We start from the raw sequence: 57,671 nt of genomic DNA on the forward strand, positions 1-57,671 counted from the left end.
CGGTTAAAGTGTATGGCAACAGCCACGGTTTCTTAAACGGTTATTGCAGCTCGCGTTATAGCTTGAGTTGCAGCGTGATTGGTGAAGATAGCGAAGGCAATATGCAACGGGATTACGATTACACTATCGCCCGTAAATTCAGCGAGATGCTTGCACCTGAAACGGTAGGTTTAAAGACCGCCGAGAAGACAGTAAGCCGCCTCGGTGCGCGCAAGATCGCGACGACGCGTTTACCCATTTTATTAGCGCCAGATATCGCCACAGGGTTAATCGGCCACTTTATCGGAGCGATCAGCGGTGGCAGTTTATACCGTAAATCCAGTTTCTTATTGGATTCGATCAACACCCAAATCTTCCCCGATTGGTTCAATATCGAAGAGCAGCCGCATTTACTGGGCGCACTGGCGAGCGCGAACTATGACAGTGAAGGCGTGGCGACCCAAGACAGACGCATTATTGACCGCGGCATGTTAGAAACCTATTTGCTGACCAGCTACTCGGCGCGCAAGTTAGGCTTAACCAACACGGGCCATGCGGGCGGTATTTATAACTGGACGCTTGGCCACACAGGCCAAACCTTCGACGAATTGGTGAAAGACATGGGCACAGGTTTGATTGTGACCGAAGTCATGGGCCAAGGCGTGAACATGGTAACGGGCGATTATTCCCGTGGTGCGGCGGGTTTCTACGTTGAAAACGGTGAGATCCAATATCCAGTGGAAGAGATCACTATCGCGGGTAACTTAAAAGAGATGTTCCGTGGCGTGCAAGCCGTGAGTAAGGATTTTGATTTGCGCTCATCGATTCGTACCGGCGGTATCTTGTTATCTGAAATGAAGATTGCGGGTAACTAATCCATAGTGTCACTCGTTCAGCCGTGCTGCATAGTGCGCTTAAGTCGTCTCAGTGCTTTAGTGCTAGTATTTTAGTCTTGGTAGCATGAATGTGGTTTGAGCATAAAAAAGGGCAAGCGATTAATCACTTAATCTGCTTGCCCTTTTTGTTTAACGTTCGGATTAGATCTGTTCGACCTAAAAAGCCGTGCAGTTAAAAACCATGTGGTTAAAAACGATGTTGTTAAAAACAGTGCCTTTAAAATCAGTCGTTAAAATGCATAGCTTGCGCTGAGTTCGAACGAGCGACCTGCACCGGCAATTTGGTTAAAGCCATTGGTATTATCGGCCTTAAATTCCGCTACACTTACGCCGCCCAGTGGCAGCTCATAGTAGCTGTCGAACAGGTTATTCACGGCGAAGGTGACAGTCAGATCCTGCCATTTCATACTGCTGTTCAAATTGAGCAAGGAGTAACTGTCGGTTTCATTTTCAAGGCGGCGGTCATCTACGCGATCTTTGGTCGCAACCCATTGCCATGAAAGACTGTTTTCCCATTGACCTAACTGATGTTGCAGTGCCAGCTCAGTTTGCAACGGCTTGATTTGATATAAAGGTTCATCACCTTCATCTCGCTCGCCACGGGTTACATTCACTTTGCCTAACACTTGCCATTTACCTGTGCTGGTTTCGGCAAACTGGTAGAGCGCATTAAAACGTGCGCCATAGAGATTGGCATCTAAGTTAGTGAATTGGAGAATATTGCGTTTGCCATCAGGCGAACTGGTGCGATTGAAGCTACCAATGACTTCGGCATCGACATAGTCAGTCACAGCTGTGTACCAAGCTGTGGTCGAGACTTGCCAGCTATCATCGTTATATTTGTAGGCTGCGCTCAGGGTATGGGCGGTTTCTGGTTTAAGATCCGGATTACCTACGTAACCATTACCATCACCATACCAACCTATCATAGTGGTCGCCATAGTGCCGCGGCCCCAGCTGTAACGTTCGTACAGATTAGGTGCACGATTCTTGCGGGCTAAACCAAACTCAAGTTGTTGATTGGTCGATAATTGATAGCGTGCCAGTAAGGTGGCATCGATCAGATTATCATCACGTTTTCTGTCCATCGCATTAAAGGCTTTTGCCGCTTCTGCGTCGACATTGGGCATGCCCATCATAGGCATGTTGCTATAGGCTTGGACTTCACCTGTATTGGTGGTGACATACTCAAAGCGAACGCCCGCCGATAACCACCAGCTTTGACTTAAATCTTGCTGCCATTCGCCATAAACGGCGGCGCGGCGGCGTTCACCATCGTTGATGTTGATGTAGTCATTGGGCGCCATCATAGTGCCAGGCACCGCAGGCCAAACATCGTCGAGCTGGTAGCTATAGTATTCTTGGCCGACCAGTAAGGTGCTGTCATCACCCATTGGCAAACGCCAGTGTAGTTGATAGCTGTAGTCATCACCTTCAGTGTTCATTGGCATCTTGCCGGTTTTTTCTGGGGTGAAAAAGCCCATCTCGTGTTTCACGCCGTGCCAGTTTACTTGGGCACTGAATTCACCGTCATCGTCGAGTTTGAGTTGATAACGGGCCAGGGCACCGTAACTCTTGTTATCCGTCATATCCATATATTGGTTAGCAAAACCTTGGAATGGAATATTTTGGTGGGTCAATTTGATGGCAACTTCTTGAGTCTCATCGCGCCATGCGGCTGTCAGTGCATGGTTTTGTGCGCGGTATAGAGTATCTATGACTTTATCGCCATTGCCATCTTTATAGCTGTTGGCATCTTCATAGGCGCCTTGATAGCTAAGGCTGACATTTTTGCTGGCAACTGTGGCATTGGTGCCGAGTAGCAAGGTGTCGTTCACACTGCGATATCCCGTTGAGATATCACCGCTATTCCACTTGATGCTATCGCTTTCACCAAATTTAGGGTTAAGGCTGCTAACCTTAATCACGCCCGCAATATTGTCGCCACCGGCACTGACTGGCGATACGCCCGCAATCACTTCGGCTGCGGTGACTTGATTGGCGGAAATATAGGACAGCGGTGGATTCATTTGGTTTGCACAGGAGGCAGTAATGTCCGCACCATCGACCAGCACTTTGATGCGATCGCCCATCATGCCATTGAGGATAGGTAGGGCCGATACGCCGCCCGCTTCGGAGAAATCGACTCCTTGCCCTTTCAGTAGATTTTCAGCCGAACCTAAGGCGTTACGGTTTTCGGTCTGTTGGCCATGGACCTCTAAGCGTTCAATATTGGCTAATTCGCTGTCGTCAGCCATGGCCTGTGGCGCTAGTGATAAACCCATGGCGATTGCGAGGGATGAGGAAATTACTGAAGTTTTAAACGGGTGAGATAAATACGCAGAATTTGCAGCCATCTTATTGTCTTCCATTCACTTGGATTAATTGCGCTGCATTATAAAGAGCATCTCAGTGTGGCAGGTGCGGCATATTGTCGCAGAGGGTAACAAAGCGAGTTAAAACATCAGAATATGGCTTGAGCAGAAGACAAGTTTTCCACTTTTTAATCAGTTAGGCATGATTCTCTTAGCTCTTTATTGGTACCTCAATTGATAAGAGGTCCAATAGAACTCTGCGTTAGCGGTACTTTTTGTGATTTAAGCTAGCCAAAATACTTGCTATACAAGCGCTGAGTTTCACCGTGGGAATCCATGGCGGCGAGTGCTTTGGCAAATTCAAAGACTTTAGAATCTGGTGTTAACACTGTGGGACTGTTATCTGGGCTGATGGGGATATCGGCGCGATAGTTGGGGTTGTGTTTACCGCGGTAGTGGCGGCTTTTTTTCGAGAAACCGAGGTACATTTCCTGCGGTAATTCGCTGTAGTGATAGTGGAGTTTAAACTGGCTTTGGTCACGATTTTTGAGGTAATAATACAAAGTGGTTTGATCATAAATAAAAAAGTCACCTTGGTTTGAAAGTAAATAATCCAAGGCTTTAGGGACGGTTAGCTCAGGCGGTTTGCGTACCTTAATTTTGTCGGGTAAGCCGCCAAAGTCATAACTGCCGGGGGCGATTAAGAGGGTCATCTCATTATGGGCTAACTGTTCAATGGAGCGAATATCGGCGGCGCCAGCACGGCTAATGCCAATCGCACGTTGTGAAAGTCCATTGGGGATAAAATGCGCGTATTGAGCCCGCTCTTCGGTGAAATTAAGGCCGGGATAAAAATCGATATTGCCGAGTTTGAGATCCCGCAGAATACGTAATTTAGGTGCGCGTACCACATTGAGTTTGCAGCCAATCTTGTTCGCCGCCGCTTGGTAGAGTTCGTGATAAAATCCCGTGTTATTGGACTCGTCTCCGATAAAGGGTAAGCGTTCGCTGGTGCGATACCCCATAGTCATCACGCAGGAGTCTGAACTGGAAAAAGCACTGGCAAGCGGGGCTTGAAGTGTTATCAGTAAGAGCAGTGCGCCGAGCCAAGGTTGAGCGACTAACACGGATGCCAAATTGATCTCCTTATCTGTCGATTACAAAGTGTAACCTGAGTGCCAATAAAGGTTATGGCAAAATCCACTCACTAAACCTATTAATAAAATCTTATTGATTATTAAGCTAATATATTATTTTTATTTAAATAATCTATCATACTTTCCTACTAGTCAAAGTCATTTTTTATGTTGGAGTGCACAAACTCTGTACATCTGATTTGATTGCGTTATAGTTTGCGCTGTTAGGCTATGGGCTTAACTTTCATTAAGCAGTGAGGCATAAAATGACTAAGCAAAAACCGCAAAATATGCCCTTAGAACACGAAAGTGGTCGAGGCACCATTACCGACAACGCACTAAAAGCGTTAGTGACGAGTCCCTTGTTTAGGACCCGCACCGAGAAAGCGAAAAAGGGCAAAGGGTCATACGACCGTAAAGCACAAAACCGAAAGGGGCATCAGCACAAGGGCGATGCCCCTTTTGACTTTCTAGGTCTGCGCTTTTTTTAATCTGCTTTAGTTCGCTGCTTTAGTCTGCTGTGTTAGTGCCTCGTTAATCCTGCCAATTCATGCTCCTCCACCTGCCTTTACGCCAATCTTTACGCTTAAATCAGCCTTATTATTGATACTCCTTGTTGGAGGTTAATTGTACTTTCGCCCTGAGCGAGTATGGTGAACGCTTAGAGCGTTTTAGCGAAGGAGATGCACATGGCACAGCAATATCGAGTTGAACACGACACTATGGGTGAGGTGAAAGTCCCCGCCGATTGTTATTGGGGCGCACAAACCGAGCGTTCGCGGCAGCACTTTCGTATTGGTGCTGAGGCATCTATGCCTGTCGAAGTGATCCACGCTTTTGGCTATTTAAAGAAAGCCGCAGCCATTACCAATCAACAGCTTGGCGTCTTGCTCCAAGATAAAGCTCAACTGATTTCCCAAGTGTGCGATGAGCTGATTGCAGGCGAACTCGATGCGCAATTTCCTTTAGTGATTTGGCAAACGGGCTCGGGCACGCAAACCAATATGAACGTCAATGAGGTGATTGCCTATCGCGGCCATGTGCTCTCGGGTGGGCAACTTATCGATGCGGTTAAATGCTTGCACCCCAATGATGATGTTAACTGCTCGCAATCCTCCAACGATACCTTTCCCACCGCCATGCACATTGCCGCCTATCGCCAAGCCGTTGAGCTCGTTTTGCCCTGCATGAGGTTATTGCAGCAGAGTTTACAGAAGAAGGTCGAGGAGTTTGCGCAAATCGTTAAAATCGGTCGCACGCATTTTATGGATGCAACACCGTTAACCTTAGGCCAAGAGTTTTCGGGTTACGCCGCGCAGTTAAGTCATGCCATCGAAGGCATTGAGCACAGTCTCAAGCGTGTAGCCGAGTTAGCTTTAGGTGCGACCGCCGTGGGCACTGGGCTGAATACACACAAGGATTACGCCGTTAAGGTGGCGGACAATATCGCAAAACTCACGGGCTTGCCCTTTGTGACGGCGCCGAATAAGTTTGCTGCCCTTGCTGCCCACGATGAATTAGTCTCCCTGTCGGCGGCCTATAAAGTGGCGGCGGTTAGTTTAATGAAGATCGCAAATGATATTAGGATGTTAGGTTCTGGCCCGCGCTGTGGCATTGGTGAGTTATTACTGCCTGAAAATGAACCCGGTTCGTCGATCATGCCGGGAAAAGTGAACCCGACTCAGGTCGAGGCTATGACTATGGTGTGCGCGCAAATCATGGGTAATGATGTTGCCGTTGGGATTGGCGGCAGCAATGGTCAGTTTGAGCTCAATGTGTTTAAGCCGATGATTATTGCCAATGTGCTGCAATCGGGGCGCTTATTGGGGGATGCTTGCCAATCGTTTAATGATCATTGCGTGGTCGGCATAGTGGCGAACGAGCCACAAATCGCGCTGCATGTGGAGAACTCACTCATGTTAGTGACGGCGCTTAATCAACATATCGGTTATGAAAAGGCCGCTAAGATAGCCAAAAAAGCCCATAGCGAGCATAAGACACTGCGCCAAGCGGCATTAGAACTTGAGTTTGTCACGGCAGAAGAATTCGAGCTTTGGGTCGATGCCAATAAGATGTTGGGACCCGATGCTTAATGCTTAATTCATAACGTCTCATCCTAGCTGCTGATAAATCAGCGAAATTGAGGCTGGCAATGAATCAAGATAGTGATCCAAGATAATGAAAAGAAACAGTGTGATGAGATAGTGAGGCCAAACAGTGGAGTAAGGATGGTGAAGCATTCGCAGTGTTAATGCTTACGAAATGATAAAAACAAAAAGCGAACCAGAGGTTCGCTTTTTGAGTCATAGCCTGTCCTGTATCAGAACAGCTTAGTCTTGGGTGTCAGCGTCGACTATTTCGGCCCACAGATCGTGTTCATCTGAATGGGTGATGCGGGCACGAACCAACATACCGGGCTCAAGTTCAGTTTCACCATTGATAAACACCATGCCGTCGATTTCTGGTGCATCGGCGAAGCTGCGGCCAATAGCGCCTTCTTCGTCTACATCATCAATCAGAATATCTAAAGTACGGCCAACGAAACGGGCTAAACGCTCGGCGCTGATCTCGGCTTGGAGTTCCATAAATCTGTGGTATCTGTCTTCTTTAACTTCTTCGCTGATAAGCTCGGCGATAGTGTTGGCGACAGCGCCATCGACTTCAGAATATTTAAAGCAACCTACGCGATCAAGACGAGCTTCTTTTAAGAAATCGAGCAGGATTTGGAAATCCTCTTCGGTTTCACCTGGGAAGCCGACGATGAAGGTTGAGCGGATCACTAGATCTGGACAAATTTCACGCCAGCGTTGAATTGCTTCTAACTGACGGTCAACACGGCCTGGACGCTTCATCATCTTGAGGATGCGTGGGCTTGCATGCTGCATTGGAATATCCAAATATGGCAGGATCAAACCTTCCGCCATCAGCGGGATCAAATCGTCAACCCATGGGTATGGATAGATATAATGCAGACGCACCCAAGCGCCCATTTTACCCAGTTGGCGCGCTAGGCTAGTAATGTCTTGCTTGACTGGCATACCGTTCCAAAAATCGGTACGACCGCCTTTGTCTTTGCCGTAGGCCGAGGTGTCTTGGCTCACTACTAAAATTTCTTGCACGCCTGATTCCACTAAACGCTTAGCTTCATCTAAGATGCTGCCCGCTGGGCGGCTGTCGAGATCGCCACGTAGCGAAGGGATAATGCAGAAAGTACAACGGTTGTCGCAACCTTCTGAAATCTTTAAATAAGCGTAATGCTTAGGCGTTAACTTAACCCCAGTTTGTGGGATTAACGAGGTGAAAGGGTTGTGCTCTGGCTTAGGCACATATTTATGAACGTGCTTCAACACCGCTTCGTAGCTGTGTGGGCCAGTGATTTCTAACACATCTGGGTGCACTTCGCGGATTTGGTTTTCTTTGGCGCCAAGGCAGCCAGTGACGATCACTTTGCCGTTTTCTTCTAAGGCTTCACGCACAGCATCCAGAGATTCTTCCACCGCAGCATCGATAAAGCCGCAGGTATTGACGATAACTAAGTCGGCATTGTCGTAGCTATTAGTGACTTCGTAGCCGTCGATGCGTAACTGAGTCAGAATACGCTCTGAATCCACGAGGTTTTTTGGGCAGCCCAAAGACACGAAACCGATGCGATTCCCAGTGGTAACAGCATTAGTGCTTGCTGCTTCTAATGTTTTGACTGGGATATCAAGCGTGGTCGTTTGCTTGGGTTTAAAAGTTTCAACTGTCATGGTTTCTCGCTGAGGTATAAGCCGCCTTAAAAAAGTTGGCGGATTATACCTGAAGTGATTAAAAGGTACAGTAGCTTTGGCTGAAAAGTGTACAACTGGGGCGCTGAATATGCCAGTTAACCCTAAGGCCTATTTTGGGTGTGGATATAGGAAGACAAGCCAAAGATCCAAGGTCGAACTCATCTGGATAAAAAGCGCTAAACATTTTTCAGAAAAATTAACCCTTTTTAAAATTGGCCGCGTTTATAGGGACAAGAGACAATTTCTTGATGCTGTTACATATTGGCACAAGTATTGGCACTTTTTACTGATAGCCTAAGCGCTAAATAAGCGACACAGTCGTTTTAGCCGTCTCGTTTTGAATATGCGTTCTATTTGAAGTGGTTTAGGTATAAGCACATTATTTTGGAGTAAGTTATGAAAAATTCTCTTTTAGCGGTATTGGTGGCGGGTGGTCTTTTTTCTAGCGCGTTTATGGCGCCAGCGGTACTCGCCGCTGAGGTCGATTTCCCGCATATTGAAACCATGGGTGTGAGTCAAATCCAAGTCGAGCCTGATATGGCGGATGTGAATGTGGAAGTGGCCGTGACCGAAAAAACCGCTAAAGCCGCCAAGGATAATTCCGATGCCGCCGTGGCTAAGTTTATCGCCCGTCTCACCACAGCGGGTGTGACTAAAGATCAGATCCAGAGCGCGAATTTAAATCTTCAACCGCAATACGTCTATGTGCAGGATAAAGCGCCTGAGCTGACGGGTTACACCGCCAGTCGCCAAATTACCGTGACGGTAACAGACTTAAGCCGCTTGAATGCAATCTTAGATTCAGCCTTAGAAGAGGGTATGAATCGGGTGAATAACATTGCCCTTAAGTCGAGTAAAGAAGCTGAATACGTCGCCAAGGCACGTCAAGCTGCGATTGTGGATGCCAAACAAAAAGCCGAATCTTTGGCTAAAGGCTTTGGTGAAAACCTAGGTAAGATTTGGCAGATCCGTTATTACGATCAACGCCCTGTGCAACCGGTCATGTTACGCATGAGCGCTAAAGCCGATGCCATGGGCGCCGCCGAGAGTTATCAATATGGTCAAGTGAGCATAGAAGATAGAGTTGAAGTGGTTTATAAACTGAAGTAAATCAGTCAGAGGCATATGGTGATGGATGAAGCTCCTATTGGGATTCATCCATTTTTTTATGCCGTTTACAATCGTTTTATATTTTTGGAAATAGCATTCTTCACTCTATATGTGATGGATTTTATTAGGATGATGAACAGTAAAAACTGGCAAATTTAAGTATTTATCCTCACACTAGTAAGGTTAATGTTTAGGAGGCCGTTTATGGATTTTCCCGCTCGAATAAAGCAACAAACTTGCATGGATTGCTTAAGTGGTAAGTCATTAGGATTTGAAATTCGAATGGCATTTCAACCTATTATCCATTGGCCTAGTCGTGAGATTAGCGGTTATGAAGCTCTGGTCAGAGGCCCTGATGGTGAAGGGGCTGCGTGGGTGTTTGAGCGGATTAATGAAAATAATAAATACTATTTTGATCAGGCTTGCCGTGTTAAAGCGATAGAAACCGCTTCAAAGCTGGGACTCGATAAGATGCTCAGTATCAACTTTTTACCTAATGCCGTATATAACCCTGAGACCTGTATCCGCGCGACGATTGAAGCCGCCGACATGTATGGGTTTGATATTCACAAAATCATGTTCGAAGTGACTGAGGGCGAGCAAATTGTCGATCGGGCAAAATTAGTCCGTATCTTCGAGAGCTATGCTAAGCGTGGTTTTATCACGGCAATCGATGATTTTGGCAGTGGTTTTGCTGATTTAAGCTGGCTCGAAGCCCTGCGCCCTCAAGTATTAAAACTTGATATGACCTTGATCCGTGATATCGATCTCGATAGAGAAAAGCAGTTAGCTGTGGATGAAATACTGCGTATTTGTTTAGAGCTTAATACAAGAGTTTTGGCCGAAGGCATTGAGACAGAAGCCGAACTTAATTATCTCGCTGGAATAGGGATTGAGTATTTTCAGGGGTATTATTTTGCCAAACCACAACTCGAATATTTAAGTTCCTATGATGAGCTGAGCTTTCACGCCCCAAAGTAAATGGTTAGGTGGATTGATATCGTTGCACGATTAGAGTGATAACACGTGCTGAGACTCGATGGATAATTCTTTGTTTCTGATATCGGCTAACTGATATATCATGCGCCACCTAAAATTGCCCTTGTTACCTATTCGCTACTATGTCTTCCAACGCGCTCTATACCGATTTATCCGGTTATTACGATTTAATGTGTTCCGATATCAACTACCAGCAACAGAGCGCGAGTATCCATCGTCTGCATCAGTTCCTCGGCAATAATGGTAAGCAACATCTTGATTTAGCCTGTGGCACTGGTCCGCATGTGCGGCATTTTATCGACCTTGGTTATCAGTGCAGTGGCCTTGATATTAATCAGCCTATGCTAGACATGGCCATGCGTCGTTGTCCTGAAGCTCAGTTTAACCTCCAAGATATGACGGCTTTTTATTTAGAAGAGCGCGTCGATTTGATTACCTGTTTTTTATATTCCATCCATTACAGTGCTTGCATCGAACGCCTTAAAAGCTGTATCGCCAGTGTGCATAGCGCACTTAATGACGGTGGGCTGTTTTGTTTTAATACTGTCGATAAGCACAGAATCGATAACACCAGTTCGGTTAAGCATTTTGCCGAGTTTGATGGTAGCCATTTCGCCTTCGAATCCGGCTGGCATTACAGTGGGCAAGGTGAGAAACAGTCATTAAAGTTGAGTATTGCCAAAAGCAGTCAGCCGTTTGCTGAGGTCTCGCCTTTACCTGTCTCTGATATGAAAGGCTTAAGCTCGCTGGAAGCCGGGTTACACGCCGCAGGTTTGCAAGAAGTGGGCTTACAAGAAGTCCACAGTATTGAGCAATGGCAAGACCAACATGCTATGGTCGCTACCAGCTTCACTGAGCTGCAGGAATTGTTAGCGCCCTATTTTGAAGTGCATGTTTTCGAACACGATTATGAAAGAATTGTCCCGTGGGATTTAGCATCAGGTAACGCGCTGTTTGTTTGCGTGAAGATTTGACCTTTTGTTGAAGGTTGGTAACAGAAGGCCTGCTCATAATGTCACTGTTACTCGTTAAATCTCGCTTCTCTTTCAGTCTGTTTTTATTTAAACCCAAATGAAAGTAGTAGACTTCACTCCTGATTTTTCATCAAGAGTCGACCAAAAGGGGAAGGTACCAGTTCCCCTTTTGGATATTCCTTGCCAAATAACGTCCATGCTTAATAATCAGTTCATCATCCATAACTCTTGTTCATAACGCTGCCGCACAGTATTCCCGTTAAAGCTGCTTTGATAAACTTGCTTTAATAAAGAAGCCGCACAATAGAAATGATAATAGAATTAATTGAATGTAATAAAATTGTATGTTTATTTTATTGCCTATGAAATAGTTACAATTTCACAGGAAATAAATACATTAAGACAGAATTAGCACGGCTTTAGTGTAAGTATGAAAAAAGTTTCATGTGTTTTATAAAAATAGTTAACTTGAATTTAAAATATTAAAATAAATATATCGCATTGATAAGTAAGGTTATTGTTTTCATTATGTATTGAACTGAGTGTGGTTTTGCGAGGTTGGCATTATTTTTGTAATGTCCTTAGTGTATTTAAATAATTAACTAGGAGTACTTTATGAAAAATCCCATTCTTACTTTAGCTGCCATTATTTCTTTAGCCTCTTTTAGTGCATATTCTCATGCAGATAACATGAGCAACAGTGATGCCGCAGAAAACGGAATCTATGTCGGCGCTAACTACGGTTATTTAAAAGTCGATGGCGATGATGATTTTGATGATAATAGTGATGTAATGCAGGGCCTTGTTGGTTATAAGTTTAATAAATACCTTGCTCTTGAAGGTAGTTACATTAACTTTGGTGATTATGGTAATGGTTTAGCCAATGCCGAAACCGATGGTTATACGGCAGCCCTTAAAGTCATGCTTCCCATTGCAGACCGAGTAGAGCTATATGCTAAAGGTGGTCAGTTATGGTATTCGACAGATTATGACGTCGTCGGTTTTTCTGGCAATGACGATGGTGAAGGTGTATTCGCCGGCGCCGGTGTGGCATTTAAAGTCACAGATCGATTTTTAATTAATGCTGAGTACACTTGGTATGATGCAGATATTAATGTCGATAGCGTCGCCAATGGCGGAAAAACAGATACAGACTTTAATCAAGCCAGTATCGGTGTTGAATATCGCTTCTAATTATTTGTTGTTAATATTTATAATTTAAATATTAATTATCTAGGTGTGACACGTTAAGTGTCACACCTTTTTTATATTACTAATAAGCCCCTCCGAGTTTTTATTTTTTAAATCAAAGTCAAAATCAACGTCGTGGGGCTTCACCCCACACCCGACCAAAAGGGAAAAAACGCCTATTCCCCTTTTGGAAATCCCCCGGCGTCCCTAGCGAAGTTACATGCATTAGTTAGTGGCTTCGTGCTTATTCGAAAATAGCTAACGCTTCCGATGGCTCCGCTTTACATCCATGTAAAGCACCCCAGTTCGGCAGTCCCTGCCTCTCGCTCATAAGCGCGAAAATCACCGATTTTCATTCGCCCCTTCCCCCTGAAAGCTATGCAGACGTCCTGTTTGCATCACACTATTTTCTTCAACACCCTTCAACACCCTTCAGCAACTTCGCAGGATAAGTTGAACTTCTGGGGTCTTGGAGTCTGCTGTTAAACCTAAAAGAGTTATGCATATCCTATCTTTTAAGCAAATTGCTATACGCACTTTATTGCGCTGTTTGCTCTTTATTAATATGGTAAGCAGCAGAACCATAAATAAAGTGAAATATTGAAGCGACAGCAAATAATATTAGTTGAATAATACCTATATTCTGACTCGGCATGACCAACATCAAAACGTACACAACTATATTGATTGTCAAACCAAGACATACCAAAAAAGTGATGTTAAAGGTTATCCCTGGCATTTTTTTAGACTTACTAGTTGCTGCTAGCGCAGTCGTTAATTTTACAATAAGCTGACCATAAATAATGCTTGATGCAATTGACCAATCTGAAAGTAACAAAAGTTCACTAGTTTGATCTTGTGCAAACTTAACAATTGTAAGAATAAAAAATGGCAATATAACAAATAAATACGATGCCATTAAATACATTGCTGCACCCTGTGGCTTACGCTTCATCACTATTGTACTCTAAATCTAAATCTAAATCTAAATTTTTCTGTAATTCTTCGCTTCTAATTTGGCGTTCTACGTGTAATATTTTGTGATTTGAAAAAGAGAAGCGCTTTGCACCTTTTTCCTTATGGGCTTCATATGACACTAATGCAATAATTGCATCACCTGGGTCTATATGTGCCAATTCTCTATTTTGATATCGCTTGAGCCATTGTTCATCTAATAAGGGGGCTGAAAAAGATTTACATCTTTCAATGCTTTTAAAATCCCACATGGCATCACCAAAAAAAACAGGCTTTTTGATTAACAAAGTCTCTGTCGTTTTTACCTCTCGAAGAATTTCAATAAATAAAGAACTAGGGTCTTTATCAAATCGAATTTTAGTATTTAAATATACAAGATTACTGCATCCAGATTTTATATCAATAGTTTCACCGTCTATTAGTCTTTCTGAAGCTTTCACAAGTTTTTTAACACCTTCGGCTAAGCGTACTCTGTTAATGTTTAACTCATTTGGAAATCTAATGTCTATAGAGCTTTTTACTCTATCTTCTAAGTGTGTAGCTATTTTTTCAATGTCTTCTTCAGAATCTATTTCATCAAGTTCAATCATAGAACCTGCGATATATTCTGGGATTTTACATAGTGTTTTACTGAAGGATTTTATGATTGATGCACAATTTAATACAGCCTTAATAGATCCTTTTTCAACAGCTGATAATTGATAAGAAAAATCAGCTTCAGGATCAATACTGTGGCCTACGACATGCACTAATTCTTCAAAAGCACTTACATATCCAGCCATCGCGAGAAAGACACGATCTGCGCTACCCGTTGCAGGTTTATAATCTAGTCTAATTTCAAAAATTCCATCTTCTAACATAAATTCCTCGGAAATAGCTGATTACGATTGTGCGTATAACATTTGTATCGTGTGCATGCGCATAATATCACCTCAGACCACTTGGTAAATTTATTCACAAACTACTGATTTAAAATTCGATTTATACAATAGCAAAAATCATTCTGGGTAGAAAGTACGCATGCGCATGATTTCTGCTCGTTTTGTTTAATGCATTGTTCATAACCAGTTGAATATCAAAGATGGGACATGCATATTTTTTTTAATCATGGTTTTAACGAGCCAGACATTGTTAAATTTCCTGATTGCATGCTTGTTAGAAGGCATACAGATTACTAGATGGGTTGGCGGGATTAAGCATTGGCATGGAAGTGACCGTTGACGGCATGGATGCCGTCGTCGAGCCCTCATGGATGAGTTCATGGCGTGTCACTGGAATGACAGTGCTTAATCATCAGCGATGTATTGGTTAAGTTTGTGAATGACTTAAACAAAAAGGCGCCTAAGCGCCTTTTCTACTATTCAGCTATGGGTAAACCACCCAAAACCTCAGATTTGCTTACAACTCACTATTACACAATCAGATCATACTCATCTTTGAGTATCTTAATAATATCTGCCTTTGGATTGGCTGGCAGCGGGATTGGAGCGCCAGTCACCTTCTCGGCAACGCCGGTGTAAGTGCGTGACACTTGCATCATGGCCTCAAGTGGCAGGTCATTGTCGCGGGCGAGGGCTTCACGCTCTGGCATTCTGTCTTTGTTGAGCAGCACATCAGGATCAGGGAAATGATTTAGCAGGAACTGGCGGAAACCCTCTTTGGAGTTTTCCAAAATCTTGCCATCGCGGTAGGCTGCGCCGTCCCAAATACGTGATGAGTCTGGAGTGCCAACTTCATCCATGTAAATCAGTTTTGAATTGCCATCTTTATCGGTCACATAACCGAACTCAAACTTAGTGTCGACAAACACTTGATCAATGTCGGCCAGTGCTTTTGAAATCACTTTAAAGCCATCTTTTAACAGCTTCTCGTACAGGTCGATATCTTCTAACTTTTCAAAGCCAAAGGCTTGGTAGTTGGCTTGGATATCGCTGCGGTTGATGTTCACGTCATCTTGGGCTGGCACACCTGGGATGCCGGTTAAAATGCCTTTGGTTGAAGGGGTGATCAGTAACTCAGGCAGTTTTTGATCTTTCTCTAAGCCTTCTGGCAGGGTGATACCACAGAATACGCGCTCGCCCTTAGAGTAGGCGCGCCACATTGAGCCTGTGATGTACTGGCGGCAAATAGCTTCGACCTTAATAGGGCGAGCTTTTTGGACTATCCATACGAACGGGTGCGGGATATCCAAAATATGGCTGTCGGCTAGGCCGTTTTCGGCGAACAGTTTAAACCAGTGGTTAGAAATTGCGTTTAATGCCGCGCCTTTACCGGGAATGCCTTTGAGACCACCTTCACCGTGGAAGATGCAGTCGAAGGCTGAGATACGGTCGCTGATCACCATGATGGCGAGCGGGGTATCTTCGGGGACGTTATAACCCTTGGTTTTGATTAAACGGCGGCTGTCGGCATCGGTTAACCAGTAAACGCTGCGAACCTTGCCGCTGTGGACTGGGCTGTCGGTGCGGATTGGCAAATCGTTATTCACGGCTAATACGGAATCAGCAAGACTCATGACGAGTATTCCTTAGGATAGAGAGTGTAGGGATAAGGTTTTTATAAGTGTCGGTTTGCAGATGGACTATGGCGTTAGCAACAGCCAGATTCATTGCAACCGCTTTATTATTCGCACTTGGCTTAGGGCGTAAATCGTTCAGCCAGTTTTCGGGATTTGATGTTAAATCTTGAACAGCAAAAGGGGTATTTTCGGGCGGTGTTTGAATTGGGTTGGGTGGAGATAATGCAAGGGAGGGAACAAACGCAGGGCAAGGTTGGCACCACAGTGAAAGTGGTCTGCGAAAGCGGGCTGGGCCCGTGCCATTTTGCTCGAAAATGCTAACCATTAATCCGAGAGAACCTTGTTCTAGACTGCCGCGAAAAAGTGGCGACATTCTACCTTTTTTGACAAAATTTGCCACGGCTATTTGCATCGTTCTTTGCACAGATCTTTACACAGCCCTTTACACTGCTCTTTATATAGTTCTGTGGCTTGAATCTAGCGGGCATAAGGATTTGCAAGGGAATCACGCGCTAACACTCAGTGCTGAGCATGATGGAGGGCAGGTGTTCTGCGGACGAGCTAATGTTGAAGGGCTGTATTTTAGCGCGCTGATGTGCGAGCTTATGACGTAGCTGCAGCCGACAAGACCATCAAGCCAAATATCCAATGGAGGGAATATGAGCACAAGTCAGCATGTACATAATGATAATCAACGAGAGCTAGTATTAGAGCGGATTATAGATGCGCCGCCAGAAAAGCTGTTCCGCGCGTGGACCGAGCCAGAACTCCTCAAAATTTGGTTTACGCCAAGGCCGTGGACAGTGGCTAGCGCGAGCTTAGATGTGCGTGCCGGTGGTTCAAATGTGATCGTGATGCGCAGCCCTGAGGGGCAGGATTTCCCGAATCGTGGCGTGTATCTCGAGGTGGTTGAGAATGAGCGAATCGTATTTACCGATGCCTTTACCGAGGCTTGGGTGCCGTCCGATAAAGCTTTTATGACGGCAACCATCACCTTTGAACCTGTGGACGGTAAGACCAAGTACACTGCGCGGGTGCAGCATTGGAATAGCGAAGATAGGCAGAATCATGAGGATATGGGGTTTCATCAGGGTTGGTCTAAGGCGACCGATCAGCTTGAGGAACTCGTCGCGAGTCTCTAGCAGGCATCCCGTATCAGAGAGTCAACATTAGGTCGTACCTAGCCCAATTGCCCTGCATTATCATATTGTTGGGGATTGGGCAGGATTAGAGGTGTTATGTCGTCACAGAAAGAAGTGCCACAGCTTACACAATCACAGCTTACACAATCACAGCTTGCGCCATCCCAACTCGCGCAAAGCGCGGCTTTGCAGGGCAATAGTTTTTTATCAAAACAGTTCAATGGTTTGTCGGAATTAGCCCAAGAGCTACAGGGCATAGAGTTTGAGGATTGCTGCTTTCAAGATTGCCATTTTAGCGAGAGCGTTTTTCGTAAATGTAAGTTTATCGATTGTCGCTTTGTACGCTGCAACTTAAGTTTAGTGAAAGTGCCCCAGTGTCAGTTCAGCGGGGTGGAGTTTGAAGAATGTAAGTTAGTCGGTATCGATTGGACGCGCGCCGCGTGGTCGCGTTTATCCTTTGCCACACCCTTTTCCTTTAAACAATCCATCTTAAATGATTGCTCATTTTTAGGTTTGTCCCTCGATGAAATTATCATCGAAGAGTGTAAGGCCCACGATGTCGATTTTCGCGAGGGCAGTTTTAATCAAGCCAATTTCACCTACACGGATTTTAGTCATAGTCTGTTTGGCCGAACTCAATTATTGGAGGCGGATTTCAGCGAGGCATCCAATTACGATATCGACATTTTTAACAATAAAATCAAAGGCGCTAAGTTTAGCCGCGACGAAGCGATTCGGCTGCTCAACTGCCTCGATATAGAATTAATGGATTAAGGATTGTGGTAGGTTTTTACTCAGCTTTTCACTCAGCATAGTGATGTTCATCCCACGAGTGTTATCGCAATTTACTGAAATATCTGTTTGTTTTTGAAGCCGCCATTTGTCCCATCTGGCGGCTTTTTCTGTCCGTTTTTTAAGACCTATTGATCTTATTCACGTATTTCAAGGTCAGTCCTAGGTTTTAGTTGCGGTAGATCACACCGAGCTTCCCTATGTGGTTTACCACAATACCCACCTACCTCTTTCGGGATAACAATCTCTGTGGATGAGCAGTGTATTCAGCGTATGCCGTGTATTTTGAAGATATGGTGACGCTGTTTTAACGCTTTATAACTAAAAAAGTAATCAAATCAGTGAGCAAACCTCTGCTCGATGGCGCCCAATGTGGCGACTGACGGGTGGGATGAGCGTGATGGAGGTAACCATGATTGAGCTTAATAGGCGAACCTTTTTAAAGGGAGCAGGAGCGAGCAGCGCCACGTGTGCGTTGGCCAGTCTGCTGCCGGGCAGCTTAGCGGCATTAGAGAATAAGCAGCTAAAGGGCATGGGCAAAGACATTGCCAGTATTTGTGAAATGTGTTCGACCCGTTGCCCGATTTCGGCGCGGGTGATTGAGGGCAAAAACGTCTTCATTAGTGGCAACAAGGCCGCTAAATCCTTTGGCGGTAAAGTGTGTGCCCGTGGCGGCGCAGGCCATAGTTTATTGTACGATCCACAGCGTATCGTTAAACCGTTAAAGCGGGTCGGTGAGCGCGGCGAAGGCAAATGGGCTGAGATCAGTTGGGATGAAGCTTATAAATTAATCGCTGAAAACCTCAATAAAATCAAAAAAGAACATGGCCCAGAAGCTGTGGCATTCTCGTCAAAATCTGGCTCACAAGAAAAGCATTTGTTTCACCTTGCGACCGCCTTTGGTAGTCCAAATACCTTTACTCACGCGTCGACTTGCCCTGGTGGTTATGAAATTGCCGCTAAGGCTATTTTTGGCACTAAGGTTAAACGTGATTTAAGTAATTCTAAATACATCATTAACTTCGGCCATAACCTGTACGAAGGCATCAATATGTCCGAAACCCGTGGCATGATGGCGGCGCAAATGGACAAAGGTGCCAAGCTGGTGGTGTTCGAGCCAAGATTCTCCATTGTGGCCGACAAGGCCGATGAATGGTATGCCATTCGCCCCGGAACAGACGTGGCCGTCGCCTTGGCGTTATGCCATGTATTGATTGAAGATAATCTTTACGACAAGGCATTTGTCGCGCGTTATGTGGAAGGCTTCGAAGCCTTTGCCGCCGAAGTGAAAGCCTATACCCCTGAATGGGCAGAAACCATCTCCGATGTGCCTGCCAAAGACATTCGTCGTATCGCCCACGAATATGCCGCTAAAGCGCCCCATGCTGTGGTCGATTTTGGTCACAGAGCCACCTTTACCACCGAAGAGTTTGAGATGCGCCGCGCCCTTTACGCCGCCAACGTCTTGATTGGTAACATCGAGCGTAAGGGCGGGATTTATATCGGCCAGAAACCCGGTGATTACAACAAGCTTGCCGGTGAAGCGGTGGCGCCCGTATTGGCAAAACCTGGCGTGAAAGACATGCCAAAACCAGCAGCGAAACGTATCGATCAGGTGGAAGAACAGTACGCCATGATGTGGACATCGGGCGGCGTTTACCAAACTATTCTCGATGCCACGTTAAGCGCTGTTCCTTACCAGTTACACGGCTGGGTGATGTCACGCACTAACCCAATGCAAACCATGACAGACAGAGCACGCGTTGTTGAAGCGATGAAAAAGCTCGACTTTATCGCCGTGTGTGATGTGTATATCAGCGAAACCGCCGCCTATGCGGACGTGATTTTACCTGAGTCAACTTATCTTGAACGTGATGAAGAAATTGCTGATAAGTCAGGTAAAAATCCGGCCTATTATGTGCGCCAACGGGTCGTTGAAACCTTAGGTGATACTAAGCCTTCTTGGCAGATCTTTAAGGATGTGGGTGTGGCTATGGGCCTTGGCGAGTTCTATCCATGGGAAAACATGGAAACCCTGCAAATGCTGCAGGTGAGCCGCGACACTGACCTGCTGCGCCGGATCAAAGACGAAGGTTTTGTGAGCTTCGGTAAGCCAATTATGTTGTGCGAGCCTAAGATGGTTACCGAGTTTATTAAGGCATACCCCAATGCGCGACCTGCCGATGAAGACGGCACTTACGCCAGTGCACTGACCTTTAAAACCCCTAGTGGCAAGATTGAACTCACTTCCGCGAAAGTCGAAGCCATGGCACCGGGCCGTGGGGTGATCAAGTTCCGCGAAGTGAATCTTAAAAAAGCAGATGAGCTGTACTTTATCCAAGGCAAAGTGGCGGTGCACACCAATGGCGCCACCCACAATGTGCCTATGCTCGCTAACCTGATGTCGGATAACGCAGTGTGGGTTCACCCTGTTACTGCGGGCAAGTTAGGGATCAGCAATGGCGACCCAATCCGCCTCACCAGCAGTGTTGGCACAGAAGAAGGCCATGCCTTAGTCACGCCGGGTATTCGCCAAGATACTGTGTTTGCTTACATGGGCTTTGGTTCTAAAAACAAAGAGTTGGTCAGAGCAACGGGCAAAGGTATCCACTGCGGTAACTTATTGCCGCACGTTACTGCTCCTGTGTGTGGCATGACAGTGCACACCACGGGCGTCACGCTGGCAAAGCGCTAATCGGAGGCTTAAATGAATAAACGATATGTAATGGTGCACGACGAGAATAAGTGCATCGGCTGCCAAGCTTGTAACGTGGCGTGTCGCAGTGAAAATGGCGTACCCGAAGGCGTAACTCGTCTGCAAGTGCGTGTGGAAGGCCCCTTTGGTGAGATGCCCAATCTGCATTTCAAATATCACAGGGTATCTTGCCAGCAATGTGAAGATGCACCCTGCGTTAAAGTGTGCCCAACAGGCGCGGCCTATGTGGGTGAAGACGGCATTATCTCTATCCATACCGAGAAGTGTGTCGGCTGTATGTACTGTGTGGCAGCGTGCCCTTATAAAGTGCGCTTTATGAACCCAGAAACCAAGGCGGCGGATAAGTGTAACTTCTGTAAAGACAGTCGTTTAGCACGGGGCGAAGAGCCAGCGTGTGTGACTGTGTGTCCAACCGATGCCTTAGTGTTTGGTGATGCTAATGATCCGCAGAGTGAAGTGGCCATCATGCTCAACACTAAAATCACTTACCAAGATAAAACCCATTTGGGCACAAAACCTAGGGTATATCGCGTTCCTACCAAAAGAGGGGGGATTTGATTATGAACAATACTTGGGGCGACATGGCGCAATATGATCCTGTCACTTGGCACTGGGTCATCGCCGTTTACCTGTTTATGGCGGGGTTATCCGCGGGCAGTTTATTGATTGGCATTGGTTTACGCTGGGCGAATAAGGAACTCAGCGCAGGAGCTGAAAGCAGCATTCTTAAGGCGGCAGCCATTATTGGGCCTGTAGCAATTAGCTTAGGTCTAGCTTGCTTAGTGTTTGACTTAACCAAACCATTCCACTTCTGGTTGATCTTAATTCACTATAACTTCCAGTCTGTGATGGCAATCGGGGTACTGGCGCTGCTGGCGTATTCTCCCTTAGCTTTTGCGTACGCCATTATTGTGCTGCGGGATGACTTACCAAAATGGGGGTTGGGTTTCCTAACACCTATCGCTAAGTTACTTATGCCATTTCGAAAGCTGATTGAAGTATTGTTGTTTGTCCTCGCCATTGGCGTAGGGGCTTACACTGGCTTCTTAATTTCGGCGATGAATGCTTATCCTATGCTCAACACTGCGGTACTGCCTGCGCTGTTTTTAGTGTCAGGTCTATCGGCGGGCGCTGCGGCAAATGCGGTACTGGCTTTGCTGATGTTTAAGACTGACAGCCACGACAAAACCTTAGTGAAGATGCACGGTTTAGAATTGCCTGTGATGGTGATTGAAATCCTGTTCCTGTTCATGCTGTTCTGCGCCTTGTACTTCAAGGGCGGCGCGGCGGCAGCGGCCTTAGCATCGTTAACTTCTGGGCTATGGGCAAGCGTGTTCTGGATAGGCGTTGTCGGTATAGGTTTTGGTATTCCATTGCTGTTTATGCTGCTACCCGCCGCGACTCGCCACACTAAGGGGGCGATGATCATGGTGGCTTGTGCGAGCTTAACGGGCGTACTCGCCTTAAGACACTTTATTGTGTACGCAGGGCAAAGCTATTTAAGCTGAGTGTAATCTGGCTTTACATATTGATAGATAAAGAAAAAGCACTGGCAATGTCAGTGCTTTTTTATTGTTTGAATCTTGAGAAGGTTTGCCAGTACAAGCAGGACGCTTATTGGGGTAATAACTCGATAACCGACTTCACCGTTAGCACTAAGGCGCTGATACTGCACAGGACTAACGTCGCCATCTTTGTCTTCTCTTTATCGACACGGCCCACTAATCGTCCTGCGACTAAGTAACCTAAAATCACTGAGGGGAGCAGCATCAACGACAGCCACAGATGTTTTAATTCTAATAAGCCAGTGATCGCTAAAATGACCAATGCAATCATGGAGCTAAAAATGAAGAAGGCCGACAGGGCAGCACGAAACTGCGAGGCATCTTTGCCTGCCAATAAAATCGCCATCGGCGGGCCACCAATCGCGGCGATATTGCCGAAGATCCCTGAAACCACGCCCGCACCGAAGAGGGTTTTCTTATTCACTGGCAGGCTGAATTTATACAGGCTGAGGATCACTGCGACAGTCACAATGGCGGCGATGGATAAACCGAGTATGGGTTGAGGCGCAAACAGCAATAAACTCGCGCCGATAAAACCGCCGGGCACGCGACCTAGGAGCGCATATTGCAAGCCATTGAATTCTAAGTGACCGCGTTCACGCACTAAGGTCAGCAGGGCGATGGAGAAACCCATAGCAATAACAGGCGCAGGTACAAGTTGTGGATCGACGATATACAGCAAAGGACTGGCGACAACCGCAAGCCCAAACCCAATAAGACTTTGGGTTAATGCGCCCAGAAACACGACCAGCGAGGCTAAGGCGAGTGTCTGTGGATCTATCATAGAAAACATAGGATTTCCTATATCCCAAACCACCTCAAGATGGTGAAATTTAAAGTTTGAAGTCGCTTGGGTATAAACAAAAAGGGATCGTTAACGATCCCTATTGATGAGCACTGTGATATGACTTTAAAAGCGACGAGTCGCTATTCCATGTCTTCCCACTCGATTCCCATTTGATCCATCAACAACTTGGCTTCTGCAGGAATGCTGTCTGGGTTATCTTTTGACAGATCTTCATCGTTGGGCAATGGCTGGCCAGTGTAGGCGTGCAAAAATGCCTCACACAACAGCTCGCTGTTGGTGGCGTGACGCAAATTATTGACCTGACGACGAGTACGTTCGTCCGTGAGGACCTTAAGCACTTTGAGCGGAATAGACACAGTAATTTTTTTTACTTGTTCATTCTTCTTGCCATGTTCAGCATAGGGGCTGATGTATTCCCCATTCCATTCAGTCATTGACTCACCTGTTATAACGCTAAATTCGGGGCAGATTTTAAACCCTTACAAAGAACAGTCAAATTATTGCTACTATTTCTTTGTGATTGCAAACAGATTTCTTTATGTTCAGACGTCTAAACGTCTTCACGCCTATTGACGATGGCGTTGGGCTTAGGTACATTTAGACGTCCAGACATCTCTATCAGTCTACCGAATTTAGGAGTCCCCCCATGGCAGAGCGTCAATTAGCCACACTGGCAGTGCGTCAGGGTATCGAAAGCGATACTCAATATGGCGCAGTTGTGCCACCGATTTATTTGTCGACTAATTACGCCTTCGATGGTCATAAAAATCCCCGCGAATTCGATTACAGTCGTTCAGGCAACCCAACGCGCTGCATTTTAGGCGAAGCATTAGCGCAATTAGAAAAGGGGGCGACTGGCATAGTGACATGCACTGGCATGGCGGCCATCACCTTAGTGACTACTTTGCTCGGCCCCGATGACCTATTGGTCGTGCCCCACGATTGTTACGGCGGTTCCTACCGTTTATTTACCAACTTGGCGAAGAAAGGCCAGTTTAAGCTCATTGTGGTCGACCAAACCGACAGCCAAGCGTTAGCCGGCGCCATTGCGCAGAATCCTAAGATGGTGTGGCTCGAAACCCCATCGAACCCGTTATTGCGTGTGGTGGATATCGAAGCCATTGCTAAGGCGAGCCATGGTGTCGGCGCGCTGGTGGTGGTCGATAACACTTTTTTATCGCCAATATTGCAACAACCCCTATTGTTAGGCGCGGATATCGTTATCCACTCCACCACTAAATATATCAATGGTCATAGCGATGTGGTCGGCGGCGCTGTGGTCGCCAAAGACGCGCAAATCGGCGAAAGCTTACATTGGTGGTCGAACACTCTAGGCTTAACGGGGTCGGCCTTCGACAGTTATCTGACCCTGCGCGGCCTACGTACCTTAGCTGTGCGTATTCGCGAGCATCAAACCAATGCCCAGCGTATTATTGAGGTATTAACGCAAAGCCCTGTGGTGAGCAAAGTCTATTATCCAGGTCTTGCGGATCACCCAGGTCACGCCATTGCGGCCAAGCAACAACAGGGCTTTGGCGCTATGCTGAGCTTTGAGCTCAAAGGCGGCGAGGCCGAAGTGGTGGCCTTTTTAGGTGCACTCAGCTTATTTAGTGTGGCGGAAAGTTTAGGTGGCGTCGAAAGTTTAGTGGCAGTGCCCGCCACTATGACCCACAGAGCCATGGAGCCGCAGGCGCGCTTCGAGGCTGGTATTAAGGACACCTTATTGCGTCTATCGGTGGGTATTGAAGATGCCGCCGATTTAGTTGCAGATATTCAAGCAGGATTAGCCGCCGTTGCGGCTTGTCAGTAGAGGAATAATAGATGGCACGTTGTCACTTACATAAATTTGGTGGCTCCAGTTTAGCGGATGCCGATTGTTATCGCCGAGTCGCCCATATCCTGTTAACCCACGGTCATAGTGATGATCTCGTGGTGGTCTCTGCGGCGGGTAAAAGCACGAATTTCCTGTATAAATTATTAGCGCTGCGTGATGCGGGTCAGCTATGGCAAGAAGAATTACAAGTGCTGATCAGCTACCAACAGGGGTTGATTGAGCAGTTGTTGTCGAATGAACAAGCCCGCGATCTGCGTGAGCGTTTGGCCACTGATAAAGCGCAACTCATCAGCTTGTTGTCCTTAGATGAGCGCAATGAATACCAAATCAACCATGTGGTGAGCTTTGGCGAACGTTGGTCGGCACGTTTAATGGCGGCGCTACTGCGCGAATCTGGCGTGGCGGCAAGCCATGTGGATGCCTGTTCAATTTTAGTGGCCGATGAAGCCGCTGTGCCACAAATTCGGGTACAAGAATCCCGCGCTAAAGTACAAGCCCTATTAGCCGCGCATCCCAATGAACGCTTAGTGATCACAGGTTTTATCTGCGCTAACGAGCGTGGCGATACCCTGTTACTTGGTCGTAATGGTTCAGATTTTAGCGCCAGCCTGATTGCTAGTCTCGCCGATATCGAGCGCGTGACCATTTGGACCGATGTGGAAGGGGTGTTCAACGCCGATCCTAATAAAATCAACGATGCCAAGTTACTGAAAAGCATGTCACTTGCCGAAGCCGATCGCCTAGCGCGTTTAGGCTCGCCAGTATTACATTCGCGCACTCTGCAGCCTTTGTTTAATACCGAAGTGAGTTTAGCGGTACGCTCAAGTTATGCATCCCACACCGACTTTACCTTGATCGCTCCCCACAGTTCGTCGGCGAGCGCACCTGTGGTGACTAACCTTAATGCTGTTGTGCTGTTCGGCTTTAAACTCACGGGTGAATTAACTCGTTTATTAGATCTATTGATCGCCGCGGGTTTAACGCCATTGGCCCATTGGACCTCTGCCCATCAAAGGGTTGAACTTGCCTATACCGCTGAGAATCAAAAACAAGTTCAAAGATTACTCGATGCCGAGGCAGAAGCATTAGGGATTAGTGATCAGCAGATCAACACAGATTTTGGTTTAGTCGCATTAGTAAGTGCCGACGCCGAACATTATCGTCGCAGTTTCGCCCGTTTACTGAGCCGTGATGCTAAACCTTTGTTCAGTGGCGATTTAAGTTTAGTGACGTTAGTGCCCCAGTCACAGGTGAATCTGTTAACCCAAAAAGTTCACCGTCGCTGCGCTGGCCCGCGTAAACGCATTGGCGTCCTGCTGCTCGGTGTGGGTAATATCGGTGAGGCTTGGATCGATCTGTTTAAGTCGGTTTCACCATCATTGGACCATGAACTCGAAGCCAGTGTTGAGTTAGTCGGTTTAGTCAGTTCGAGTAAAGCTTTGATTAAATCCACTGGGATTAATCTTGCTGCGTGGCAAACAGAGTTTAATACTGAAGCAACGCCTTGGCAGTATGAACATTTATTCGAGCAATTAGAACAAGTTAACTGCGATGAGCTGGTGGCCTTAGATATCAGTGCCAGCGCCAGTTTGACGCTGCAATATCCAGAGCTATTCGAGCGTGGCATCCATGTGGTGAGCGCGAATAAACTTGCGGGCTCGGGTCCACTGCCTTTCTATCGAGAGTTAAAGCAGCAACTGGGTAATCGTCGCTTATTTTGGCGCTATAACGCCAGCTGTGGCGCTGGTTTACCCATCCAACATGCGCTAAATGATCTGCGTAACAGCGGTGATAGCGTTGAAGCGGTGGGCGGGATTTTCTCTGGCACCTTATGTTGGTTATTTGAAAAATACGATACCAGCAAGCCATTTTCAGAATTAGTGATTGAAGCCAGAGGCTTAGGTATTACTGAACCCGATCCCCGCGACGATCTCTCCGGCCGTGATATGCAGCGTAAACTGCTTATCTTAGCCCGTGAGATTGGCCTTGAAATCGAGCTTGAAGATATTGAACTGCGTTCACTCGTGCCAGCCGCTTTGGCGGATATTCCCTTAGATCAATTTCTCACCCGCATTGCCGAGTTAGATGCCGATCTGTTGCAACAGTATGGTGCGGCGGCGGAGCAAAATAAGGTGCTCAGATATGTGGCATCCTTAGACAACAGCGGCCCAGAGCTCAAGGCCGAGGTGGGTTTGCAGTGGATTGATACCCATCACCCTTACGCCAACTTAACCCCTGGTGATAATGTGTTTGTGATCCGCAGTGTCTTCTACCAAGGTAATCCGCTGATCATCCGTGGACCGGGCGCAGGACGCGAAGTGACCGCGGCGGCGGTGCAGTCGGATCTGACCCAGATCTGTCGCGATCTGCTGCAGGAATAACGCGGTATCAAGCTTCTTAAAGGACTCATTCGAGTCCTTTTTTATTGGCTAGAATAAATCTATCGAATTAACCGAGATTAAATGCGGTTTATGGGTATTTTTGGGCTTGACTTACATCTCAGTTTCTCTAGTATATGGACATATAGACGTCCAAACGTCCATTTGAACTAATTCATACTAGCAAAGAGTAGCGCCAAGGGCGGTTGAGGAAATACACATGGCTTTTCATCACGCACAACATTCACAATCGCTGAACCAGAGTTTGTCTGAGCTTAATGGCGATATTAATGTTTCTTTTGAGTTTTTCCCGCCATCGACCCCCGAAATGGAACAGATCCTGTGGAATTCTATCCGTCGTTTAGAGCCGCTGAATCCTAAGTTTGTGTCTGTGACTTACGGCGCTAACTCAGGCGTACGTGACCGCACCCACGGTGTGATTGAGCGTATCCAACAGGAAACCGACCTCGTTGCCGCGCCGCACTTAACCTTAGTGGATGCCAGCGATGAAGAGCTATTAGAACTGGCTAAGCATTACTGGAAATCGGGCATTCGTGACATAGTGGCACTGCGTGGTGATTTACCCGCGGGCAGCCCAAAGCCAACCCGTTTTGCGGTCGATTTAGTGCGTTTACTGCGCTCTGTGGCTGACTTTGATATTTCCGTTGCGGCCTATCCAGAAGTGCATCCCGATGCGAGCAATGCACAGGCGGATTTGATCAACCTCAAGCGCAAGATTGATGCGGGCGCCAGCCGTGCTATTACCCAGTTTTTCTTCGATGTGGAATCTTACCTGCGTTTTCGTGATCGCTGCGTTGCCGCCGGTATCGACGTTGAAATTGTGCCGGGCATTTTACCTGTGACTAACTTTACCCAGCTAAAACGTTTCGCGGGCATGACCAATGTGTCGTTACCGAATTGGTTACATAAGCAATTCGACGGCCTAGAAAACGATGCGGGTACACGCCAATTGGTGGGGGCAAACGTGGCCATCGACATGGTGAAAGTGCTGTCCCGCGAAGGCGTGAAGGATTTCCATTTTTACACCTTAAATCGCGCCGAATTGACCTACGCGATTTGCCACACTTTAGGCGTGCGTCCTAAATAAAACTTTATAAAATAAGCTAATAAAAACGCCGCAGAGAATGCGGCGTTTTGTTTTGTTTAAATTCTAAATTGAGCTAATAAAGTTGTTAAACGGGCTGCGAGTTGGGCAAGTTCATCGCCAGCGCGTGCGGTTTGTACCGCACTATCTGTCGCATTGGTCGCAATATCATTGATGTTATTAACATTTTTATTAATCTCAGCCGAAACCGCACATTGCTCATTTGCAGCGCTGGCGATCTGGATATTCATCTGGCTAATGGTGGAAACCGCATGGGTAATGGCTTCGAGTGCTTCACCCGCTTGGTGAACTTGGGATACACAGCTTTGGGTGGTGCGGGTGCTGGTTTCCATCGCATTGACTGTAGACTTAGCTTTATGCTGAAGCGCTTCGATCATCTGCTGAATTTCCGTTGTAGATGCTTGAGTGCGACTCGCCAGAGTGCGTACTTCATCGGCAACGACTGCAAACCCTCGACCTTGTTCTCCCGCCCTTGCGGCTTCAATTGCCGCATTGAGTGCGAGTAAATTAGTTTGGTCGGCAATATTACGGATAACCACAAGCACAGAATCAATTTCAGCGGTATTACGCTCTAATTCATTGATTTCACTCGCTGCTGTGGCTATTTCCTCGGCCAATATGGCGATAGTGGTTACCACTTTTTGTACAACCAATTTGCCTTGTTCGGTTGAGTCATTGGCATGATTGGCGGCATCGGCCGCATCGGTCGCGTTATGGGCAACTTCTTGAACCGTTGCGGCCATTTCATTCATTGCGGTGGCAACTTGCTCAGTTTCGAGGTGCTGGCGACTCGCCATCTTCTGGGTTTCCCGCGTAATGCTCGACATTTCTTCAGCAGAGGTGGCGAGCAGGCTTGTTGAGTCGGCGACGTGGGAAACTGTGTTGTGAATTTTTTCTACAAAGCGGTTGAATGCCATCGATAATTCAGCAATTTCATCCTTACCTTTTACCGCGATTCTGCGGGTTAAATCGCCTTCACCTTCAGCGATATCATTCATGGCTTGGGTGGTTTCAGCGATAGGGCGAGTAATCCCTTTGGCAATAAACCAAGCAATGGCAGTTCCAATGACCAGAGCCACTAAACCGATAAGGATCAACTTAAGGCGAATATCCGCTATCGCTTGTTCTGAATGGGTTCTATCCATCGCAATATCGAGTACGCCAAACACGTTTCCTGAATAATCTTTTATGGCGTTGCGATACAGGGCGTAGGTTTTGTTATTTAAGGAAATAGTGCGTATGACTTCATGGCCTTGGATGACGTTATTGAGTTCATCTGTCGCTTGGGTATCAGGCGTGAATGTAGCGCCAAATAACTTGTACCCTGAATCATCTGGCAAGATGAGGGCAATTTCTGCTTGATAGGCTTGTTTAAAATTATCAAAAAAGGGTTGACCGAAGGACATGCCAAACTCAACTGAGCCTGTGTGTTGTCCGTTGTAAGTCATTGGAACTAAACCACGAATACCTAATCCTTCCACTCCATATTCCAAGCCATAAAGAGGGCGCTTTTGGCTATTTGTTTCAACTATGGTCTTGCGTATGCTGGTGAGATCATCGCCAAATTTTTCGGGACGATGCAAGCGTAGAAAAGAAGTGGCTGGTGGCCTATGAAATTGGAATTGCTGAACCGCAAAATCGCGCTTAAGTTGGGTAAATATAGGTAAGGTACGGGCGGTGAGTTCATCACGCTCGCCTGTTGCAAAGGTGCTTTGAACTTCTGGCGTGAGTGAGATGATGGTTGCCATTGCTTCGGCTAATTTGCCCGATGAGGCTATCTCGGCAACAGCGGTTTCATAGATCTTATGGAGTTCTCTTTGCTCGGATTCTGCAACTTGGCGACTGAATTCAGAGAGAACGAGCGGCATGATAAAGCTCATTACTGTTAACAGTAATAGACAGATCCCAATAACGATCCTCGTACTAATTTTTAGATTTATCAAAACAGCCTCCAATTCATGTGCAAATCAACTCAATTTATCCGTTTGATATTATAGAGATACAACTTGATAAGATTTGAGAGGACGCGAACCTTTTTAAGTTATTTATTCCCTCTTACGCTCGTTTCGTGCCCTTGGACACAGATCTATTTTTGGCCTAAATATTTACTTAGCCTGCTAACTAAGTATAATGCTTAGCACGCTAACTAAATAGGTGAGCAAGATGCAAAAAGAATTAGAGCGACTTAAAGAGTTATCGCTGGCGGAGCATTTAGGCCGTCTGCATCGACTGTGGCGTACCGTGGCCGATGTCGAGCTGGCACCTTTAGGATTAACTCATCCCCGTTGGACTGCCCTATGGAAACTGCTGCGTTTAGGCGACAGTGTTAGCCAAAAAGTGTTGGCCGATGCCTTAGAAATTGAATTGGCTTCGCTAATGCGCACCTTAGGGCAATTAGAAGAGCAAGGTTTAGTCGAGCGTCATTGTTGTGACAAAGATAAGCGGGCAAGGATTGTGAGCCTGACGCCAGCGGGATTAGATGTTTTAAAGCAAATGGAAGCGCGGATTATTCAAGTGCGCCGTGAGTTATTAGGCGGGATCAGTGCCGAAGAGTTGAGCGAATTTGAACGCATTATTAGCCTGATCAGCGACAACGCAAGCGCCAAATTAACCAAGGTTACAGACACCCTTTTGTGAGAAAGAAGATGACACCGGATCAACAGTTTGCCCGTTTAGTAAAATTTGCCATGTTTGGCTTTGTGATGGTTTTTGGCTATTTCATGCTGGCCGACACTATGATGCCATTGACGCCTCAAGCCATGGCGACCCGTGTAGTGACGAAAGTGACACCGCAGATCAGCGGTAAAATCCAGACCATAGCCGTGACCAATAACCAAGCGGTTGCCAAGGGTGATTTGTTGTTTCAAGTCGATCCCGCACCCTATGAGTTAGCGGTATCGCAGGCTAAATTGGCCTTAGAGCAAGCCCGTCAAGATAATGCTGAGTTAGATGCCTCGCTATTGGCTGCTAAGGCCGAGGTCAATGCCAATAAAACCACCTCACAACAAAAACGCAGCGAGGCTAAACGTCTCGATGCCCTGTATGCCACCCATGGTGTATCGCAGCAGCAAAAGGAGCTAGCCGATAGCGATGCCGCAGCAGCAGAAGCCAATTTGCTTGCCGCCAATGCGCGTTTAGAAAAACTCAAAGTGAGTCGTGGCAGTTATGGCGAAGAGAATCTTAAAGTGCGTCAGGCGCAAAACCATTTAGCCCAAGCCGAGCTTAATCTGTCTTACACCCAAATACGTGCCGATCAAGATGGGATAGTGACTAACCTGCAGTTAGAAGTCGGTAGTTTTGCGACCGTGGGGCAACCTCTGTTGGCCGTGGTATCGGATAAAGTGGATATTATTGCCGATTTTCGCGAGAAGAGCCTGCGTGGCGTCAATGCTACTTCGACCGCTTTGATTGCGTTCGATGGCGAACCTGGGCGTTTATATCGGGCGACGGTGAGCAGTGTTGATGCGGGCGTGAGTGCAGGGCAATTCGATGCCAATGGCCGTTTAGCCGCGCCACAGGAATCGGACCGTTGGGTACGTGATGCCCAAAGATTGAGATTACATCTAGTGTTAGATGGTATGGCAATGAACAGCTTACCAGCCGGTGCGCGCGCGACCGTGCAATTGCTGCCCGAGAATAGCCTTTTTAGCTTGATCGCTAAGGTGCAGATTAAAGCAATCAGCCTGCTGCACTATATTTACTAGCCTATTTACTAGAATGTTTACTAGCGTATTTACCAGCATATTTATCGGCATATCCATCAGTACTTATCTGCGTTGACGAGCACGAGTGACTCGCGGTGGTTTGTATTTGCCGCGAGTGGCTTGAGTGAACGCTTCAAAGCAACATAAGTGTGAACGCAGCATAAGCCAGCTAAACATCCTCATTTAATGTATCGATAGAACAAGGCGACGAGCATGTTACTACGCCATAGCCCATTGACGGCCAACGATTTACGCCAGTGTTTACGGATTGCGACTGGCGCGACCTTAGGTTTTACCCTGTGTAAAATTTTTGGTTGGAGCAATGGAGTCTTCTTCACTGTGACACCTATGCTACTACTCGGATTAGTGCCAGTGATGAATGGCCATGCTATGCGCCAATTATTGGCTTCATCTGCCATGGCTGGGTTAGAGGTTGGGTTACTCGGCGGTTTCTTTGGCAGCCATCCCGGTATGATGACTCCCATCGTTTTCCTATTATTTTTATACCGCTTTGCGGCCATGTCCCGCGGCAGTTTGTTTCTCTTTGGTGCCAACGGAGTGCTGAGTCTCAGTATCATGCTGCACTTTGCAAGCTATCCCGGCGCTGACTTAAACGACTTAGTTTTCAGTAACTTTTGGGCGACAGCACTTTCAGTTGTTATCGCCTACGCTATGACGGTACTCTGGCCCGATGTTGAACCAAGAGCGGCTTACAAACCTGGGCCTAAGGCGCCGCATCGAATGCGCCACGAAGCCTTGCTCGGCGCTACCATAGCGACGGCATCGTTTCTGGTGTTCCAAATATTTGATCTGCGGGATTCGATGTCGGCTCAAGCGACCACTCTTTTGCTATTGTTTCCTATGCATTGGAATGGTGCACTCGACTATGCCCGTAAGCGCGCCATAGGCACCCTGTTGGGGGTGTCGTTTGGGATACTCGTGCAGTTGCTGCTCTATGATTGGTCAGGGCTATTGATGTTAGTTGTCCCCTTGTTGTGGATCGGACTGATGATTTTTAGCCAAGCCCATGTGCGCGAGGCGAATGGCTCTGGCGTGGGTTTTGGTGCTATGACCACGTTAGGGATTTTGTTTGGGCAGTATTTGACCCCAGGTAACGACTTAATCTTCAGTGCCTTATACCGAGTGAGCAGTATTTTAATCGCTATCGTTGGCACGTTACTTTTATGCTATTTGATACATAAGTTATTGAATCGTTTCGAATCGACGCGATTTGGTTATTGAGCAGGCCATTAAGTCTTGAAGGCTTGCAGCTTAACCTTGTACAGAGTAAGGTAAATTTATCCCGTTTGAATTGAACGATAAGTGACTCTTAATGAATGTTAAGGCTCATTTATTGGCTGTTTTAAAAATGAGCGGCTGATTTTAAAATGGGTTTAGTGTGTGAGCACAAACATAAATAACAATAACCCCTATGCTTTAGAGCTTAATTCTCTTCAAGGATAGAACATGAAGATTAAAACATTAGTCATAGGCTTAACGCTATGTAGCGGCTATGCCGCTGCCGCCGAGCCTTCTGACAAACAATCGATGAACGTTATGCCACAAGCTGCACAGTTATGTGTGTCTTGCCATGGGGCAGCGGGTGAGGGTATTGAACCACTCGGCCCTCGATTAGCGGGATTATCTAAAGAATATATCTCGATACAATTGCAGCATTTCCAAGCGGGCGTTCGCCAAAACGCGACCATGATGCCGATGGCAATGACACTCCAAGGTGACGGTATTGAGCAAGTGTCGAGCTATTTTTCTGCAAAGCCTGCCAATGACGTCAAGCCTGTTATCCGCGGTGAACAAGTTGTTTTTAATGACGATACCGCCCGTTTAGCCTATCAAGGTGATTGGTCCCGTGGTTTACCAGCCTGCGTGACCTGCCATGGTCCTTCTGCATTAGGTGGCGGCTTATTTCCTCGCTTAGCAGGTCAACAGGCGAGTTATATCAAAACGCAATTATTGGCATGGCAGTCGGGAACACGTAAAGGTGACGTCGATGGCATGATGGGGAGCGTCGCGAATAAGCTCACTGTCGCCGAGATTGATGCGTTAGCCAACTACTTTGCGAATTTAAAATAAGGAGCCGGCCATGAAATATTCCGCAATGTTATTACTGGCCGCGATGGGGTCGTTAACCGTTCAGGTGCAAGCTGAAACTGAGCCAGTACAAGAACGCCCAGATAAGCAAGCTCCGCTGCCTTCTTTCCCTAAGGTAGCAGATAAAACCTATCTTACCCCTAGACCTTTGAGTGCGATTCCCGAAGGCGCCTTTGGTGATAAAGTGCGTTTAGGTTATCAACTGTTTGTGAATACCCAACAGCTGCGTGATAAGTATGTGGGTAATGAGCTTAACTGTACCAATTGCCATATGGATGCAGGCCGTAAAGCCAATGCATCACCCCTCTGGGGCGCGTATTTTGCTTATCCGGCGTATCGTAAAAAAGACAATAAAGTCAGTAGCTTTGAAGAACGCATCCAAGGTTGTTTTAACTATTCGATGAATGGTAAAGCCCCCGCATCAAGTAGCCCTGAGTTAGTGGCGCTTTCTGCCTACGCTTATTGGTTAGGCATGGGCGGCTTGATGGATGAGGCTAATATCAGTGACCCTGTTCCTGAGATCAGTGATGCTGAGTTAGTCAAAGGTGCTAAGCGGGATGACTTCCCACTACCAGAGGCATTAGCTAAGGTGATGACAGTTGAGCAACGTGCTAACTTGCCGGGTCGAGCTTATCCTGAGATCCCAAAACCCGAACAAGCCTATTCACCTGAACGAGGTAAAGCCGTGTATGTCGCCCATTGCCAAACTTGCCATGGTGTTGATGGGCAAGGTCAAGCCATTGCCGGCGTGTATGCACTGCCGCCGCTGTGGGGATCTCAAAGTTATAACTGGGGAGCGGGAATGCACAGGGTCAATACTGCCGCATTTTTCATTTATGAAAACATGCCCTTTGGTAAGAGCATGCAGCTGACGAACCAACAGGCTTGGGATGTTGCCGCTTACATCAACTCCCACGAGCGTCCGCAGGACCCACGTAGCAAAGGTGATGTTAAGCAAGCGCAGGAGAAATACCACAATGACAGTGATTACTATGGTCTCACTGTTGATGGCAAAGTGTTAGGCACTGAGTCCTATCCGATTTTTCCTAAGAAGTCATAGTTGAGCCGCTGAGATTAAGTGCTCGTGTGATGTTATAAAGCGAGTAAATAAGTTAGACAGAAAAGCCAGTAAGCATTTAGCTTTGCTGGCTTTTTTATTGGTCAAATATGTGTTGGTCAATTCTACTGAGTGCTCTGTGATTTCAGGGTATTAATACTTAGTGGTTTAGCCCGCTAGTATCGGCTTGTCATGGTATTCGCTCACCGACACGCAGCCAGTCCATCCGTGGATGCTCGACCGCCCCGTCCATGGGGCGGACGGTCGCCTCGCAAATCACCATGACTCACCTTTCGAGCATTAGTGTCATCTGTTGATCTAAAGTACACAGAGAATTTAGCCATGGGTGGCTCATTAAACTATCTTGAGTGGGCAAAATATATCGGGGTGGGTTAACACTCCCTGTGTTTCATAATAAACTGATTTTCAAGTGTTTTACCAGGTTAAGCAAAGGTTTGTTACACCTTGCTGTATTTCTTTATTGATAGAAAATATCAACTGATTTGGAGAGTATTGAACTCTAATTTTTGGTGGATAACTATCTTTTCAGTTATCGTATGTAGCACGTCAAATTTATTAACAAGAGTTGACCTTGAATCCATTCAACCTACCAAGAGAAAGTTTTAACGCTAGACGAGATATACTGCTCTCTAGTTTGGAAAGTGTTATTACAGAGACTTCTAACTATATCTATAATGATTATCCAAACCTCGAAAAGCTTGAGCAAGCTGAGTCATTTTGTACGCATGAGTTAATGGAAGCTCCTACGGCAAGAGTCGATCACTTAGAAAAAGTAAGCATTTTCCCGTGGGTTGAAGCGGTACATGAGTTGGATAGTTGTTTGACGGTGATCTTTCAGGGCAACTACAAAAATGCTTTTGATTCTTTAAGGAGAGCTTTAGAACTCGTAGTAGCGGGCAGTTTTTTTGTCTTGGATAGTACTGAGTCAGAAAAGGCAAAAAAGTGGATGCATTCGGTTTCAGATAACGGTACACCAAATTTTAAGCGTGCGTTAAGTGCACTAAAAAAGGCAACTCCGCAGTATGACCAAGATAATGACGAGTCATGGACAGACGTTTTATTAGAGCATTATTGGGATATCTGTAATGTCATTCATGTAAACGGCTTGGAAAATAGCTTCAACATCATATCTCCAAGGTTTCGGCATATAAATGGAATGGGCGTCCCGCAATTTGATAAGAAAGCATGTAGCCAGAGTCTTTCTTACTACCTGAAAACAGTTGAATTAATAGCCCTTACGGTTGCATTAAGCAATCCTGTACTTTTAGTAGGTTTTGACATGGAGCGTAAATTTGGCATTAATCCACCAATGTCGGGGTTTTATAGTCCAGTCCAAGCTGAAAATTTAGCCTGCTTGATACCAGATAATTTTCAGAAGCTTATAGCTAGAATAAAAGAAACAGATACAAATATCAGTTCAATACAGCATTGGTATGACTCTCTGCCTGATATCACTGAAGAAGAATTAAACGCTCAATTTGAAAGACAGGATGAATTCTTTAAAGGATTCAAAAAGTCATAAAATTAACGTGATTTCAACTCGCCTTCCGTATTCACCGTGTGCGCATCTGTGAACCCTACTGCTATAACGCAGGAATGCGGTTCACTGAGCCAAATAAATATATCCAAATATCATTTAAGTTAGATAACTTGATGAGCACAAACTATTGAACAACAAAACAGGACACCCAATTTTAAAAAAATGGAAAGGACACAAATCTCTGGGATTTACAGGCAACACCAAAACTACAGAAGTTCACCATCCCCTGCGAAGTTGCCGCGGGGCGTTGGAATAAATTGCGTGAGTCCGGACATGGATGTCCGGCTAGCTTTCGCAGGTGCAGGGACGCATCCTTCGGAAGCGATAGCAATTTATCCATAAGACCAAGGCCAGTCTCTAATGCATGTAACTTCGCTAGGGGCGGCAAGGGAGATCCAAGAGGGAATTGCTGTCGATCCCCTCTTGGTCGGGTGTGGGTTGAAGACCCACGACTTTGATTTATCTCGGCCGTAAGGCCGCAATCAATATAGTATTGTGCTAAACAGCACCAATATTAGCCTGAGGGGTGAAGCCCCACGACTTTTTAACTAAAGCATTCAAACGTAGTTTGGAAAGTTTTAAAGTCTCACTTTGGTGCCAATCAATTAAGTTTGAGTTGCAAAAATCTATTATGATCTCCGCGCTATAACAACTTATCTTGCTATAAGGATTACCATGTCTCAGCCATTGGAAGAACCTAAGTTAGAAACTGCACAAATTTGCCCTTTGTGCCAAGGCGCGAATCAATGTGCTGTGATTGTTGGTAAGGGTATTGAGGACTGTTGGTGCGCTCTGCAAACATTTCCACCTTTGGTCGCCTTGCAAGCGCAAGCATTAGATTTGCCGCTAGGGGCAATCAACCATATTTTACCGTCTGCTGATTCGTGTATTTGCCAAGCTTGTTTAATCCAACTTAAGCAGGGGTTAAGTCTGGGGCAGCTTGCAGAGCAGGATGAAAAAAGCCCATCGAGTGTGAGCGATGGGCTAGGTTATGAGGTGAAATAGCGGGCTGAAGTAATGAGCTATCGATTTATGGTGTAATCCAGTTGCACAGTGGTTTGTGCCTCAACGGCTATACCATTTTCAAACTTGGGTGCGTAACGCCATTTATCTATCATTTTTAGCGTTTCTTTCTCAAAGAGAGCACCACCCTTAGAAGCTAAAATTTCAGGATTTTTGACGAAGCCATTTTCATCGACAGTAAATTTAAGCTGAACCCAGCCACTTTTACGTTGCTTAACATAGGACATTGGATAGTCTGGTACGATACGGAAAATAGGTTGTTGTTCCTGTGCGTCGGCCCAAGGACGCATTTTGCCGATAGCAATACAGTGGGCGGTGGACTCGTCACGCTTTCCTTGGCGCTCATAGAGTTCGACTAAATAAGCGTGGGCACTTAAGGCATAGGGATGGCTAAAGTTAAGGGCTTCAAACTGCTTAACGACTTCTAAAAGCAATGGAATCGCCTTGTCGTCATGCTTTTCTGCATACTCAACGGCACCCACCACATAGGTTGCCTTGACCCTGTCTATGGCGTTCTCTGGTAAAATCTCTTTATAAATATCATAGGCATCGAAGGCATAGCTTCTTACGCTTTTGGTGTATAGCTCTGTATTTGATAAACGGTTGAAGGCGGCCATTTTTACATCGGCGAGCAGTTTATTTTTATCGGATTTTTCAGCAATTGCGATAGCAGTAAGCAAATCATTTTTCGCATCTTTGGCTTCAACGGCGGTTTGTGCAGCACCCAGTAAGGGATCTATAAGCTCAAGCGCTTCTTTGCCATAATGAACTTTATAGTTAGCCAGAGCGAGTTGATACAACTCATTCGCCTTCGCCGTTTTTGGCAGATTATTTTCTGTAAATGGGTAAGGGGCGACTTGCTTTTCTATCGCCGCGGCCCAGTTCATGGCGAGGTTAGCTAAGTCGACGCTGTCTTTGGCATATTGAGCTTCGCCGAGTTGATAAGCGGCTTTTGCGCTTGCTTCAATATTTGCAGTATCGCCTTTTTCTACGGCGGCTTGATAGTCACTATAGGCTTTGGCAAAGCTATTTTCTGAGGCATGCACGCTAAGAGAAGTGCCTAAAGTGAGGGCAAGAAGACAGGCGATTGGCAGCATTTTTCCATGCGACATTCTATATATCCTTATTATTTATGAATTTAGATGATACATAGGTGTACATTTTGAGGCAAGTTAGTTTGGCTTTTGTTAATGATGCTTGTGGGGAATGCAGATAACTGAGCACTGAGATTGAAAATAAGCGAGCCCAGCTGAAACTGAGTTCGCTTATTTATCAGTGCCTTGTCGCTTTATAAGTCGCAATCACTTAGTTGTGAAAGTCACGGCGAACTGTCCAAGCGCGCCGTATTCAAATTTGCAGACCTGTGCCAATGGCAGATCAAGGACGCCAGCGTAAGAGCCTGTGATCACATATTGCCCTTGAGTTAAGCCAATGCCTTGGGCGGATAAAAAGTTAACTAACCAGTAGAGTCCCGCCTTAGGGAAACCGTTAGGATGAATGGCGGATTTTTGCAGTGTGTCGCTTTGCTGGTGCTCGTCATTGGCAATATCAACGCTGAGTTCAAAACAGCTCATTTCTAAACCTTTTTGCGGATTAAGCACAGGCCCTAACCACAGTCCTTGATTGACTAAGCCATCGGCGAGGGCATCAAAATGCGTCGCTTCACTGGGTGTGTGGTAGCGGCTTTTGATCAATTCCAAGGCTAAGCGTGTGTGGCCTAAGGCCTCGTCGATTTCAGCCTCTGTGTAAGGCGTGCTTCTTGGCGGTAAATCGCGAGCAATCTCGAAGGCGAGTTCGGGTTCGACTCGGGCCAGGCCTTTAGTCGATGGATAGAGTGGGCAAGTGGTCGATTGTTGATACACATCAGCTTGATAAATAGGCGCTACGACGGTTTTTTCCGCCGTGGGTACTAGGCATTTCCACGCCGCGATAGGATTGTTATCGCTTGCCTTAAATATTTCTGCTACGGCTTGTTGAATAGCGAAGGCCTGTTCGAAGCTGGTTGGCCTTAGTTCTGGGATCAGTAAATCGCCGCTCGTGCCTGCTGCGCGGCGCTCGGCTAATTCTTTGGCTGCGATATTAATATGCGTTTTAATTTGTTCGATCGTGGCGGTAGATAACATTAACTTTCCTATTTAAAGCGTTAGCTTAAAAAGAAGTGGCCTAGAGAGAGTGTGGCAGAAGCCATTTTTATGGGCCAAATATACTCGGTTATTGGCAATGCGGGAAATGCCAATGTTGGCTTTCGGGGTAAATCTGCTGCAGTTGAATCAAGAGTGCGGCCAATATTCAATTATCGTAAGATGCTGAAACTTGCCTCACATAAGTGTCAGCTAAAGTATCCAAGCTAACGCGAATCTTTCCATGATTCGCCGCTAGATATTGTGTTGGCTCAGTGCCAGAATGGCTGTCCATTTTGCGGTTTCTACTGGACTCCTCCGTGAACCTTAGCCATAACGCCCCTCAGGCAAATAATCATGCTCAGCTTGGGCTCCTATTCATCTCAGTTGCGGTTTTATTTTGGGGCATGTTACCTATAGCATTAAAGCTCTCGGCGGCCTTTATCGATCCCGTGACTCTTACTTGGTTTCGTTTTCTGGTCGCGCTTTTAGTCAGTATAGTGATCCAATGGAGCGCAGGTAGTCTTAAGCAATTTGCAGCACTTGATGCCAAAGTTTGGTTAAGGTTAGTGCTTGCTGGCATCTTCTTGATGCTCAATTATGTGTCTTTTGTTTACTCACTCGATTACCTCGCACCGGGCGCCGCCCAACTGAATTTCCAGACTTCGCCCTTTTTCCTCGCGTTTGGTGGTGTGTTGTTTTTTAAGGAACGGCTTAATGCAGTGCAACTCAGCTGTTTTGCAACCTTAGCTTTAGGTATGTTGATGTTTTTCCATCCTAATTTAAATTTTTCTGGGGCTAATAATCATCAGGTTTGGATTGGGGTGATGATCATCCAGTTCTCGGCACTGTCGTGGACTAGCTATGCCTTATTACAAAAATCCTTACTGAATCGTTTGTCGCCCGCGAACGTGCTCTTAGTGATCTATGGCTTAGGTATTTTCGTAATGGCTCCCTTTAGCGACTTTAGTCAGTTTGTTAGTATGGACAGCTTCGATTGGCAGATAGCACTGTTTTGCGCCGCCAATACCTTGATCGCCTATGGCTGTTTTGGCCAGTCGATGAAGTACTGGCCGACGGCGCAGGTCAGTGCCATGTTGGCCCTAACGCCAGTATTTAGCTTTAGTGCCACGGCGTTAGTGGTGAGCCTTGGCTGGTGGCCAGAAGTATTCCGCGCTGATGAATTAGATGGTTTATCTCTGCTGGGGATTGGCGTGATTATTGTCTCTGTGATGGTGGTGCAATTGCTGCCTATGTACCGTAATCGTCAGGCGAAGCGTTTGCAGGCTGTCTAACGCATACATTTTATCTATGGGAAAGGTCAGTGATCACTAGACTCAGCGAATTAAAACTTCAGGATATCCGTGGGGTCATCTTCGATCTCGACGGCACCTTAGCGCATTCTAATCCCGATTTTGCAGGGCTGCGGCGTGAGTTGGGGATTCATTCTGGTACGGATATCTTGGCCCATGTCGAGAGTCTTAGTACTGATGAAGCACGTGCTCAAGCGTTAGAAATCGTCCATGAGTACGAAAGACAAAGTTCACTCAAGGCCAGTTGGATTGATGGCGCTAGGGAGCTTATCGAATGCCTACGGGCCAAGTCACTGCCCTTGGCTATTTTGACTCGCAATATGCCAGAAGCGGCGCAAATCACTATCGATAAACTCGGCATAGATATCGCACTAGTATTAACGCGCTATGATGCGCAGCCTAAACCGCATCCCGAAGGTATTCATCTTATTTGCCAGCAGTGGCAACTCGCGCCCGCAGAGATCTTGTATGTGGGCGATTATCTGTTTGATCTGCAAACTGCGCGCAATGCGGGTAGTCACTGTGCCCTCTATTGTCCTGAAATTATTCCCGATTATGCCCACAACGCCGATATGCTCGTTACTTGCTACCATAGCTTTATTGAAGCATGGACAGTTGGCAACTAGGCATTGTTTTGGGCCGTGACTGCATCTTGCTTATCTTGTTTTAGTCCCAAGCGCACGCTATCTAATAAGGCAATCAGCCAGCAGAGGATAAATCCATACATCAGCTTGTCCGCACCATCACGAATGGTTGCCGTGGTTTGCTTGGTCACTTCGGCTGTAATCACGCCTATATCCAGCGGCAAAACGCCAGTTTGAATATCAAGCGAGATAAGCTGCGCTACTTGCATGACTTGTTGCAGCAACAGGCCGAGACTCAGTATTGCCAGTACAAAAAACACTAGGGCGCTGCGTTTATGTTGCAGATAGAAATGGCCGCTGCCAGGGGCGACGAAGGCGGATAATAGTCCAGCGGTAAGGGCTTTTTTCATGGGAGTCGATTACTTATACCATTAAACTCTTTGGAGATTAGACACTAAGCTTTATCTTTGTTAAAGGCAAACTAAGACAAAATCAAGCCAACAAAAAAGGAGCCTAGGCTCCTTTTTTAGTCTCTAGCTTAAGCTAGATTAGTCTTCACGTGGTTTACGTGGCTTACGCTCACCGGCAGGTTTGTCTGCACGTGGTTTGCGGTCAGCAAATGGCTTGTCACCAGTAGACGCAGCGCGAGGCTTACGATCACCCGATGGGCGGTCACCTGTTGGACGATCGCCACGTGGTTTACGGTCACCAGCAGGGCGGTCTGAACGAGCACTACGGCCTGAATCAACAAATACTTGATCGCCAGCTTCGCGGATGTTCAATGGCTTGCCACAAACACGTACTTTACGTAGGTGCTGTAACACGTCTTTTGGCATGCCGTCTGGCAGGTCAACAGTGGTCACTGCATCGTAAAGTTGGATTGCGCCAATGTAACGGCTGTCGATGTTAGCTTCGTTCGCGATAGCGCCAACGATGTTACCCACACCTACACCATTCTCACGACCTACGTCGATCACGTAACGGCACATTTTTAAATCTGGGTTGTCTTTCAACGCTTCAGCTGAGCCTAAGCTTGCTGGCATTGGACGCGGTTCGCGGCTTCTGCGTTCGCCACGCTCACCACCACGGTCATTACGATCACTTCCGCGGTCGCTACGTTCAGTGCGCTCACTGCGTTCATCACGAACACGTTCTTGAATTGCTGGCAATTGCAAAGGACGTTCTTGTTGAACTTGCTGTAACAATGCTGCGGCTAGCAGATCGGTATCGACTTCTAACTGTTGGCATAATTGAGCAACAGCTTCTTTCATGAAATCTAAATCGCCGTTGATTGTTTCAGCCAATTGCTCACCTAAGCGAGACAGACGACGTTCTGCAACAGTCTCTGGGCTTGGGATTTTCATTGGTGAAATGCGGCTGTTAGTTGAGCGTTCGATAGTGCGCAGCATGCGCATTTCACGGCTAGTTACAAACAGGATCGCCATACCAGTACGGCCAGCACGGCCTGTACGACCAATACGGTGTACATAAGCTTCGGCATCATACGGAATATCGTAGTTCACAACGTGACCGATACGCTCAACGTCAAGACCACGGGCCGCAACGTCAGTCGCGATCAGAATGTCTAACTTGCCACGTTTCAGTTGGTCAACTGCACGCTCACGGGCTTGCTGGTTCATGTCACCGTGTAGTGGTGATGAAGCATAACCGCGGGCTTCTAACTTCTCAGCTAACTCAACACATGAGTTACGAGTACGGACGAATATGATTACACCTTCAGTGTTTTCAACTTCTAATACACGTACTAAGGCTTCAAGTTTGTTGTGTTGTGATACTTGTACGAAACGCTGTTCGATTGACTCAACCGTAGTTTGGCTTGATTCGATACGAACATGTACAGGATTACGTAAGTGCTGGTTAGCAACACGCTTAATTTGCTCTGGCATAGTGGCAGAGAATAACGCCAGTTGGCGTTCGCTTGGCGTGTGCTCAAGGATCCATTCGATATCATCGATGAAGCCCATTTTTAACATTTCATCGGCTTCATCTAGCACTAAAGCTTGTAATGAGTCGAGTTTCAAGGTGCCGCGACGCATATGGTCCATAACACGACCTGGCGTACCAACGATAACTTGTGGGCCGCGTTTCAGGGCATTCAACTGTTGTTGCATGCTTTGGCCGCCATAAATTGGAAGAACGTGGAAATTCTTCATAAATTTGGCATAGCTACTGAACGCTTCGGCAACCTGCACGGCTAATTCACGTGTTGGTGCTAATACTAAAATTTGCGGTGTCGTTTGGCTGGTAACTTTGTTTAATAGTGGTAACGCGAAGGCGCCAGTTTTACCTGTACCTGTTTGCGCTTGACCTAAAATATCTTTGCCAGCCATAAGTGGATCGATACTGGCTGATTGGATTGGCGTTGGTTTTTCATAACCTAGCTCGTCAAGAGCACGCAACAAATTCTCGGATAGGCCGAGTTCACGGAAAGTTCTTTCATCGGATGACATTGGGTTGTAGCCTTGTGGATGCGCGCGCGAAATGGCGCTAAAGTTTCACAGACAGAAAATCAACCCCGTGTCGATTTCCCGCGAACGACGGATTATAGCAGCATGGCGGCCACTTTACCAATCAGAGTCACGCTATTTAACCTGTTTTCTGCATTTTTTTCGCTAAAACTGAGCAAGAAACGCGCCACTTCCCATTAATTCTTTAAATATTCAACATTTAATTGAAGTAACTCGAATGCTGACTCTGTCACTGCCGCAAGAAAAGTGATGTCGATTGTCGCGACGGTATCCTCTGGTGTGTGATATTGGGGATGGGTCGGCACACCAAAATACAGCCAAGGGATATTCGCTTTGTGGAAGGGGTAATGATCCGACGCCCGCAGCCAATCGGTACTTTGTATGCTTCGACCAACGGGTTTAGGGTGCGTGAGCTTAATGCAAAGTCGGTTCTGTTGATTCAGTAGGGGTTTAAATTGATTGAACTGAGTGAAGTTTCGACTGCCTTCGAGGTAAATCCCATAGGGCCTGCCGGGGTGACTCACCATATCTAAATTCAACATCAGCTCAAAAGTCGCTTCTGGCAGGCGGGTTTTGAGTTGCTCTACCAAGGCGATACTGCCATAGAGACCGGGTTCTTCGGCATCGGTTGCCACAAACATCAGGTTTACCTTAGGCAAGGTATTGGGTTGTAGGGCAAATTGCTGTTGCCAATGTTTGGCAATGGCGAGCATAGCAGCGACGCCGGAGGCGTTATCATCGGCGCCGTGGTAAATCTTGCTGCCGCTCATGCCTAAGTGATCATAGTGGGCGACGATAATGCGCCATCGATTTGTCGGCTCTGTCGCCATCGCGGTGGCGACCACGTTGGCGCCGTTTTCTTGGGTGAAGAAGGTTTTATATTCAAAGGGCACGATAAAGTCCGCTCCCCAAGGCTGTAAACCTAGCCCCTGAAATTGCTGCTTTATATAGTCACGACTTTTTGCCGCACCTTGGGTTTGGGTTTTGCGGCCTTCAAATTCATCCGAACTTAATACTGTGACTGTCGCTTGTAACTCTGTGGGCTCGGCCCAAGTGAGTTTTAGCTCTGTGCGTGCACAGGTTTCGGCTGAGTTAGCGCAGCCAGTGAGGGTCGTTGTAACAACGCAGGCCAGTGCTAATAAGCCAAGTCTTTGGGATTGATGTCTTATAAGGTGCGTGATCTTGAACTTGGCGAGCAGCTGACCGATACGACTGTGGTTGAATAGAGTCGATGCGCTTAGGTTTATGTCGCTTAGGTTTTTACTTAAAAGTGATTGATATTGCCTCGGTAACATAAGGTGAGTCACTGGGGACTGAGTGCTATCACGCATGGACATTCCTTATCGCTGAAGCCTTCGCCAGAAGATGAATATCATCTTTGCCTAAATCCGATTCTAATTCAATGAGATCTATATGTATGCGATAGCTTAAGCATATTGGATTGCTGAGAGAAAAAAAGCGCAGTGCTTAGGGCGACTGCGCTTCTATTATTCAGACCAACGGCGGCGTGAGCCGAATGTTAAGCCTTAGCTTTATTGGCCTTTGCCAGCTCGATATCCCGTTTTAGCAGTGGCTTTAAGAAGCGTGCCGTGTGGGAGGTTGGATGCTCGGCGACTTCTTCCGGCGTGCCTGTGGCTAAAATCATACCGCCACCACCGCCGCCTTCTGGGCCTAAGTCGATAATCCAGTCTGCGGTTTTGATCACATCCAGATTATGCTCAATCACCACAATCGTGTTGCCGTGGGATTTGAGACGATGCAACACGTCGAGCAGCAATTGAATATCGGCAAAATGTAAGCCCGTGGTCGGTTCATCCAAGATATACAAGGTTTGGCCCGTGTCACGCTTAGACAGCTCTTTGGCAAGTTTCACCCTTTGGGCTTCACCGCCCGAAAGTGTGGTCGCACTTTGGCCGAGACGCACATAGGACAAACCCACATCCATCAAGGTTTGTAGCTTACGGGCAATGGCAGGTACGGCATCGAAGAACTGACGCGCATCTTCCACTGTCATCTGCAGTACTTCGTGAATATTCTTGCCTTTATAGCGTACTTCTAAGGTTTCGCGGTTGTAGCGCTTACCTTTACAAGAATCACAGGGCACATACACATCGGGTAGGAAGTGCATTTCGACCTTGATCAAGCCATCGCCTTGGCAGGCCTCGCAGCGTCCACCTTTTACGTTAAAGGAGAAACGGCCGACCTGATAACCGCGAGTCCGCGACTCTTGGGTTCCGGCAAAAATCTCGCGAATTGGGGTGAAGATGCCGGTATAAGTGGCCGGATTTGAGCGCGGTGTGCGGCCAATCGGGCTTTGGTCGATATCGACCACTTTGTCGCACAGTTCCATCCCTTCGATACGGTCATAGGGTGATGGCTCATCCACCGTCGCTCCGTTGAGCATTCTATGGGCGATCTTGAAGAAGGTATCGTTGATTAAGGTTGATTTACCCGAACCTGATACACCCGTCACACAGGTGAATAGGCCAATGGGAATGGTTAAATCCACATTACGCAAGTTGTTGCCGCGTGCGCCAAACAACTCAATCACTTGAGTTTTGTCGAACGGAATGCGCGGTGTATCGATATGAATGCAGCGCTTACCAGAAATATATTGTCCGGTAACTGACTCTTCACAGGCGATGATTTTCTCAATTGGGCCGTCGCAAATCACTTCGCCGCCGTGTACGCCAGCACCAGGGCCGATATCGATCACGTGATCCGCCATACGGATCGCATCTTCGTCATGCTCAACCACAATCACAGTGTTGCCCAAATCCCGCAGGTGGATCAGGGTTTGCAGCAGACGTTCGTTATCCCTTTGATGCAGGCCGATTGAGGGTTCGTCGAGCACATACATCACGCCGACGAGTCCGGCGCCAATTTGGCTGGCGAGTCGAATACGTTGGGCTTCACCGCCGGAGAGGGTTTCTGCCGAGCGCGATAGGCTCAAATAATTGAGACCCACGTTGACGAGGAAGCCTAAGCGATCGCGGATTTCCTTTAAAATCTTCTCGGCAATCTGCGCCTTTTGGCCGCTAAATTCGACTTTCTCGAAGTAGTCCAAGGCTTCGCCAATCGACCAAGTGGTGAGTTGTGGCAGGTTGATATCACCTAAAAACACGTTACGTGCTTCTTCGCGCAGACGCGAACCACCACAGCTTTGACAAGCTTGGGTATTGATAAACTTGGCTAATTCGTCACGTACCGAGTTGCTTTCGGTTTCGCGATAGCGTCTGTCCATGTTGTTTAGAATGCCTTCGAAGGGGTGATTACGCACCACCACATCACCGCGGTCATTAATGTATTTAAAGGCAATACTTTCTTTACCTGAGCCGTAAAGTACGATTTTGCGGACTTTTTCGCTAAGCTGCTCGTAGGGCACTTCGACATCGAACTTATAATGTTCGGCGAGTGAGCTGAGCATTTGGAAGTAATAGAAGTTGCGCCTATCCCAGCCGCGAATCGCACCGCCCGCCAGTGACAGCTCGGTATTGGTGATCACTCGTTCAGGATCGAAAAATTGTTGTACCCCTAAACCATCACAGGTTTGGCACGCGCCGGCGGGATTGTTAAAGGAGAAGATCCTTGGCTCTAATTCCGCCATCGAATAACCGCAGTGCGGGCAGGCAAAGTTGGCCGAGAAGATCAGTTCTTCGCCTTTGGATTTACCAGTACCCGTGTCGTCTTCCATGCTGGCAACGGTCGCTATGCCGCCGGAGAGTTCCAGCGCGGTTTCAAAGGATTCCGCTAAGCGTTGCTTGATATCGTCACGCACTTTAAAACGGTCTACGACCACTTCAATCGTGTGTTTAACGTGTAAGTCTAAGGTTGGCGGATCGGTTAAGTCACACACTTCACCGTCGATACGCGCGCGGATATAACCCTGTGCCGATAGACCTTCGAGCAATTTAACGTGTTCACCCTTACGGGCGTTGACCACAGGTGCGAGCAGCATCAAGCGGCTGTCTTGGGGCATTTCTAACACTTTATCGACCATCTGGCTGACGGTTTGTGCCGCCAAGGGTTGATTGTGTGTCGGACAACGCGGCTCACCCACGCGTGCAAACATCAAGCGCAGGTAATCGTAAATTTCGGTAATCGTGCCCACGGTCGAACGTGGGTTATGGGAGGTGGATTTTTGCTCTATGGATATCGCCGGGCTTAAGCCTTCGATATGGTCCACATCGGGCTTTTCCATTAAACTCAAAAATTGGCGAGCATAGGCAGATAGGGACTCGACATAACGTCGCTGGCCCTCGGCATATAAAGTATCGAAAGCGAGGGAGGATTTGCCAGATCCCGATAAGCCCGTGATGACAATCAGTTTATCCCTTGGGATAGTCAGGTTGATATTCTTGAGATTGTGGGTGCGTGCGCCGCGTATTTCAATCTTATCCATCTATCGCTCTAATGCCATATGCTTAAAAAAATGAGCACAAGTATCGCACAGTTCCGCCGCTGAGTTTAGTTGATTCTGTGATCTGCACCAATCCTAGGGCTGGCACTGGCTTTAAGTCGACCTGCTTCGCGGGATGTTGTGGATGGAATGGATTAACTAAGATTAATACTGTTGTTGCGCACTGACTCACAGGACAATTGTGAACACTATGTTAGACTCATTCCCCTGTGCCTGAGCGTTAAAAATAAAGATGTTAACTCAGACACAGTCAATATAGGTCCGTGATTAACGGGATAAAAGCTAAGTGTATAGTCAGTGGTTTAGGCCACTATTTCCTTTTGAGCAAATCCTTTTGGGTGTGGTAACATGCGCCCCTTAAAAGACTTCAATCCAGGGCAAAATCATGGGTAACAACGGACTTTCGGGTACTGAGAAAAAAGTCGCGTTTTCTTTAGCCAGTGTATTTGGTTTGCGCATGATGGGCTTGTTTATGATCATGCCCGTCTTTGCACTTTATGGTCAGCATCTCGAAGGCTTTTCGCCTCTGTGGGTGGGTATTGCTATCGGCGCCTATGGCCTGACTCAAGCCGTGCTGCAAATCCCCATGGGGATTTTATCTGACAAATATGGTCGCAAGCCGATTATTCTCGGTGGCTTAGTGTTGTTTGCTATTGGTAGTGTTATCGCTGCTAACGCAGATACGATTTATGGCGTTGTCTTTGGTCGAGCTGTACAGGGTATGGGCGCGATTGCCGCTGCCGTGCTGGCGCTTGCCGCGGATTTAACCCGCGACGAGCAGCGCACTAAGGTGATGGCGATTATTGGCATGTGTATCGGGTTATCTTTTGCCCTGTCTTTGCTAATGGGGCCTATCGTCGCGCAACATCTTGGGTTGACTGGATTGTTTTGGTTAACGGCGGTATTTGCTATTGTCGGTATGCTGTTGATCCAGTTTTTAGTGCCTAATCCCATCACTCAGGCGCCGAAGGGAGACACTTTAGCAACGCCCGCTAAGCTCAAACGTATGTTCCTCGAGCCGCAATTATTTAGGCTTAACGCTGGGATTTTTATCCTGCATTTAGTGCTCACCGCAGTATTTGTGGCACTACCGCTGGATCTGGTGGATGCGGGTCTAGTGAAAGAAAAACATTGGATGCTGTATTTCCCCGCTTTTGTGGGCGCATTTATTTTGATGGTGCCGTTAATCATCATAGGGGTTAAACGCAAAAATACTAAGGCGATGTTCCAAATTGCCCTCGTGATCATGATAGTGGCATTGCTGTCGATGGCCGCATTTGCGAGCAATCTTTGGGTATTGAGTTTTGCCGTGGTGCTTTTTTTTACTGGGTTTAACTATTTAGAAGCCTCACTGCCAAGTTTGATTGCCAAATTTTGCCCCGTCGGCGAAAAAGGTTCGGCTATGGGCGTGTATTCAACTAGCCAGTTTTTAGGGGCTTTTTGTGGTGGTATGCTCGGTGGCGGTGCTTTCCAGCTCGTGGGCGCAGTCGGGGTATTTGTTGTTGCCGTGATCTTAATGTCTATTTGGTTATTCCTGACATTAGGCATGCAAAATCCTGTGTTGTTAAAGAGTTACACCTTAGAAGCTGAAGTGAAAGACAAGGCGCAAGCGCGCGATATGGCAACCCAGTTATCCCAATTAATGGGCGTTGTTGAAGCCATAGTCGTGCTGGACGAGAAAGTGGCTTATCTCAAGGTAGACGAGCATTTCGATTTAAGAGAAGCACGAGCTGTGTTAGGCTCTGCTCAATAATATCTGGTCTGCCGTGTGGTATTTGGGGAAGCTGATTTTCCTCTATGGCAATAAAGATAAACAACATACTGAATTAATAGATTATTTAAAGAATCGCAGGAGATTTCAATGGCCAGTCGTGGTGTTAACAAGGTAATTTTGGTTGGCAATTTGGGACAAGATCCAGAAGTGCGTTATATGCCAAACGGTAATGCAGTCGCAAACATCACAGTAGCGACTAGCGAATCGTGGAAAGACCAACAGGGTCAACAGCAAGAGCGTACTGAATGGCACCGTGTGGTTCTGTTCGGCAAATTAGCTGAAATTACCGGTGAATACCTGCGTAAAGGTTCACAGGTTTACCTTGAAGGTAAACTGCAAACTCGTAAGTGGAAAGACCAAAGTGGTCAAGACCGCTACAGCACTGAAGTGGTTATCGACCAAAGCGGTAGCATGCAAATGCTAGGTAGCCGTGGTCAAGGTGGACAAGCACAAGGCGCGCCAATGGGCGGCATGCCACAAAACGCAGGTTATCAATCTGCACCACAACAAGCCGCGCCTGCGCAAAATCAATATGCGCCAGCGCCTCAAGCTGCACCTGCTTACCAAGCGCCAGCTCAGCAACAATATGCTCCGCCAGCTCCTGCCCAGCAGCAAGGTTATGGTCAGCCACAGGCTCAACAACCACAACAAGGTGGTTATGCGCCTAAGCAACAAGCCGCTCCAGCGCCAGCTTATCAAGCGCCTGCAGCACCAGCACAGCGTCCAGCGCCACAACCACAGCAAAACTTCACTCCAGATTTGGATGATGGCTGGGATGACGATATTCCATTCTAATTTGGAACGTATCGAAGCATAAAGACGGTATCGTCTTAAATAAGCAAAGCCACGCGAGTCGTGGCTTTGTTGTTTCTTGTCTTTATGCTTTTAAGTTTTGTGCTTTGAGGCCGTGGGCGAGGTTGCTAAATCTTTCACCTCGCTTGCTCACATAACGATACGTTTGAGATAGAAACTTAGAACGTATAATCGAAGTTATAACGCATGCCTAGCATGATCTGGTCATTGGTTTCGCGGTATTCAAAATCTGTTTTTTGATATTCGATGAAGGTGCTGAATTTCGGTGTTTTATGCCATTCCAGCGTAGTGTTATAGGCATTGTATTTCGCGGAGGTGATGTCATTGTCGCCATCGTCATATCTGGACACGCCTAGCTTGATTTTATAGCTGTCAGTGATGGGATAGCTTGCAACTACATCCAGTGTTGAACCATCCAATGTGGTGCCATCGACGCTGTCTTTTTCAATGTTTTGGTAGGCTGCGGCGAGGAACAGAGAATTGAAATTTTTCGCTAGGGTTACACCGAATGTATTTTCATCCTTGTTGTCTTCTAACTCTTTATTATAAAAAGCTGCGGCAATGTAGATGAAGTCGGTTTTATAACGGATACCTGTGTTAACGAAGTCACTGCCGCCACTGCCTTTATTGCCGTCGAATTGTGCATCGGCCGAAAATAACAGGTCGCCAAACTCTTTACGATAGGTCACGAGATTATTGAGCCTGAATGGGCTCGCACTGTCATAGGCCAGAGGCGTTCCTGAGCGGTTAAATATATCAACGGGATCGGAAATCATTTCCTGCGTGACGGCTTGTTTACCTATGGCAACGCTACCAAAAAATCCCTTTAATCCGACATAGGCTTTGCGCGCATCGCCAAAGTCACCGTCATCTTTGATATCGACCTTAAATTCCCCTTTCGCAAAACCGACTAAGCCATTACCGAGTTGGTGCTCTGCAGCAAAACCAATCCGCGAGTTTGCATCGCCTACATCCCACACATCGTCCGAGTTAGTGTGGGTCAGGCCGAAGGTTGGGCGTAAAGAACCATAAAAATTAAACTGGGTATCCGATGGCACTGATGGCTCATTTTCTTGAGCTTCGAGCATGGCGAGTCTCTGCTGAATTTGTTGTAACTCAGTGCGTAATTCGTCATTGGTTTCTGCTGTATTATTGGCTTGAACGGCAAAGATAGGTGTGGCAAAGCTCAGCACAAGTATGGCTGATGTAAGTTTAGACGGTTTCATTTATGTTTCCTTACATAACAACTACTCGCGTTACGCTAATGGATTTTGTTGCCGATTGAGCTGTATCGCTAGTAGTAAGGAGCTGCACTTGTGATAGTGCTGGGGAGGCGCCTAACTAAGAAAATTAGGCTTCGTAACTCAGCAGCTGACAGATAAAACGTGTCAGCTGGTTTTGGAAAGGTGCAATCCTATCCATCCCGCCAAAACAGCGGGATGTTAGAGGGAGGATTAGAGTATGCTTGCGGCCATTTTTCGGCGCAGGTAAGCGATTTGCTGCATGTGCGGCAAATCTTTGGGGCAGTTATCTTGGCAGCCGAGTAGCGTCATACAACCGAACACGCCATCTTGATTGCCAATCACATGGTAGAAATCATCCGCGCTGCGGCTGTCTCTGCTATCCATTTCAAAGCGGGCAATTTTCATCATGCCAACCGCGCCGACAAAGGTGTCACGCATTTGTTTGGTGGCGCAGGCCGACACACAAACGCCACATTCGACACAGCGTTCTAGCTCATAGATCCGCGCGGCTTCTTCGGGTGCCATTGGATTTTCGAGACGATGAATGTCCTGATCATCGGGTCTAGGGTGCAGCCACAGTTTTAAGCGTTCGGCTAATTCACGCATAAATTTACCCGTGTTCACCGATAAGTCGCCAATCAGCTCGAAGCCAGGTAGCGGCATGAGGGTGATTTCACCATTGGGATAATTTGCCGTTAACGTGCGACAGGCAAGCGTGGGGAAACCATTGATCACCATGGCGCAACTGCCACAGATGCCCGCGCGGCAGACAAAGTCGAACTGCAATGAAGGGTCTTGTAGCTCACGTAGTTGATTTAAGGCGATAAATACTGTCATGCCCGGTGTTTCAGTCAACTGATAACGTTCCATCTTTGGCTTGTCTTGGCCATCTTGCGGATCGTAGCGAAAGATATTAAAGCTGATTTGACGGCTCATAGTGGTTTGTTTCCTACCGGTTGGGCTGGAGTGATCGCTAAGGTATCGCTGAGGCGTTCATTAGGAGCCTGCAGGTGGCTTGGCAGCTCGTATGGCATCAGGGCTCGCTGCAGTGTGTCTCTATCGGGGTCATTACCTAAGCTCGCGAGCACTTGATTGATTTCTTGTACGCGTTTTTCGGTATCTGGATGGGCGATAGTATTGTCGTTACCGTAGCCTCGGTATCCCGGTGGTAGCTCCATTTTCATCACATCTAAAGCTTCATAACGCAGTACTGGTTCCAGTGATTCGGCATCAGGCCAAGTTGCCAGCGTGCGGTTGAGCCAATCTTTATCATTGCGTTGTGGGTAATCTTCCCGTGAATGGGCGCCGCGGCTTTCAGTGCGAGCCTCTGCGCCACAGGCGACGGTTAGGGCCACTTTCAACATACGGGTGACGCGCAGCGCTTCGACTAACTCAGGATTGGAGTGACGTTTTTTACATTTAAGGCCAAGATTTTTTGCCCGCAGCAGTAAGTCTTTCAAGCCTTTAATGGCTTTATCTAACTCGGGTCCATTACGGAAGATCCCGACGTAGTTCATCATGATGCGTTGCATTTCTTTCTTTATTTGGAAGGGGTTTTCTGTACCGCTGCCTTCGACCAGCCCATCGATTTCTTGCTGTAACTTATCGATGAATTTTTGAGTCAGCGCAGTATCAATTTCTAAGTCGTTATTCTCACAAAAATCAGCCACATATTTGCCGATGATCATGCCGCCGACCACAGTTTCTGCCACCGAATTACCGCCTAAACGGTTAAAGCCATGCATATCCCAACAGGCCGCTTCTCCGACGCTGAACAGCCCCTTGAGTTGTGGACTCTCGCCGGTGGCATTGGTGCGCACGCCGCCCATAGAGTAATGTTGGGTAGGGCGGACGGGGATCCAATCTTTACAAGGATCGATACCGAGGAAGTAATCACAAATCTCTTTCACTTCGCGCAGGTTGGTTTCGATATGCTCACGGCCCAGCTGCGTAATATCCAGCCACAGATGCGGACCATAAGGGCTTTCGACGCCATTGCCTTTGCGCATGTGCTCTGTCATGCGGCGGGAAACCACATCGCGGGAGGCGAGTTCTTTTTTCTCTGGCTCGTAATCTGGCATAAAGCGATGACCGTCTTTATCGCGCAGAATACCGCCATCACCACGACACCCTTCAGTGGTAAGAATCCCCGCGGGCACTATGGCGGTGGGGTGAAACTGCACCGCTTCCATATTGCCTAAGGTGGCCACACCTGTGTCGAGTGCTAACGCTTGGCCTATGCCTTCGCAGATGGTGGCATTGGTTGATATTTCATAAATCTTGCCATAACCGCCGGTGGCGATAGTGGTGGATTTGGCCACATAAGCGCGCAGTTCACCTGTGACTAAGCAGCGGGCAATGACTCCATGGCAGCGCTTGCCGTCATGGATCAGCGACAGGGCTTCAATCCGTTCATGTACTGGAATGCCCATAGAAATAGCTTGGTTATCCACTGCATACAGCAAAGAATGGCCAGTGCCGTCGGCTGTGTAACAGGTACGCCATTTTTTAGTGCCACCAAAATCGCGGGCATTGATCAGGCCGTGAGCTTCTTCAGCCTCATTGAGCGTTACCCTTTGCGCGTTCATGATGACTTCACGCGGGCCGGCAGATATTCTCGACCAAGGTACGCCCCAGTTGGTGAGTTCGCGGATCGCTTTCGGTGCAACGTGGGCAAACATGCGTGCGACGTCTTGATCGCAGCCCCAGTCAGAACCTTTGACTGTGTCTTGAAAGTGAATGTCTTCGTTATCGCCCATGCCTTTAACGGTATTGCCTAGGCTGGCTTGCATTCCGCCCTGTGCGGCGGCCGAATGTGAACGTTTTGCGGGAATTAACGATAGCACTAAGGTATCTAGGCCTCGCTCTTTGGTGGCAATCGCGACTCTAAGGCCTGCCAATCCTGCGCCAATGACTAATGAGTCTGTATAAATGATTTTCAAATCAGATCCTTATCTAATAATTTAGATAACATTTCATGGATTTATCATTGCGCTCCTCGGGCATAGATGCGCTGCAACTATGTATCAGAGGAGGATCCGTATGTTGTTTGTCTTGCTATACAGGCCAGGTGCGCCGATAGCGTCATGCCCATTACTGAGGAATAAACGGTTGTACTGGCAAAACTAATTCGATACCAATATTGATATAGGTCACTAGGCTTAATGTGCCTAAACACAATAAATAGACGATCAATATTTGCGCTATAGTGCGGATAAGTGGACGGTTACTACTCACACCCCACTTTAATATCACTCGGTATAAACCAACGATGCCGTGGAATAACACGATAGGTAAAAACACCACGTATAAGAGCCAAGCGTTATCATGGTAAACCCGTTCGGCCGAAAGGTGAGGGCCAATATCAGGGTTTAAAATCATAGTGGCAAGATGGGCTGACACTAAGAAAAACAGTAAGAAACCAGTGATCATCTGCCAGAACCATGCTTGGGTATCTCTATGCTTGATAGTCGACATGAAGCCACGCATCGCTCGCCATTGGCCTAATTGCACTGGAAAACGACGTAATGCGGTGGCGGCATGTATTGCAACAATCACGAGCATAATGACTGAAATGATCTGGGTCACTATGGGGAAGCCATGACCCGTCGAGCTAAACATACTGCCTTCTAAGAATTGCACCATGTGAAAGAAGGTTTCTTTACCAAATAAAATGCTCGCCTCGAAATGCATATGAAATAAGAGGAAAATACCTAATATAAGCCCTGTCACACTTTGTAAGCAGTCTGCTTTAGCCGACCAAGCTTGGCCAAATGGTCCGCCGTTAATGGCGGTAGGAACACGCGTTTTTGCTGACATTAATTCACCTCTTACTCGATTTGCTATGGCGTGAATGTACCTGCATCACGCCAAAACAAAGTCTATAGATACAGATTAAAAGAAGAGGGTTAATCCATTTGTAGGCATTAGCCCTGAGAGCACTTAGGGTAAAATTGAGCTACAGCATCATGCCGCCAAACAGGAAGGCTAATGCCACACTGGTGGCAATCGTCACAACGCCAGGGACCAGGAACGGATGGTTAAATACCGCCTTACCAATCCGTGTCGAGCCGGTATCATCCATCTCGACCGCAGCCAGTAGCGTGGGGTAAGTCGGTAATACAAACAGCGCGCTGACGGCGGCGAAAGAGGCTACGGCTGTCAATGGACTTACACCAATCGCCAAGGCTGCGGGCATTAGCGCTTTTGTTGTCGCGCCTTGGGAGTAGAGCAGCATGGAGGCAAAGAATAAGGTTACCGATAATAACCAAGGCTGACTTTGCAGTAAGGTGCCGGCAAGATCTTTGATTTCCTCGATATGATTCGACACTAAGGTATCGCCTAACCAAGCCACACCTAACACACAAACACAGGCGGACATGCCTGATTTAAAGGTGGCCGCATTGGAGATTTCACTTGCGTCTAACTTACAGAAAATCGTAATAGCGGCAGCTGCCGTGAGCATCAGCACCATAATGGCGGCGTCGCGTGGCAATACAGGGTCAACAATCAAACCGACTTTGTCTGATATCGCAGTGGCATAGGCCATGACAGCCGCAATCGCTAGCAAGAAAATCATCACAGATCGTTTCGCGCCGGCTTTAATTTTGATCTCAGTTTTACCGCGTGTTTTAACTAAACCTTTGGCTAAGCGTTCTTGATAGACAGGATCATCGGCCAGTTCTTTACCCATTAAGTTGGCAACAACGGCTCCGACCATGCAGGCGAGGAAAGTTGAGGGAATACAAACGGCTAACAGTACTAAATAATCTACGCCAAACGGCTCTAAGATACCTGAGAAGAACACGACAGCCGCTGAAATCGGTGAGGCGGTAATGGCGACTTGAGATGCGACAACGGCAATAGATAAGGGACGAGAGGGGCGAATGCCTTGCTCTTTTGCGACTTCGGCAATAACAGGTAAGGTGGAGAATGCTGTGTGGCCTGTACCCGCAAAAAGTGTCATGAAATAGGTGACGACAGGGGCCAGAAAGGTGATTTGTTTGGGATGCTTACGTAATAATTTTTCTGCCAGTGAGACTAAATAATCCATCCCTCCAGACACTTGCATGGCCGCGATTGCGGTGATAACTGACATAATGATGAGGATCACGTCAATCGGGATATTGCCCGGTTTGAGTCCCATCCCCGCGGTCAGTATCAGTACCCCGACACCGCCAGCGAAGCCGACTCCCATGCTACCCATCCTTGCACCAAGGTAAATAGCCCCGAGGAC

At 47.0% G+C, this 57,671-nt stretch carries 47 protein-coding genes (2 of these 47 cut by a window edge); 26 read left to right on the plus strand and 21 right to left on the minus strand.

Features of this window, described 5'->3' with window-relative positions:
- Positions 1 to 854, plus strand: the 3' portion of a protein-coding gene (pmbA, locus tag ACHA99_RS16285) for a metalloprotease PmbA (protein ID WP_105251299.1). 490 nt of this gene lie to the left of the window's left edge; 854 of the gene's 1,344 nt are visible here — the last part of the coding sequence; its start codon lies off the left edge, out of view; its stop codon occupies positions 852 to 854.
- 251 nt (positions 855 to 1,105) lie between these two features.
- Here the strand turns inward: pmbA and ACHA99_RS16290 are convergent, their stop codons facing one another.
- Both ACHA99_RS16290 and ACHA99_RS16295 read right to left on the minus strand, forming a co-directional pair.
- The gene (locus ACHA99_RS16290) at positions 1,106 to 3,232 is read right to left on the minus strand and encodes a TonB-dependent receptor (protein WP_393943849.1); all 2,127 of its coding nucleotides are present in this window, start codon (positions 3,230 to 3,232) and stop codon (positions 1,106 to 1,108) included.
- A gap of 245 nt (positions 3,233 to 3,477) precedes the next feature.
- Positions 3,478 to 4,326, minus strand: coding sequence for a substrate-binding periplasmic protein (locus ACHA99_RS16295; RefSeq protein ID WP_393943851.1), 849 nt, complete (start codon positions 4,324 to 4,326; stop codon positions 3,478 to 3,480).
- Between the two features lie 266 nt (positions 4,327 to 4,592).
- Between ACHA99_RS16295 and ACHA99_RS16300 the strand changes: the two genes are divergently transcribed.
- Positions 4,593 to 4,817, plus strand: a complete 225-nt coding sequence (locus ACHA99_RS16300; protein WP_263164541.1) for a ribosome alternative rescue factor ArfA — start codon at positions 4,593 to 4,595, stop codon at positions 4,815 to 4,817.
- A 198-nt stretch (positions 4,818 to 5,015) separates the two neighbouring features.
- Positions 5,016 to 6,419, plus strand: coding sequence for a class II fumarate hydratase (gene fumC, locus ACHA99_RS16305; protein ID WP_168825651.1), 1,404 nt, complete (start codon positions 5,016 to 5,018; stop codon positions 6,417 to 6,419).
- 237 nt (positions 6,420 to 6,656) lie between these two features.
- On the opposite strand, the gene rimO is transcribed toward fumC, so the two are convergent.
- Positions 6,657 to 8,075, minus strand: coding sequence for a 30S ribosomal protein S12 methylthiotransferase RimO (gene rimO, locus ACHA99_RS16310; protein WP_105251304.1), 1,419 nt, complete (start codon positions 8,073 to 8,075; stop codon positions 6,657 to 6,659).
- A gap of 417 nt (positions 8,076 to 8,492) precedes the next feature.
- On the opposite strand from rimO, the gene ACHA99_RS16315 reads away from it, so the two are divergent.
- The 4 genes from ACHA99_RS16315 (at position 8,493) to ACHA99_RS16330 (ending at position 12,373) form a co-directional block, all read left to right on the plus strand.
- Positions 8,493 to 9,206 carry an oxidative stress defense protein gene (locus ACHA99_RS16315; protein ID WP_393943854.1) on the plus strand — a complete coding sequence of 238 codons (714 nt, stop codon included), beginning with the start codon at positions 8,493 to 8,495 and terminating at the stop codon, positions 9,204 to 9,206.
- Positions 9,207 to 9,410: 204 nt separating this feature from the next.
- Entirely contained in the window at positions 9,411 to 10,187 is a 777-nt protein-coding gene (locus ACHA99_RS16320) for an EAL domain-containing protein (RefSeq protein WP_173247129.1), read from the plus strand.
- Positions 10,188 to 10,327: 140 nt separating this feature from the next.
- Positions 10,328 to 11,179 carry a class I SAM-dependent methyltransferase gene (locus tag ACHA99_RS16325; protein WP_173247126.1) on the plus strand — a complete coding sequence of 284 codons (852 nt, stop codon included), beginning with the start codon at positions 10,328 to 10,330 and terminating at the stop codon, positions 11,177 to 11,179.
- A gap of 615 nt (positions 11,180 to 11,794) precedes the next feature.
- Positions 11,795 to 12,373 carry a porin family protein gene (locus ACHA99_RS16330; RefSeq protein WP_105251308.1) on the plus strand — a complete coding sequence of 193 codons (579 nt, stop codon included), beginning with the start codon at positions 11,795 to 11,797 and terminating at the stop codon, positions 12,371 to 12,373.
- A 535-nt stretch (positions 12,374 to 12,908) separates the two neighbouring features.
- On the opposite strand, the gene ACHA99_RS16335 is transcribed toward ACHA99_RS16330, so the two are convergent.
- From ACHA99_RS16335 to ACHA99_RS16350, 4 genes are all read right to left on the minus strand, one after another.
- The gene (locus ACHA99_RS16335; protein ID WP_393943857.1) at positions 12,909 to 13,328 is read right to left on the minus strand and encodes a hypothetical protein; all 420 of its coding nucleotides are present in this window, start codon (positions 13,326 to 13,328) and stop codon (positions 12,909 to 12,911) included.
- Entirely contained in the window at positions 13,315 to 14,205 is an 891-nt protein-coding gene (locus ACHA99_RS16340; protein WP_393943859.1) for a hypothetical protein, read from the minus strand. The genes ACHA99_RS16335 and ACHA99_RS16340 overlap by 14 nt, the downstream gene beginning before the upstream one ends.
- Before the next feature lie 551 nt (positions 14,206 to 14,756).
- Entirely contained in the window at positions 14,757 to 15,860 is a 1,104-nt protein-coding gene (locus ACHA99_RS16345) for a phosphoribosylaminoimidazolesuccinocarboxamide synthase (protein ID WP_393943861.1), read from the minus strand.
- Positions 15,847 to 16,275: a hypothetical protein gene (locus tag ACHA99_RS16350; RefSeq protein ID WP_393943863.1), complete on the minus strand. Its 429-nt coding sequence runs from the start codon at positions 16,273 to 16,275 to the stop codon at positions 15,847 to 15,849. Before ACHA99_RS16350 ends, ACHA99_RS16345 begins: the two co-directional genes overlap by 14 nt.
- Before the next feature lie 247 nt (positions 16,276 to 16,522).
- Here ACHA99_RS16350 and ACHA99_RS16355 point away from each other — a divergent pair, with 247 nt between their 5' ends.
- From ACHA99_RS16355 to nrfD, 5 genes are all read left to right on the plus strand, one after another.
- Entirely contained in the window at positions 16,523 to 17,005 is a 483-nt protein-coding gene (locus ACHA99_RS16355; protein ID WP_393943865.1) for an SRPBCC family protein, read from the plus strand.
- Between the two features lie 96 nt (positions 17,006 to 17,101).
- Entirely contained in the window at positions 17,102 to 17,779 is a 678-nt protein-coding gene (locus tag ACHA99_RS16360; RefSeq protein WP_393943867.1) for a pentapeptide repeat-containing protein, read from the plus strand.
- Between the two features lie 430 nt (positions 17,780 to 18,209).
- Positions 18,210 to 20,492, plus strand: a complete 2,283-nt coding sequence (gene phsA / locus ACHA99_RS16365; RefSeq protein ID WP_393943870.1) for a thiosulfate reductase PhsA — start codon at positions 18,210 to 18,212, stop codon at positions 20,490 to 20,492.
- A gap of 12 nt (positions 20,493 to 20,504) precedes the next feature.
- Positions 20,505 to 21,071, plus strand: a complete 567-nt coding sequence (locus ACHA99_RS16370) for a 4Fe-4S dicluster domain-containing protein (protein ID WP_113940053.1) — start codon at positions 20,505 to 20,507, stop codon at positions 21,069 to 21,071.
- Between the two features lie 2 nt (positions 21,072 to 21,073).
- Positions 21,074 to 22,021, plus strand: a complete 948-nt coding sequence (gene nrfD / locus ACHA99_RS16375) for an NrfD/PsrC family molybdoenzyme membrane anchor subunit (protein ID WP_393943872.1) — start codon at positions 21,074 to 21,076, stop codon at positions 22,019 to 22,021.
- A gap of 106 nt (positions 22,022 to 22,127) precedes the next feature.
- On the opposite strand, the gene ACHA99_RS16380 is transcribed toward nrfD, so the two are convergent.
- Positions 22,128 to 22,871 (minus strand): sulfite exporter TauE/SafE family protein, encoded by a 744-nt coding sequence (locus ACHA99_RS16380; protein ID WP_106649332.1) that lies wholly within the window; start codon positions 22,869 to 22,871, stop codon positions 22,128 to 22,130.
- Positions 22,872 to 23,005: 134 nt separating this feature from the next.
- Positions 23,006 to 23,320, minus strand: a complete 315-nt coding sequence (gene metJ, locus ACHA99_RS16385; RefSeq protein WP_105251319.1) for a met regulon transcriptional regulator MetJ — start codon at positions 23,318 to 23,320, stop codon at positions 23,006 to 23,008.
- 212 nt (positions 23,321 to 23,532) lie between these two features.
- Here metJ and metB point away from each other — a divergent pair, with 212 nt between their 5' ends.
- The 3 genes from metB to metF all read left to right on the plus strand — a co-directional run bounded on the left by metB (position 23,533) and on the right by metF (position 28,206).
- Complete coding sequence (metB, locus tag ACHA99_RS16390; protein ID WP_263193256.1) at positions 23,533 to 24,696, plus strand: cystathionine gamma-synthase; 1,164 nt, start codon at positions 23,533 to 23,535, stop codon at positions 24,694 to 24,696.
- An 11-nt stretch (positions 24,697 to 24,707) separates the two neighbouring features.
- The gene (locus ACHA99_RS16395; RefSeq protein WP_113940049.1) at positions 24,708 to 27,101 is read left to right on the plus strand and encodes a bifunctional aspartate kinase/homoserine dehydrogenase II; all 2,394 of its coding nucleotides are present in this window, start codon (positions 24,708 to 24,710) and stop codon (positions 27,099 to 27,101) included.
- A gap of 217 nt (positions 27,102 to 27,318) precedes the next feature.
- Positions 27,319 to 28,206 carry a methylenetetrahydrofolate reductase gene (metF, locus tag ACHA99_RS16400; protein WP_012088154.1) on the plus strand — a complete coding sequence of 296 codons (888 nt, stop codon included), beginning with the start codon at positions 27,319 to 27,321 and terminating at the stop codon, positions 28,204 to 28,206.
- Positions 28,207 to 28,262: 56 nt separating this feature from the next.
- Here the strand turns inward: metF and ACHA99_RS16405 are convergent, their stop codons facing one another.
- Positions 28,263 to 30,164, minus strand: a complete 1,902-nt coding sequence (locus ACHA99_RS16405; protein WP_393944037.1) for a methyl-accepting chemotaxis protein — start codon at positions 30,162 to 30,164, stop codon at positions 28,263 to 28,265.
- Between the two features lie 223 nt (positions 30,165 to 30,387).
- Here ACHA99_RS16405 and slyA point away from each other — a divergent pair, with 223 nt between their 5' ends.
- The 7 genes from slyA to ACHA99_RS16440 all read left to right on the plus strand — a co-directional run bounded on the left by slyA (position 30,388) and on the right by ACHA99_RS16440 (position 37,660).
- Positions 30,388 to 30,861 carry a transcriptional regulator SlyA gene (gene slyA, locus ACHA99_RS16410; protein ID WP_105251323.1) on the plus strand — a complete coding sequence of 158 codons (474 nt, stop codon included), beginning with the start codon at positions 30,388 to 30,390 and terminating at the stop codon, positions 30,859 to 30,861.
- A gap of 8 nt (positions 30,862 to 30,869) precedes the next feature.
- Positions 30,870 to 31,928, plus strand: coding sequence for an HlyD family secretion protein (locus tag ACHA99_RS16415; protein ID WP_393943877.1), 1,059 nt, complete (start codon positions 30,870 to 30,872; stop codon positions 31,926 to 31,928).
- A 213-nt stretch (positions 31,929 to 32,141) separates the two neighbouring features.
- On the plus strand, positions 32,142 to 33,170 hold the full coding sequence (locus ACHA99_RS16420) for a DUF2955 domain-containing protein (protein WP_393943879.1): 1,029 nt from the start codon (positions 32,142 to 32,144) through the stop codon (positions 33,168 to 33,170).
- 225 nt (positions 33,171 to 33,395) lie between these two features.
- Positions 33,396 to 34,019, plus strand: a complete 624-nt coding sequence (locus ACHA99_RS16425; protein ID WP_263167726.1) for a c-type cytochrome — start codon at positions 33,396 to 33,398, stop codon at positions 34,017 to 34,019.
- Positions 34,020 to 34,029: 10 nt separating this feature from the next.
- Complete coding sequence (locus tag ACHA99_RS16430; protein ID WP_393943881.1) at positions 34,030 to 35,097, plus strand: c-type cytochrome; 1,068 nt, start codon at positions 34,030 to 34,032, stop codon at positions 35,095 to 35,097.
- Between the two features lie 589 nt (positions 35,098 to 35,686).
- Positions 35,687 to 36,637 (plus strand): hypothetical protein, encoded by a 951-nt coding sequence (locus ACHA99_RS16435; protein WP_393943883.1) that lies wholly within the window; start codon positions 35,687 to 35,689, stop codon positions 36,635 to 36,637.
- A 693-nt stretch (positions 36,638 to 37,330) separates the two neighbouring features.
- The gene (locus ACHA99_RS16440; RefSeq protein WP_393943885.1) at positions 37,331 to 37,660 is read left to right on the plus strand and encodes a cysteine-rich CWC family protein; all 330 of its coding nucleotides are present in this window, start codon (positions 37,331 to 37,333) and stop codon (positions 37,658 to 37,660) included.
- Positions 37,661 to 37,677: 17 nt separating this feature from the next.
- Here ACHA99_RS16440 and ACHA99_RS16445 read toward each other — a convergent pair whose 3' ends face one another.
- Together ACHA99_RS16445 and ACHA99_RS16450 are read right to left on the minus strand one after the other, a co-directional pair.
- On the minus strand, positions 37,678 to 38,790 hold the full coding sequence (locus ACHA99_RS16445; protein WP_393943887.1) for an energy transducer TonB: 1,113 nt from the start codon (positions 38,788 to 38,790) through the stop codon (positions 37,678 to 37,680).
- A 189-nt stretch (positions 38,791 to 38,979) separates the two neighbouring features.
- The gene (locus ACHA99_RS16450) at positions 38,980 to 39,801 is read right to left on the minus strand and encodes a hydratase (protein WP_393943889.1); all 822 of its coding nucleotides are present in this window, start codon (positions 39,799 to 39,801) and stop codon (positions 38,980 to 38,982) included.
- 317 nt (positions 39,802 to 40,118) lie between these two features.
- Between ACHA99_RS16450 and ACHA99_RS16455 the strand changes: the two genes are divergently transcribed.
- Positions 40,119 to 41,093, plus strand: coding sequence for a DMT family transporter (locus ACHA99_RS16455; RefSeq protein ID WP_168825611.1), 975 nt, complete (start codon positions 40,119 to 40,121; stop codon positions 41,091 to 41,093).
- Positions 41,094 to 41,122: 29 nt separating this feature from the next.
- A complete protein-coding gene (locus ACHA99_RS16460) occupies positions 41,123 to 41,737 on the plus strand; it encodes an HAD family hydrolase (protein WP_393943891.1) in 615 nt (204 codons plus the stop codon).
- Here ACHA99_RS16460 and ACHA99_RS16465 read toward each other — a convergent pair.
- The 4 genes from ACHA99_RS16465 to uvrA form a co-directional block, all read right to left on the minus strand.
- On the minus strand, positions 41,734 to 42,105 hold the full coding sequence (locus ACHA99_RS16465; RefSeq protein WP_393943893.1) for a DUF6677 family protein: 372 nt from the start codon (positions 42,103 to 42,105) through the stop codon (positions 41,734 to 41,736). The two genes, ACHA99_RS16460 and ACHA99_RS16465, sit on opposite strands and share 4 nt — an antisense overlap.
- 138 nt (positions 42,106 to 42,243) lie before the next feature.
- Positions 42,244 to 44,166: a DEAD/DEAH box helicase gene (locus tag ACHA99_RS16470; RefSeq protein ID WP_393943895.1), complete on the minus strand. Its 1,923-nt coding sequence runs from the start codon at positions 44,164 to 44,166 to the stop codon at positions 42,244 to 42,246.
- A gap of 194 nt (positions 44,167 to 44,360) precedes the next feature.
- Entirely contained in the window at positions 44,361 to 45,515 is a 1,155-nt protein-coding gene (locus ACHA99_RS16475) for a M28 family peptidase (protein ID WP_393943897.1), read from the minus strand.
- 188 nt (positions 45,516 to 45,703) lie between these two features.
- Positions 45,704 to 48,586, minus strand: a complete 2,883-nt coding sequence (gene uvrA / locus ACHA99_RS16480) for an excinuclease ABC subunit UvrA (protein WP_113940035.1) — start codon at positions 48,584 to 48,586, stop codon at positions 45,704 to 45,706.
- 403 nt (positions 48,587 to 48,989) lie between these two features.
- On the opposite strand from uvrA, the gene ACHA99_RS16485 reads away from it, so the two are divergent.
- Both ACHA99_RS16485 and ssb read left to right on the plus strand, forming a co-directional pair.
- Entirely contained in the window at positions 48,990 to 50,357 is a 1,368-nt protein-coding gene (locus ACHA99_RS16485) for an MFS transporter (protein ID WP_263148696.1), read from the plus strand.
- 108 nt (positions 50,358 to 50,465) lie between these two features.
- On the plus strand, positions 50,466 to 51,173 hold the full coding sequence (ssb, locus tag ACHA99_RS16490; protein ID WP_168825597.1) for a single-stranded DNA-binding protein: 708 nt from the start codon (positions 50,466 to 50,468) through the stop codon (positions 51,171 to 51,173).
- A 176-nt stretch (positions 51,174 to 51,349) separates the two neighbouring features.
- Here the strand turns inward: ssb and ACHA99_RS16495 are convergent, their stop codons facing one another.
- From ACHA99_RS16495 to ACHA99_RS16515, 5 genes are all read right to left on the minus strand, one after another.
- A complete protein-coding gene (locus ACHA99_RS16495; RefSeq protein WP_105251337.1) occupies positions 51,350 to 52,417 on the minus strand; it encodes a porin in 1,068 nt (355 codons plus the stop codon).
- Positions 52,418 to 52,645: 228 nt separating this feature from the next.
- Positions 52,646 to 53,371, minus strand: coding sequence for a fumarate reductase iron-sulfur subunit (locus tag ACHA99_RS16500; protein WP_113940031.1), 726 nt, complete (start codon positions 53,369 to 53,371; stop codon positions 52,646 to 52,648).
- The gene (locus tag ACHA99_RS16505; protein ID WP_393943901.1) at positions 53,368 to 55,377 is read right to left on the minus strand and encodes a fumarate reductase flavoprotein subunit; all 2,010 of its coding nucleotides are present in this window, start codon (positions 55,375 to 55,377) and stop codon (positions 53,368 to 53,370) included. Before ACHA99_RS16505 ends, ACHA99_RS16500 begins: the two co-directional genes overlap by 4 nt.
- A 151-nt stretch (positions 55,378 to 55,528) precedes the next feature.
- Complete coding sequence (locus ACHA99_RS16510) at positions 55,529 to 56,254, minus strand: fumarate reductase cytochrome b subunit (RefSeq protein ID WP_212600103.1); 726 nt, start codon at positions 56,252 to 56,254, stop codon at positions 55,529 to 55,531.
- 139 nt (positions 56,255 to 56,393) lie between these two features.
- On the minus strand, positions 56,394 to 57,671 hold the 3' portion of the coding sequence (locus ACHA99_RS16515; protein WP_105251341.1) for an anaerobic C4-dicarboxylate transporter. 24 nt of this gene lie beyond the right edge of the window; only the last 1,278 of its 1,302 coding nucleotides appear in the window; its start codon lies off the right edge, out of view; it ends in the stop codon at positions 56,394 to 56,396.

The sequence above is a fragment of the Shewanella sp. S23-S33 genome, from assembly GCF_043359565.1.
GTDB lineage: Bacteria > Pseudomonadota > Gammaproteobacteria > Enterobacterales > Shewanellaceae > Shewanella > Shewanella oncorhynchi.

Coding starts and splice junctions, on each gene's coding strand:
- ACHA99_RS16290 (WP_393943849.1), bottom strand. CDS start 3,232: ATGGCTGCAAATTCTGCGTATTTATCTCACCCGTTTAAAACTTCAGTA.
- ACHA99_RS16300 (WP_263164541.1), top strand. CDS start 4,593: ATGACTAAGCAAAAACCGCAAAATATGCCCTTAGAACACGAAAGTGGT.
- fumC (WP_168825651.1), top strand. CDS start 5,016: ATGGCACAGCAATATCGAGTTGAACACGACACTATGGGTGAGGTGAAA.
- rimO (WP_105251304.1), bottom strand. CDS start 8,075: ATGACAGTTGAAACTTTTAAACCCAAGCAAACGACCACGCTTGATATC.
- ACHA99_RS16315 (WP_393943854.1), top strand. CDS start 8,493: ATGAAAAATTCTCTTTTAGCGGTATTGGTGGCGGGTGGTCTTTTTTCT.
- ACHA99_RS16320 (WP_173247129.1), top strand. CDS start 9,411: ATGGATTTTCCCGCTCGAATAAAGCAACAAACTTGCATGGATTGCTTA.
- ACHA99_RS16325 (WP_173247126.1), top strand. CDS start 10,328: ATGTCTTCCAACGCGCTCTATACCGATTTATCCGGTTATTACGATTTA.
- ACHA99_RS16330 (WP_105251308.1), top strand. CDS start 11,795: ATGAAAAATCCCATTCTTACTTTAGCTGCCATTATTTCTTTAGCCTCT.
- ACHA99_RS16340 (WP_393943859.1), bottom strand. CDS start 14,205: ATGTTAGAAGATGGAATTTTTGAAATTAGACTAGATTATAAACCTGCA.
- ACHA99_RS16345 (WP_393943861.1), bottom strand. CDS start 15,860: ATGAGTCTTGCTGATTCCGTATTAGCCGTGAATAACGATTTGCCAATC.
- ACHA99_RS16350 (WP_393943863.1), bottom strand. CDS start 16,275: ATGCAAATAGCCGTGGCAAATTTTGTCAAAAAAGGTAGAATGTCGCCA.
- ACHA99_RS16355 (WP_393943865.1), top strand. CDS start 16,523: ATGAGCACAAGTCAGCATGTACATAATGATAATCAACGAGAGCTAGTA.
- ACHA99_RS16360 (WP_393943867.1), top strand. CDS start 17,102: ATGTCGTCACAGAAAGAAGTGCCACAGCTTACACAATCACAGCTTACA.
- phsA (WP_393943870.1), top strand. CDS start 18,210: ATGATTGAGCTTAATAGGCGAACCTTTTTAAAGGGAGCAGGAGCGAGC.
- ACHA99_RS16370 (WP_113940053.1), top strand. CDS start 20,505: ATGAATAAACGATATGTAATGGTGCACGACGAGAATAAGTGCATCGGC.
- nrfD (WP_393943872.1), top strand. CDS start 21,074: ATGAACAATACTTGGGGCGACATGGCGCAATATGATCCTGTCACTTGG.
- ACHA99_RS16380 (WP_106649332.1), bottom strand. CDS start 22,871: ATGTTTTCTATGATAGATCCACAGACACTCGCCTTAGCCTCGCTGGTC.
- metJ (WP_105251319.1), bottom strand. CDS start 23,320: ATGACTGAATGGAATGGGGAATACATCAGCCCCTATGCTGAACATGGC.
- metB (WP_263193256.1), top strand. CDS start 23,533: ATGGCAGAGCGTCAATTAGCCACACTGGCAGTGCGTCAGGGTATCGAA.
- ACHA99_RS16395 (WP_113940049.1), top strand. CDS start 24,708: ATGGCACGTTGTCACTTACATAAATTTGGTGGCTCCAGTTTAGCGGAT.
- metF (WP_012088154.1), top strand. CDS start 27,319: ATGGCTTTTCATCACGCACAACATTCACAATCGCTGAACCAGAGTTTG.
- slyA (WP_105251323.1), top strand. CDS start 30,388: ATGCAAAAAGAATTAGAGCGACTTAAAGAGTTATCGCTGGCGGAGCAT.
- ACHA99_RS16415 (WP_393943877.1), top strand. CDS start 30,870: ATGACACCGGATCAACAGTTTGCCCGTTTAGTAAAATTTGCCATGTTT.
- ACHA99_RS16420 (WP_393943879.1), top strand. CDS start 32,142: ATGTTACTACGCCATAGCCCATTGACGGCCAACGATTTACGCCAGTGT.
- ACHA99_RS16425 (WP_263167726.1), top strand. CDS start 33,396: ATGAAGATTAAAACATTAGTCATAGGCTTAACGCTATGTAGCGGCTAT.
- ACHA99_RS16430 (WP_393943881.1), top strand. CDS start 34,030: ATGAAATATTCCGCAATGTTATTACTGGCCGCGATGGGGTCGTTAACC.
- ACHA99_RS16440 (WP_393943885.1), top strand. CDS start 37,331: ATGTCTCAGCCATTGGAAGAACCTAAGTTAGAAACTGCACAAATTTGC.
- ACHA99_RS16445 (WP_393943887.1), bottom strand. CDS start 38,790: ATGTCGCATGGAAAAATGCTGCCAATCGCCTGTCTTCTTGCCCTCACT.
- ACHA99_RS16450 (WP_393943889.1), bottom strand. CDS start 39,801: ATGTTATCTACCGCCACGATCGAACAAATTAAAACGCATATTAATATC.
- ACHA99_RS16465 (WP_393943893.1), bottom strand. CDS start 42,105: ATGAAAAAAGCCCTTACCGCTGGACTATTATCCGCCTTCGTCGCCCCT.
- ACHA99_RS16470 (WP_393943895.1), bottom strand. CDS start 44,166: ATGTCATCCGATGAAAGAACTTTCCGTGAACTCGGCCTATCCGAGAAT.
- ACHA99_RS16475 (WP_393943897.1), bottom strand. CDS start 45,515: ATGCGTGATAGCACTCAGTCCCCAGTGACTCACCTTATGTTACCGAGG.
- uvrA (WP_113940035.1), bottom strand. CDS start 48,586: ATGGATAAGATTGAAATACGCGGCGCACGCACCCACAATCTCAAGAAT.
- ACHA99_RS16485 (WP_263148696.1), top strand. CDS start 48,990: ATGGGTAACAACGGACTTTCGGGTACTGAGAAAAAAGTCGCGTTTTCT.
- ssb (WP_168825597.1), top strand. CDS start 50,466: ATGGCCAGTCGTGGTGTTAACAAGGTAATTTTGGTTGGCAATTTGGGA.
- ACHA99_RS16495 (WP_105251337.1), bottom strand. CDS start 52,417: ATGAAACCGTCTAAACTTACATCAGCCATACTTGTGCTGAGCTTTGCC.
- ACHA99_RS16500 (WP_113940031.1), bottom strand. CDS start 53,371: ATGAGCCGTCAAATCAGCTTTAATATCTTTCGCTACGATCCGCAAGAT.
- ACHA99_RS16510 (WP_212600103.1), bottom strand. CDS start 56,254: ATGTCAGCAAAAACGCGTGTTCCTACCGCCATTAACGGCGGACCATTT.